The sequence below is a fragment of the Mycobacterium sp. URHD0025 genome (assembly GCF_000426065.1).
Taxonomy (GTDB): domain Bacteria; phylum Actinomycetota; class Actinomycetes; order Mycobacteriales; family Mycobacteriaceae; genus Mycobacterium.
The window spans coordinates 115344-170971 of record NZ_AUEQ01000011.1 but is presented as its reverse complement, the minus strand read 5'-3'; the positions used below and the strand labels follow the sequence as shown (position 1 = coordinate 170971).

Below are 55628 nucleotides of genomic sequence, written 5' to 3'. Positions count from 1 at the left end.
CGGGAACAGTTCGGCAAGCCGATCGGTACCTTCCAGGCGCTGCAGCACAAGGCGGCGATGCTGCTGGTGAACAGCGCGCTGGCCACGGCCGCGGCCTGGGATGCGGCGCGGGCCCTCACCGGTTCGACGGATACCGACCAGCACCGGCTGACGGCGTGTTCGGCCGCGGTCATGGCCGTGATGCCGGCTCCCGGCCTGGTGCTCGAAGCGCTCACCATGCTCGGCGCCATCGGCTTCACCTGGGAACACGACCTGCACCTGTACTGGCGCCGGGCCACCAGCCTGGCCGCCTCGATCGGCCCGGTCTCTCGATGGACCCGCAACCTCGGCGAGCTGTCGGCAACCGCCACCCGCGAGGCGACGGTGAACCTGGGCGAGTCCGACGCTGATTTCCGGGCGCGGGTCAGCGACATTCTTGACCGCGCACTCGACCTGTCCGACAACGGCTTCGGGCGCCAAGGCGAATATCCGGAGTTCGCCATCGGGGCGCGACGTGAGTTGCTGGCCGACGCGGGATTGATCGCGCCGCACTGGCCCGCACCGTGGGGCCGTGACGCCGGCGTGCGCCAGCAGCTCATCGTGGATGAGGAGTTCGGCAAACGCTCCGGTCTGGTGCGGCCGTCGGTGGGCATCGCCGAATGGATCCTGCCGAGCGTCATCGCGGCCGGAACCCAGGAATTACAGGAGCGTTTCATTCCCGCCACGCTGCGTGGGGACCTGTCCTGGTGTCAGCTGTTCAGCGAGCCCGGCGCCGGATCCGACCTGGCGTCGCTGAGTACCCGCGCGGTGCGGGTCGAGGGCGGCTGGCGCATCAACGGCCACAAGATCTGGACCTCCTTGGCGCACCGCGCCGATTACGGCGCATTGCTGGCCCGTACCGATCCCGACGCCCCCAAGCATCGCGGCATCGGCTATTTCATCCTCGACATGCGCTCACCCGGTGTCGAATTCCGTCAGATCACCCAGTCCAGCGGGCGGGCCGAGTTCAACGAGGTGTTCCTGACCGACGTCTTCGTCCCCGACGAGATGCTGCTGGGTGACCCGGCGTCCGGCTGGCAGTTGGCGATCAGCACCATGGCCCACGAACGGGTGGCGATCAGCGGCTACGTCAACATCGACCGGATGGGCGCGCTGCGCGAGCTCGTCGGGGTCAGCCCCGATCCCGATCCCGTGCTGCATGCCATCGGCGAGATCGACGCGTACACCAACGCACTCAAGGCGCTCGGGGTACGCGAGACGCTGCGCCTGCTCGACGGGCAGGCGCCCGGCCCGGCGTCGAGCATCGCCAAGGTCGCCACCAACGTGATGCTGCGCCGGGCAGCCGAGCTCACCCTCGGGCTCACCGGAACGCTGGCCCTGGAACAGGACAGTGAACCCGCCGTGGTGGCGCCCTACCTCGACCTGCCCGCCGAGCTGATCGGCGGAGGTACCACCGAGATTCAGCTCAACATCATCGCCCAGCTCATCCTGGGACTACCGCGCAAGTGAGGAGTGAGCATGAGACCGCGTAGGGGACTACAAGGTGACGCCGCGATCGTCGGCTACGTCGAACTGCCGCCGGAACGCATGAGCAAAGCCTCGCCGGCCCCGTTCACTCTCGAGCAGTGGGCCCTGCTGGCGGGCGCGGCCCTGGAGGATGCCGGGCTCTCGGCCGAGCAGGTCGACGGCATCGTCACCTCGCACCTCGGTGAGTCGGAGATCTTCGTGCCGTCCACGGTGGCCGAATATCTGGGCGTACGAGCGAACTTCGCCGAGTTGCTCGACCTCGGCGGAGCGAGTGCTGCGGGAATGGTGTGGCGGGCAGCCGCGGCGATCGAACTGGGCCTGTGTGACGTGGTGTTGTGCGCGCTACCCGCGCGGTACATCACCGCATCCTCCGAGCTGAAACCGAAAGCGCTGACCGACGCGGTGTTCTTCGGCTCCTCCAGCAACCAATTCGGCTCGCCGCAGGCCGAATTCGAGATTCCCTACGGCAACCTCGGCCAGAACGGTCCATACGGGCAGGTGGCGCAGCGCTATGCCTATGAGTACGGCTACGACGAGCGGGCGATGGCCAAGATCGTGGTGGACCAGCGGGTCAACGCCAATCACACTGACGGCGCCATCTGGAAAGACACCCCGCTGAGCGTCGAGGATGTGCTGAACAGCCCGGTGATCGCCGATCCGCTGCACATGCTGGAGATCGTGATGCCGTGCGTCGGCGGAGCCGCCGTCGTCGTCGCCAGCGCCGATGTGGCGGCCCGCGCCCGCAACCGGCCGGTGTGGATCAAGGGTTTCGGCGAACACGTCCCGTTCAAGACGCCCACCTACGCCGAAGATCTGCTGGACACGCCGATCCGTAAGGCGGCCGACACGGCGTTCGGAATGACCGGGCTGACCCGCGCCGATATGGACATGGTGTCGATCTACGACTGCTACACCATCACGGTGCTGCTCAGCCTGGAGGACGCCGGATTCTGCGAGAAGGGCAAGGGAATGTCCTTCGTGGCCGACCATGACCTGACCTTCCGCGGCGACTTCCCGCTCAACACCGCCGGCGGCCAACTCGGTTTCGGTCAAGCAGGTTTGGCCGGCGGCATGCACCACGTGTGTGACGCCACCCGCCAGATCATGGGGCGTGCCGGCGCGGCCCAGGTCGCCGAGTGTGACCGTGCCTTCGTCTCCGGGAACGGCGGCATCCTGTCCGAGCAAACCACCCTGATCCTGGAAGGCGAGTGAACCGATGACCGGATTCGCCCGGCCGATGCCGGTGAAAACCCCTGTCAGTACGCCGTTCTGGGACGCGTTGGCCCAGCATCGAATCGTCATCCAGTATTCGCCGTCGACGCAGGCCTACGTGTTCTACCCGCGCGTGCTGGCGCCCGGGACACTGGCCGATGACCTGGAGTGGCGGGAGATCTCGGGGATGGGCACGCTGTATTCGTTCACCGTGGCCCGCCGCCCGGTCGGCCCGCACTTCGCCGACGCGGTTCCGCAAATGCCGGCGATCGTGGAATGGGACGAGGGGCCACGGTTCTCCACCGAGATCGTCGGCGTCGAACCCGAGGAGCTCAGTGTCGGAATGCGGGTCAAGCCAGTTTTCTGCGACTATCCGGATGCCTTTGCCGGAGTGGGTGTCACGATGCTGCGCTACACGCGGGCTTGATCACATCACTTGGCAGGAGGCTCACAGGAGTGGATTATGGAGTCATGCTAACCATACGAAAACTCATGGGGTCAGTGTTCGTAGCGGGAGCCGCAGTGGCGATTGCAGCAGGTCCGACAGCCGCACTGCTGACAGACGCGCCTACGACGACCATCAGTGCCCAGCCCAGCGGCGGCGGTGACGCCGGCGGTGGCGGTGGCTGCGACAGCGGGCCGGGATGGAACGGCTGTGGCGGCTGGAACCCGGCCCAGGGTGGCTGGGGCCACGGTTGCCTCAACGGCATCTGCGGTGGCTGGGATGGCCAGCGCGGCTGGGGCAACTGACCCGGCCTGATCTCGTCGCGGCACTCAGCGGACGGTGAAGCCCGCATCGAGTGGCCAGGCGGTACCGGTGATGAACGCGGCCGCGTCGCTCACCAGCCACGCGACCGCGGTGGCCACCTGCTCGGGCTGTAGCAGCGGGATCGGCAACGCGTTCTGCTGGCTGGTGATCCACGGATCCTCGGCGGCGGCCAGTGCCATCGTGGTCTCGTTGAGGATCATGTCCGTGGCGACCCCGGATGGATGAATGGTGTTCACCCGGATCGAGTGCGGCGCCAGTTGATTGGCCCAGCCCTGCATCAACCCGACCAGGGCGCGTTTCGACGCGGTGTAGGCCTGCAGACCCGGCCGATCGGTGCCGGCCGCCTTGATCCCGGCGGTGGAACTCGCCAGCACCACCGATCCGCCACGCCCGCCGTCGATCAGTGCCGGGATGGCCGCTTCCACGGTGTTCCACACCCCGACGAGGTTGACGTCGACGATGTCCTGAAACACCTGGTGCGGCCTGACGCTGTCGGACAACCGGATGATGCCGGCATTGGCTATGACGATGTCGAGCCGCCCGAACGCGTCGACGCCGTCGTTGACCACGGCCTGCATGGCGGACGCGTCACGCACATCGGCCCGGTGGGTGACGATCCGGCGACCCAGTGCCTCAACCTGTTCGGCCGTCTCGGCCAGATCGCCGGCTGTCGACCCCGGGTAGTCGGTCGAATCGAAGTCCGCGCAGATGTCGACGGCGAGGATGTCGGCGCCCGCGGTGGCCAGCTGCACCGCGTACGCGCGGCCCAGACCGCGCGCGGCGCCGGTGATGAACGCGACGCGACCCTCCAGCGGGGAGGTCATGCGCGCGGGAAGTTGACGTCGCGGGTCACGGCTTCCCATTCGTCGATCGACGCCGACATCGCGGCGATCTTGTCCCGAACGGCCTTGAGCACGTCGCGGCCCAGCAACAGCCGCAACGGCGGCTCGTCGAGACCGGTCACCATCAGCACGGCAGCGGCGACCTTGCGCGGATCTCCGGGCAGATCGTTCGCGAACTGTTTGATCAGAGTCTTACGCGCGCCGACATTCTCGGCATAATCGTCGATCGCCGAACTGGTCTCCTGCATCGAGCGGGCAGCCCAATCGGTGCGGAACGCGCCGGGCTCGATGGCCGTCACCTTGATGCCCAATGGCTGCACCTCCGCGGCCAGCGCTTCGGTCAGCGCTTCGAGCGCGAACTTGGTCGACGAGTAGTAGGCGTTGGGCGGGTTGGCGACCAGCCCCGTCATCGACGAGATGTTCACGATGTGACCCGAGCGGCGCTCACGCATGGCGGGCAGTACCGCCTTGATCATGTCGACCACCCCGAAATAGTTGGTGTCGAACAGCTTCCGGACCGCGGCGTCCTCGCCTTCCTCCACCGCCGACAGGTACCCGTGGCCGGCGTTGTTGACGAGCACATCGATCCCGCCGAAGGCGTGATCAGCGGCGTCCACCGCGGCGGCGATCTGGGCCGCATCGGTGACGTCGAGTGCCACGGCCCGAGTGTTCGCGCCGAACTCGTCGACGAGGTCCTGCACCGCCTCGGTGCGCCGCGCCGTCACCACCACCTGATGGCCGGCTTGCAATGCGGCGCGGGCGATTTCCCGCCCGATTCCGGTCGAGCAGCCGGTGATCAACCAACGTGCCATGTCAGATCGTCCCTTCCGGTAGCCGGCGCAGGTACGCCGCCCGCCGCGCGGCCAGTTCGGCCGAACGATCCTGTGCGGTCACGGGTTGGATGGTCGGCACCTCGCCGTCCAGGTCCTCGAGCCGGACCACCCGTCCGCGCGCGCCCAGGTCCTCCCGGGGACCGTCTGGCCCGAACTCCGCCATCCTCAGCGTCAGAATTCCCTCGGTCAGCCCGTCGGTGTCGATCCAGTTCCGTACACCGGGATCGGTGGCCGAGATGACGTAGGTGTAGCTGCCGTCGGCGTTGGGCACCGACTGTGCCTTGTTGAGGCTGCCGGTGCGGTCCACGATGTCCAGCGTGGTGCCCCAGATATTGCTCAGCGGCACGGTGAAATACTCGGCACCACCGTCATTCACGTCGACGACGAAGGCTTCGTCGGGTTTGAGGTCGAACCGGCCCATCACGTACACCTGGTTGCGCATCGCTCCGGCCCGGTCGGCCGACCAGGCCAGGTTGAAATGATTGGCCGGCATCTTGTAGGCCCCGTGGCTGAGCTTGCCGGTGAAATCGGCGAAATAGGCCATCATGGCCGCGGTGGCCTCGGCCTGTTCGTCCCGGGTGCGCGGCGGCGTTGCCGGGGGACTGCCGAGACGTTCGACCGTGAAGTGGTTGGGATCGTCACGCGCCCAGTCCAGCAGCACGTCGCGGATGTAGAACTCGTGCGCGGCGGGGGTGGACCGCACATGGTTGGGCCGGCCGTTCGCGGGTTCGGAATCGACGGTGATGGTGAAGGAACCGTCGGATTCCACTGCCATGGTCCGGCCGTCGAGTACGTCGACCGTACCCATGTTGGCGTCCCACAGCGTGAAGTAGTTCTCCGTCATCCGCTTTTCGCCCACCCGGCCGTGGATCTCGTAACGTTCGTCGCCGGAAATCGGAATCACGCGGTACACGCTGTCGGGATTGTCGATGCCCCAACGTGATCCGGGGATCGCGCGACCCTCCACCGGATGGCCGAGGCGGGTGATGCAGCTGACCTTCGGCCGCAACTTGTCCTGGTTGGACGACCACACCGCGGCGGAGAACATCACCTCGGCGAAGGCATCCTCGAACCGTTCCCGCATCGCGTCCGACGGCTTCGCCCGGCCCAGCCAGGTGTCGGCGACGCTGCGGTAGGCGGCCTTGACGGTCGGGTGTTCGGTCAACTCCAGTGCCGCCAGCTCCTGCTCATGCTGTTCGGCGGTGGCTATCTCATGCTCCTTGCGCAAGCGCTCGTCGGTCCCATGCTCGGACAACTAACTCCTCCTTGAGCTTTCGGTGCGAAACCGCGTGTTGTAGGCGGCGAACCGGTCATCGACCTGCTCAGCGCTGAGTCCATAGGCGGGCAGCGCGTAGTCCGGACGCTTTCCTTCGCGCGGCCGCTCGCTCAGCCAGCGCCGCATCGCCGAGCCGGCGTCGGTCGTCAACTCCAGTCCGATGGCGTCATACACCTGGGCGATCTGTCCGATGGGATCGGCGACAGCGTCGTCGAATTCGATGTCTGTCACCCGCGCTGACTCGTCGGACCACGTGTCCCGGGTGGACATCGCGCGGTCGTTGGTCCAACCCATCCGCTCCAGCCACTGCGCACCGATCAGGTGCCGGTCGACCGTGTCGGCGTGCATGGCATGCAGGGTCGCGTTCAGGCTGGCTCCCGACGCGATGGTGTCGCGGGGTTCGCGGTGCATGTGCACGATGTGCAGATCGGGGAACCGGCGTCGAAGTACATCCAGATAACCAAGGTGCGCAGGCGATTTGAGGACCCACCGACGTGGAGTCTGGCCCCGACTGCGCTTCTGCCACTGCAGGAACTGCAGCATCCGGTGCAGATGGTCGTAGGCAGGCGCGAAATCCTGCCTGTCGATCCAGGATCGGTACGCCGGCACCTGCGCCCCGGATTCCGGCACGTGTGACAGGAACGCATCGGAGAGAAAGACGATCTCTTCTTCGGGTTCGAGCGCGTACATCGGATGGATGGCGAACAATTCCGGCGCCAGCTCACGGGATTTGGCCTCCCTGGCCATACTGACCGCGATCCGGGGGTCCTCTTCGGTGAAGGCGTATCCGAGCTTGGGCGCGACCTCGACCACCTCCCACCCGTACGCGCAGTGAAAGCGCCGATCGGCGGCCAGCAGTCGCTGTGCCAAGGTGGTGCCGCTGCGCATCATGCCGACGACGACGATCGGCGCGGTGATCTCCTCATCGCCGATTTCCGGGTGCCGCCGGAACCATTCCTGGGCGCGCAGCCGCATCCGCAGGCTGTGCACGATCCCGGATCGCAGGATGTGCACGCCCACCTCGTTGAGATCGGCGCGGGCGTAATCGTCGAGCAGGTGCGCCAGCGGCGTCTCGAACGGCAGTGGGCCCCAGTCGTCGAGGCCCTCCTTCTGCCGGGCAGTCGACATCACCTGCGCCGCATCGAAAGCCGTGCGCTGACCAGTCACCACTTGAGGTGGTGGCTCATGTCGCCGATCTGGTCGACGAACATCGTCCGGGAGTCGAACCACCACGTGTCCTCGATACGGTGAAAGGTGTCGTGGTAGTGACCGGTCACGATCACCTGCAGCGGTAGCTCCGGTGTGGCCTGCGTGACCAGGTAGTAGGCGCGGCCGGTCGCGGTGCCGAGGTCCTCGTCGACGTCGATGCGCACGTTGGTGGTGTGGTGCCGGGTCTTCGGCGTGCCGTCGTCGTAGATACGAGTGGCCAGCTCGTACATGTGCCGCACCCCGGCGGTTCCGGTGAAAACGGTCTCCGGTGGGCCGTTCTCGACGCCGCAGATCCGGCCGTGCGCGAACAGTGCGGCCACTCCATCCAGGTCACCGGCGTCGATCAGCTCGGCATAGGTGTAGATGAGGTTCTCGATCTCACGTGCGCTGTTACTCAAGGTGATTGCCCATCTGGTTCGAACTGCTAATTAACCAGCCGGGCCGGGGTGTGTCAATGGTCACAGCGGCGGCTACCCTGCCCCGTGTGACGACGCAATGGACACCGAGCCGGCTCGGCGATCTGACCGGCAAGCGCATCATCGTGACCGGCGCGACGAATGGAGTCGGCCTGGGCACCGCCAGAGCGCTGGCGCGGGCCGGGGCACACGTGATCCTCGCGGTGCGCAACACCGAACTCGGTGCCCGGCGGGCCGCCGAGATCGGTGGTTCCACCGAGTTGGTGAAACTCGACCTCGCCGACATGTCGTCGGTCCGGGGGTTTCCGAAGCTCCTCGAGGGCGACGTCGACGTCCTCGTCAACAACGCCGGCGCCCTCACGCAGCACCGCACCGACACCGTCGACGGCTTCGAGATGACACTCGGCACCAACCTGCTCGGGCCGTTCGCCCTGACCAATCTGCTGTTCGACCGGATCGGATCGAGGATCGTCAACGTCGGCTCGGATGCCCACCGGGGTGCCACGCTGCGCCTCGACGACATGTACCTGCGTCACCACAAATGGACACCGATGGGCGCCTACAGCCGGTCGAAGCTGGCGGTGATGTTGTGGGGGCTAGAGCTGGATCGAAGGCTGCGAGCAGCGAAATCTCCAGTGGTCACCCAACTCACGCATCCGGGTTGGGTGGCATCCAATCTGCCCAACGTCTCCGACAAGCCGTTGATGAGCGCGGTGCAACACGGCATCAAGGCCGTGGCGAACGTATTCGCCAACGACATCGATGCCGGGGCCGCGCCGACGCTGTACTGCCTGAGCGAGCCGATCCCGCCCGGAAGCTACGTCGGGGTGGACGGCAAGTTCGGACTACGCGGCGGCCCGGTGCTGATCGGGCGGTCGGCCGTGGCCTGTGACTATGAGATCGCCAGGCGCGTGGTCGAATTCGCCGAGCGGGAAACCGGTACGTCCATTCCGGTCTAGCCGGCCGTCAGGGCTTGGACCGCAGGGCCGAACATGCCCTGCTTGATCGCGCCCAGCGTGCCGGAGTCCTTGCCGCCCAACGGGCGTAGCAGGGCGGTGGCCGCCGTGGTCACCGAACCTTCCGGCGCGGTGGCGTCGACCAGCCCGTAGGCCTGCGCATCGACGCCGCCGAAGCGGCGGCCGGTGGTCATCGAGGCGACCGCGGCTTGCGGCGTGAGCTTGGCCTGGATCAGCGCGGCCATTCCGGGTGTGAAGGGGATCCGGATGTCGACCTCGGGAAAGCAGAAGAAGCCGCGATCGTCGCGCATCACCCGGAAGTCGTGGGCGATGGCCAGCATCGCGCCGGCACCGAAGGCGTGCCCGACCACTGCGGCCGCGGTGGGGATCGGCAGCGTCAGTACCCGGGCCAACAGTCCCTGTACCCGGCCGACGTACCAGTCACCCTGATCGCTGTGCGCGCCAAGCCAATCCAGATCCAGGCCATTGGAATAGAACTTGCTGTCGGCCGTCGTCACGAGGCCGTGTGCGCCTTTGGCCAGGATTGCGTCGAGGTGAGCGTCGACTGCGTCGAGGAACTCGGGGGAGAACCGGTTCTCGTCGTCACCGAGGTCGAGGATGGCGATGTCGCCGTCGTAATCGAGCGTGGGGGTCATGAGATTCCTTCCTTCGGGGGCATTTTCGGGGCGCGGTTCGGGGCAGGACCTACCTCCAGCACGGCCGCCACGGCCGCACTGAGGTGTTGGCGTGCGGTCGGGTCGGCGAGGCGATTGCGGTGTAACAGGATGGCCGTCGGCAGATCGACGATGCAGGTCGTCACGGTGTCGACGGCGGCCCGGTCGCGCCGGTCCCACGCGGACAGCGCGAGCTCGATCATCAAGTCCACCAATTCTTGCGTCAGGCCGCGAACCTGCTCGGCGAGTTCCGCTGGGACATCGGGACCGAGTACCTGCTCCTGGCGGATCTGAAGGAGCAGCCGCGCCGAGGCGGGATGGCGCTCGGCGAATGTCACCGGTGCGTAGGCCGCGGCTGCGATCGCGTCTGTGCCCGGCCGGGCCGCGCCGACCAGGTCACGCTGCAGTGCCAGGAACCGGCGTCCGGCACGGAGCCAGACCTGGCCGAGCAAGCCGGCCCGGGAGCCGAAGGAGTGGTACACCGCGCCGTTGGACAGCCCGACCGCATCGCTGATGGCCCGGATGGTCACCGAGGCCGGCCCTGAGCGCACAGCCAGGGCCTCGGCGGCATCGAGGACCGTTTCCGGGTCGTAGACGCGAGGGCGGGGCACCGGGCCACAATAACAGAGCGATCGCTCTGTTATTCCCCGAGCGGGTTGACGCGGACTAAGGCGACCCTTAGTTTGTGGGGGTAACTTTCCTGCGGAGGTGATTGTGGCCGGATCCGGCGTGTCCGCGCGGGTAGCGCGCGTGGGCGGGCGCCCGCCGCTCATCACCGTGTCCGACATCGTTGCCGCGGGACGTGAGCTGGGCATGCGCAACCTGAGCATCAATGCCGTAGCCGCTCGCCTCGGAGTATCGGCGACCGCCCTGTACCGCCACATCAGCGGCCGCTGGGAGCTCGAGCGCCTGGTCGGCGAGAGCCTGCTCGCCGAGCTCGAATTCACCGACGATCCGGTCCGGCCCATCGAAGACCACCTGCTGGCATTCGGGGTGAGTCTGCACCGCTACGCCCTGGCCTATCCCGGATTGGCCACCTACATGCAGGTCCTGTTTCCGCGCGGAGAGGCAGGCGCCCGGCTGCTCGCCGACGAGATCGCCGCGTTGGGCAGGCGCGGCTACACCGCCGAGGCCGCGGCGCTGTTGAGCAGTTCGGTGGCCGTGCTGGCCATCGGCCTGGCAGCCCAACATGAGCTCAAGACCGAGGCCAGCGGCGGGGACGACGGATTCGTCCATGAGCGCGACGCCGCCGCCGAACGGCTGGCCGGCGACGCCGCGCTGGGTCCGGTACACGCCGCGGGCATGCAACTGCGCAGTCCGCAGTATCTGGAACTTCTGATGACTGCGCTGATCCGGGGACTGCTGACGTCCGTGGTACCCGGCAGGGCGATTACCGACATCGTGGCGGATCTGACCGCCGGGGGAGAGGACCGCTGATGGCACGCGGGTTTCAGGGAGTGATGATGCGCGGCTTCGGCGCGCGCGATCACCAGGCGACCGTGGTCGAGACCACCTATCTGACGCCCAACATGGTGCGACTGCGCATGTTTTCGCCGACGGTGTTCGAAGACGCCGTGGCCGAGCCCACCTCATACCTGCGCTTCTGGGTTCCGGACCCGGACGGGTCCAAGACCGAATTCCAACGCGGCTACACCATGTCCGAAATGGACCCCGACACCGGGCATTTCGCGGTCGACGTGGTGTTGCACGAGCCGTCGGGACCGGCGTCGAAGTGGGCCAGGACCGCGAAACCGGGCGACACCATCCCGGTGATGAGCCTGGGCTCGACGGGATTCACCGTGCCCGATGATCTTCCCGCCGGATACCTGTTGATCGGCGATGCGGCCGCCACGCCGGCCATCAACGGGATCATCGGTGCTCTGCCGCAAGACATTCCGATCGAGGTCTATCTCGAGGAGCACGACGAGAACGACCTGCTCATCCCGATCGCCGAACATCCGCGGCTGCGCGTGCACTGGGTCAAGCGCCAGGACACGTCGTCGCTCGCCGAGGCCCTCGAGGCGCGGGACTGGTCGGACTGGTACTGCTGGGTGACGCCGGAGGCGGGCTCACTCAAGCATCTCCGGACCCGCCTGCGTGACGAGTTCGGTTTTCCCAAGTCCGAACTGCACGCACAGGCCTACTGGACCGAGGGCCGGGCGATGGGCACCGACCGCACCGAGGACAAGGCGGACACCAAAGCCGAAGTCTCTGTGGACGACCCGAAGCCGACGCCGGCTGCGCCTCCCTCGGCGGCGTCCGCGTCGCCCGCACGGGGCACCTGGCGGGCACAGGGCGCCGGCCGGCTGCTGTCCCCGCTGAAAACCCCGCTGATCGTGTCGGGTGTTCTACAGGCGCTCATCACCCTGATCCAGCTCGCCCCGTTCGTGCTGCTGGTCGAGCTGGCCCGGCTGTTGCTGGCGGGTGCCGAGGAATCCCGCTTGTGGACACTGGGTTTGACCGCGGTCTGGCTGCTGGGCCTGGGGGCGCTGCTGGGTGCCGGGCTGACCCTGTGGCTGCATCGCCTCGATGCGAAGTTCGCCCGTGAACTGCGGACCCGGCTGCTGACCAAGATGTCGAAGCTGCCGCTGGGCTGGTTCACCGCGCGTGGGTCGGGCTCGATCAAGCAGTTGGTGCAGGACGACACGTTGTCGCTGCACTATCTGGTGACCCACGCGATCCCGGATGCCGTTGCGGCCGTGGTCGCCCCGGTTGCCGTCCTGGTCTATCTCTTCGCGGTCGACTGGCGGCTGGCGCTGGTGCTCTTCATTCCCGTGCTCACCTACCTGGTGCTGATGTCGGTCATGACCATCCAATCCGGTGCCAAGATCGGCCAGGCGCAGCGCTGGGCGGACCGCATGAGCGGTGAGGCAGGCGCCTACCTCGAAGGCCAGCCGGTGGTGCGGGTGTTCGGCGGAGCGGCATCGTCGAGTTTCCGGCGCCGACTCGACGAGTACATCGGCTTCCTGGTCGCCTGGCAGCGCCCGTTCACCGGCAAGAAGTCGGCGATGGATCTGGTGACCCGGCCCGGAACGTTCCTGTGGCTGATCGCCGCCGTCGGCACCCCGATGATCATCGGGGGCTCGATGGACCCCGTCGATCTGCTGCCGTTTCTCTTGCTGGGCACCACATTCGGAGTTCGGCTGCTGGGCGTGGGCTATGGGCTGGGCGGAATCCGCGGCGGCATGCTGGCCGCCAGGCGCATCCAGAACGCGCTCGACGAGGCGGACCTCGCGGTCCGGGAGGACGCGGGTGCGGCCGGTCAGCTGGACGCCGTGGTGTTCGATCGCGTGACCTTCGGCTACCGGCCGAGCGTCCCGGTGATCCAGGACGTGTCGCTGACCTTGCGGCAGGGCACGGTGACCGCACTGGTCGGCCCGTCGGGATCCGGAAAATCCACCCTGGCCGCGCTGCTGGCCCGCTTCCACGACGTCGACTCGGGTTCGATCATGCTGGACGGCAGGGATATTCGATCATTCACGGCTGACGAGCTGTACCGGCAGGTCGGCTTCGTATTGCAGGAGACGCAATTGGTGTCCGGCACCGTCGCCGAGAACATCGCCCTGGCCGACCCCGAAGCCGATCAAGAACGGATCGAGCAGGCCGCGCGCGACGCGCAGATCCACGAACGCATACTGCGGTTACCCGACGGCTATCAGACGGTGCTGGGCGCCGCGTCGGCTTTGTCCGGCGGTGAACGCCAGCGGCTCACCATCGCCAGGGCCATCCTGGCCGACACTCCGGTGCTGATTCTCGACGAGGCCACGGCCTTCGCCGACCCGGAATCGGAATATCTTGTGCAGCAGGCACTCAACCGGCTCACCAAGGACCGCACCGTCCTGGTGATCGCGCACCGCCTGCACACCATCACCCACGCCGATCAGATCGTGGTGCTCGACGGCGGGCGCATCGCCGAAACCGGGACGCACGAAGAACTTCTGGCCGCCGGCGGGCGCTATCACCAGCTCTGGCAGACCGGCCGGTCATTGCACCCCGGCGATGCCGTCACCGCAGGAGAGGCACGATGATCCGCACCCTGATCGACCTCATCCCGGCCGACCGCCGGGGCCGGGTCGGCATCTACGCCGCACTCACCCTGGCCTCGGTGGTGATCCGCGCGGCAGGCACGGTGCTGCTGATCCCATTGGTGGCGGCATTGTTCAGCGATGCGCCGCGCGACGCATTGCCTTGGCTGGGGTGGCTGACTGCCGCGACCGTCGTCGGCTGGGTCATCGACACCACGACCTCGCGGCTGGGATTCGACCTCGGATTCGCGCTGCTCGACCACACTCAGCACGATGTGGCCGACCGGCTGCCCAGCATTCGGATGGACTGGCTGAGCGGCGAAGGTGGGGCGAACACGGCCAATGCCCGCCAGGCCATCGCGGCCACCGGACCGGAACTGGTCGGCATGGTGGTCAACCTGCTGACCCCGCTGATCGGGGCGATCCTGCTGCCCGCAGCCATTGCGCTTGCGCTGCTGGTGATCTCGGTGCCGCTGGGATTGGCCGCACTGGCCGGTGTGGTGGTCCTGCTCGGCGCCTTCTGGGCCTCGGGCCGGCTGAGTCGCAAGGCCGACTCCGTGGCCGACGAGACCAACAGGGCGTTCACGGAGCGCATCATCGAATTCGCCCGCACCCAGCAGGCACTGCGCGCGGCCCGGCGCGTCGAGCCGGCCCGCAGCATGGTCGGCGACGCACTGGCCGCCCAGCACGGGGCGAGCATGCGGCTGCTGCTGATGCAGGTGCCCGGGCAGGTGCTGTTCAGCCTGGCCAGCCAGCTCGCCCTGCTGATCCTGGCCGGGATGGCCACCGTCCTGACGGTGCGCGGAACCCTCGGCGTGCCCGAGGCGATCGCGATGATCGTCGTCGCCGCCCGCTACCTCGAGCCGTTCACCTCACTGTCGGAGCTCGCCCCGGCGATCGAATCCACCCGGGCCACGCTCGGCCGGATCCGCGCCGTGCTCGACGCCCCGGTGATGACCACCGGCACCGCCACACTGTCCGGGAACGCCGCGCCCCGGATCGAATTCGCTGACGTCACCTTCGGTTACGGGAACAGCCCGGTGTTGCAGGATGTCAGCTTCGTCCTGGAGCCCGGCGGCACCACCGCGATCGTCGGCCCGTCCGGATCGGGCAAGAGCACCATCCTGTCGCTCATCGCCGGACTGCATCAACCCACCGCGGGACGGGTGTTGATCGACGGAGTCGACACGGCCCAGATGGACGCCGAAACCCGCAGGGCGGCAACAAGTGTGGTGTTCCAACATCCCTACCTGTTCGACGGGTCCATCCGGGACAACATCCTGGTCGGCGATCCCGCGGCCGATGCCGAGCAACTCGCCACGGCGGCGCGGCTGGCCCGCGTGGACGAGTTGACCGGGCGGTTGCCCGACGGGGACGCCGCCAAGGTCGGCGAAGCCGGTTCGGCACTGTCCGGTGGTGAGCGTCAGCGGGTGAGCATCGCCCGTGCCCTGGTCAAGCCGGCACCCGTGCTGCTCGTGGACGAGGCGACCAGCGCGCTGGACACCGAGAACGAGGCTGCGGTGGTCGATGCGCTGACCGCCGACGAGCGGTCCCGTACCCGGGTGATCGTCGCGCACCGGCTGGCCAGCATCCGGCACGCGGACCGGGTGCTGTTCCTCGACGGCGGACAGATCGTCGAGGACGGCAGTATCGATGAACTCCTGGCCGAAGGTGGCCGCTACTTCCGTTTCCGGGAGTTCTGGAACCAGCAGCGCGAGGCCGCGGACTGGCAGATCACGCACTGAGGTGCGCCGACCGCGTACTAGCCGATCGGATACTTGTACCTGACCTACTGTAACTATTACAGTTGGGCGTCCCGGAATGTTCTCGGGGCAGGTTGCCCATCCTCGGGAGGTCGTGTCGATGACGTCGCAGACGAAGGCCCGGACCCGGGTTGGCGCAATGAAGGACGAAAGCTGCGGCGGCACCGTGGCCTATCGCATGCATGTGATGGCCCGCGACGTGGTGGAGCTGACCGTCAATGCCGGAGGGCTGATCGTCGACCGGATGATGAGCGGCTGGCGGGTGACGGTTCAGCTTGTCGAGGGCGCCGGCCCCGGCGGTGACGATGCACGCCCGGTGCAGATCCTGGGCGCCGAACTGGTCGATGCCGAGGCGTCTTCGGCACACCGGGACGAGGAAGAGTGCGTCCTGGTGATGAGCGGCGACGCGTTCGCGCGGATGACGTCGGCGCAGCGCAGGCAATTCCCGACCGAATGGGCCGAAGTGCTCGTCTGGGGCGAATCCCCTGAGCCCGCCCAACTGTTCGGGCACGACCTCAGTGCGGCGGCGCAGGCCTTCAAAGCCCTGGCGAGCGCCGCCGCCGGTGTCCCTGGAGATCAGGTGACCGTTGCCGAGAACTTCACCTCGATGACCGCCGTGAGCGGTGAGGTGCCGCTGCGCGCCTGAGTCAACGACAACTCAGGCCTTGGTGAGCTGCTTCTGCTCGTAGAGGCGTGCCCACTCCGCGCGTGGACGGATCGAGGTGTCGACATCGGTGGCCTTGGCGCGCAGCGCGCCGACGTTGGCCTGATCGCGGGCAGTGTGCTGGAACGGATCCCAGCTGAAGAACCGCGCGGAGTTCTCCCAGGTGATCTTGTTGATGTCGGAATCGCTTGCGCCCGCGGCATTCAGCTCGGCCAGCACCTGCTCGGGTGCGTCCGGCCAGAAGCAGTCGGAGTGCGGATAGTCGCATTCCCACGCGATGTTGTCGATCCCGATCTCATGGCGCAGTTTCAGCGACGTCTTGTCGGTCACGTAGCAGGCCAGTGAGTGCTCGCGGAACACGTCGGAGGGCAGCTTGTCACCGAAGTCGCGGCGCAGCCACTTCTGGTTGGTGTAGTGACGATCGCTACGGTCCAGATAGAAAGGAATCCAACCGATTCCGCCTTCGGAGAAGGCGAACTTCAGGTCGGGGTAGTTGCGCATGGCCGGTCCCCACAGCAGGTCCTGGGCGCACATCGCCGAAACCTGGGTGGCCAGGATGATCAGGTTGTCGATCGGGGCGTCCTTGGCCATCGAGATCGCGCCGAATCCGGTGCCGATGTGCAGGCACATCACCACGTTCTCCTCGGACAGGGTGCGGAACACCGGACCCCAGTAATCCTCGTCGAAGTAGCTGGGCAGGCCTTCGAGGTGCGGCAGTTCCGGCATGGTGACCGCTCGGCAGCCCTTGGCGGCGACGCGACGGATTTCGGCGCACATGGCCTCGGGGTTCCAGGTCGGCATGATCGCGATCGGGACGAACCGCCCCGGGTAGGAACCGGCCCACTCGTCGATGTGCCAGTCGTTGTAGGCGGACACCATCACCAGCGTGATGTCTTCGCGGGTCATGTTGAGGTGCCGTGCTGAGAACCCGGTGAAGGTCGGGAAACACATCGACGCGAGGATGCCGTTCCGGTTCATGTCGCGGACCCGCTCGTGCACGTCGTACACACCCGGACGCATCTCGGCGAAACCGGCCGGATCGCGGCCCCACTCCTCGGCCGGCCACGACACCACGGCGTTGAGACCGGACACGCCCTGCGGGCGGCCCTGATACATCCACTGGTCGACGCCCTTGTCGTCGGTCACCACGATCGGGGCTTCGGGCTTGAACTTCTCCGGCACGTGGTTGAGGAACATGTCGGGCGGCTCGACGACGTGGTCGTCGATGCTGATGAGGATCAGGTCGTCTTTTTTCATATTGCTCCTCGCGTGCGCGCTTGCATGATTCAACTAGTACCCTCGGACAGCGTGACCGTCTCTGCACTTTCGGACAGAGGTTTGACTCAATCGGCCAACCTGTCGAGGCCGGTCATCGAGTTGCGCCGGGGCGGTCGCGCACTGGCGGGCAGCTACCTCTACGAGGGCGACGGGCTGATCACCGGATGGCACTCGCACGAGGTGCACCAGATCGAATACGCGCTGCACGGAGTCGTCGAGGTGGAAACCGACGCCGCGCACTATCTGTTGCCGCCGCAACAGGCCGCCTGGATTCCGGCCGGTCTGCAGCATCAGGCGGTGATGAACCCGGACGTCAAGACCGTGGCGGTGATGTTCGATGCGCAGATGATCGCCGATCCGGGGGATCGGGCCAGGATCATCGCGGTCTCGCCGCTGATCCGCGAAATGATGATCTACGGGCTGCGCTGGCCGGTCGACCGTGCCCATGGAGACGACACGTCCGACACGTTCTTCCGCACGCTGGCCAACCTCGTCGCCGATGCGCTCGATCACGAAGCTCCGCTGAGCCTGCCGACCACCGAGCATCCCATCGTGGCCGCCGCGCTGGCCTACACCAAGGAACATCTCGCCTCGGTGAGCGCAGAGGACGTCAGCCGGGCCGTTGCGGTGTCCGAGCGCACGTTGCGCCGCTTGTTCGCCGAGACGATCGGGATCTCTTGGCGCACATACCTTCTGCATGCCCGGATGTTGCGGGCAATGGCGCTGCTGGCCGGGCCCGATCAGTCGGTGCAGGCTACCGCCACAGCCGTGGGATTCGAGAACCTCAGCTCGTTCACCCGATGTTTCAGTCAGTTCTGTGGCGAGACTCCGTCGGCGTACCGGTATCGCGCCCGTGAGGAGCATCTGGAACAGCCAATCCGGCCCGTTCGACACTGAGCAGACTCTCGGTGTGATGCTCGGCCCGGTAGGCCGCGCCGCCGCCGTTGATGCCGAAAAGCCGCTTGCTCCAGAGCAACCAGACGACCGCGGCCAGGTTGATCGCCAGCGCCCCGACGCGCAGGACGGTCACCTTCTCGGTCAACTCGTAGATCTCCAGCGGCAGGAAGACGCCGGTGGCGATCACCGCGAAGTACTCGCCCCATCGTTTCATCAGCCACAGTCCGACGGCCTCGGTGAACTCGATCAGGGCATAGGCGGCCACCCCGACGGCGATCCACACCAAGGTGGCCGAGGACAACGTGAAGGCCTCACCGATATGCCGCACGATTTTGGAATCGTCGATGTTCCAACCGATTTGATCCGCGAGCGGCCGCATCAGCGGGATGTCTTTCTCGAAAGCGTCCTGCAGCTGGCTGCGTGACGCCCGGACCTTGAGAACGCCGGCCGCCAGCAGCAGGAACACGACGCCGCGTACCGCGCGCTCTACGGCCAACAGCCGCATCAGGGTCCGGTCGCGCAGCAGCCGCCCGCGCGGGATCTCCGGTGCGGTGTCGGCGGGTCCGTGACCGCGCGGAGGGCCGACGACGAACGTCTCGCACCGCAGACAACGCCACGCCTCGCCGACGGGCGTCTCTACCCGCAACCGGTCGCGCAGCTCCGGTTCATCGGGGGCGAACGTCGCATGCCCGCGCAGCCCACACGACCGCAGGGCGAAATCCACCATGCCAGCACCGTAGCGGGGTGGGGTCCGTCAGGCCCGGCAGCTGAGCTCCATGCTGTCGCTGTCGCGGGCCAGGAAGTTCACACTGACATAGCCGTTCGCCGCATCCCGGACATGATCGAGGTAAGGCTGGGTGTCGGCCATCGACGTGTTGTCCGCGACCACGAGTGCACCCGTGGTCAACCTCGGCTGCAACAGCTCGAGCACCGGCAGGTAGAGCTCCTTCCAGCCGTCGAGCAGGACGAACCCGATGTCGCCGGTCACGGACTTCAGCGTCTCCAGCGCATCGCCTTCCAACACGGTGATGACGTCGTCCAGCCCGGTGTCGGCGAACGTCTGCTTGGCCGACGCGATCTTGGTGGTGCTGAGCTCGGTGGTGAAAACGTGTCCAGAACCGTTGTCGCGCACAGCAGATGCCAGGTGCAGGGCCGAGAGGCCGAACGACATCCCGAACTCGACCACGACCGCGGGCCTGGTGGCCCGAACCAGGGAGTACAGCAGCCGGCCGGCTTCCCGCGTGACCGGCATATAGATGTCACTGAGCGCATCCGCACGCTCCTGTGCACTGGCCTTGGACAGATCGGCGAATCGGCGGGAACCGTCTTCACGCAGTTGCGCGAACTGCTGATCGCTGGCCGCGTACATCCGGTCCAGCGCGGCTGCGACGGTGGAATCGTTGAGGGTGGTCACGTCAACGAAACTACGCCGGGGGGTGAATTATGGCCGGTGTGCGAAAAACACGAGCACTTCCGTTGTTGTCCCTAGCGGCCACGTTCGTTCTGGCCCTCGCCACGCTGCTGGCGCCGGCCGCCGCGGCGGGCGGCTACCGCTCCATCACCCTGACCTTCGTCCGTCACGCGCAGTCGGCAGGTAACGCCTCGGGCCTGATCGACAGCTCCACCCCTGGTCCGCCGCTCACCGAGCTGGGCCGGACGCAGGCCGTCGCCAGCGCACAGCGGCTGGCGCCCAACCATTACGACGGCATCTTCGCCTCCACCATGGTCAGGACCCAGCAGACCGCCCAGCCCATGGCCGACACCCTGGCCGAACCCATCACCGTGCTCCCCGGGCTGCACGAGGTCGAGGCGGGTGACTACGAAGGCCAGCCCGAGGCGAGCGCCGTACAGACCTATTTCGCGGCGCCCGAGCGGTGGCTGCGCGGCGACCGGAACGCGCGGATACCCGGCTCGATCGACGGCAACGAGTTCGACGCCCGCTTCGACGAGGCGGTACAGCAGATCTACGACAGCGGCGACGACGAACCCGTCGCCTACTCGCATGGGGCCGCGATCATGCTGTGGGTTCAGATGAACGTCGTGAATCCCGACCCCGAACTGTTGATGCGGCACCCGCTGGACAACACCGGCTATGTGGTGGTAAAGGGCAACCCGACCGATGGCTGGACGCTGACCGACTGGGATGGCGCCGGAACGTAGCTGACGATGTGATCTCCGGGCCATAAACTGCCAGAATGCGGCGCCGGTCACGTCTGGCTCGAAGCACGTCCGGGCGCGGTTAGTGTGTGCCATGGCACGGAGATGGGAGCGGAGCGATGAGGTTTCTGCCATGAGGTTTCGGGTGTTGCCGTATGTGAGCGTCGTGGTAGACGACCGGGTACGGCAGCGGATGCGCAGCGCGGGCGAGCGGCTCCGGGTCAACCTCAGGGGGTACCTCCGCACCGCCGCCGATGAAGTCGAGACCGCCAGCGGCCGGGTCCGGCACCTCTGCGACACCGCGGTGGACCGCGTCGATCTCGCGGTGGCCAGCGTCAACGACAAGATCGCTCCCGCCCCGCCGGCCGCTCCAGCAGACTCCTCCGACGAGCCGCCGAAGCGCCACCTGCAGGTCGTCTGACCCAAGGCGGCGCTTCAACCGCCAGCGCTCTACGGTTGAAGGGCACGGGCCTTCTCCCCGCTTGAGGGGGCCGACACACTGGCCCGAAAGGGGTTGACGAGGCTTGCTCGGCAACAGTCTTGCGGTGCTGTTCGCCCTGTGCGCAGCGGTTTTCGCGGCCGTCGGCATCGTGGTGCGACAGCGCGCCACCATGGATGTCCCAGCCGAGAAGGGCGTCAGCACAGTCATGCTGCGTACGTTGCTGCGCCGCAGGCTGTGGTGGGCAGGCACCGCGTCCGCGGTCGCCGGATACGTGTTCCAGGCGCTGGCGCTGGGCTTCGGCTCACTGCTGCTCGTCCAACCTGTGCTCGTTTCGGCGTTGCTGTTCGCGTTGCCGCTGAGCGCGCGGCTGGCGCACCGGAAAGTCAGCCGGGCCGAATGGGTCTGGGCCCTGCTGTTGACCGGGGCGCTGACCGTCTTCGTCGCGCTGGCCAGGGCCAGCACCGGAACCTACTCGGTGTCGGTCACCACCACCATCACCGTCGCCGTCGTGTGTGCGGCGGCCGTCACCCTCTGTGTGCTGCTCGCTACCCGCAGCAACGACTGGCGTCGAGCGGTGCTGCTGGCGCTGGCGGTGGGCGTGATGTTCGGCGTGGTCGCGGTGCTGACCAAGATCGTGATGCACACGATCACTGAGAGCAGCGTGCTCACCGCGCTGACCACGCCGGCCCTCTACCTGGTGGTGATGCTCGGTGTGGTCGCCACCCTGCTGCAGCAGTCGGCGTTCCACGCCGGGTCGTTGCAGACCTCGGTGCCCACCATGTTGGTGTTGGAGCCCGTGGTCGCGGTGGTGCTCGGCTCGGTAGTACTGGGTGAGCACCTGTCCATCACCGGCTGGGAACCGGTGGCGCTGTCGGTGGCGGTCGGCGCGATGGCGGCGGCCACCATCGCCCTCGGTCGTGACGAGGGCGCCTACGAGGAGAAGCTCGAAGCCGAACTCGAAGTCAAGACCACCGGGTAGCAACCCGCTACGGGTTGATCGTGTTCTCGCCGATCTGGCGGCCCCACACGTACTCGGCCATCAGCGGCTGGCCGAGCTCGAAGTGGTTGTAGGGCGCGATCGACGCGCCGATGTCCATCACCAGGTACGGGGCCGGCCACAGGTCCCTGGTGACAGGCTGCCAGCAGCCGGGCCGGCCCTCGGGACCACCGGTCGCGTTCACCCGAGGCAGGTTGTCCGGGTACACCCACGGGTTGGGTGCACCGACCAGGAAGTCCTGCAGCTCGAATCCGTAGCCGTTGCGGGTCTGCTGGGCGAACTTCGGCGCGGCCTCGGCGTAGTTGTGGATCATGCAGTACAGCGCCGGGCTGTTGCGGTCCAGCATCGCGCTGACCGGCAGCAGATCCTGGGCGCCCCGGACCAGGTAGGGCCCGCCGCGCTCGAAGATGTCCCCGCCGGTGTTGCCGAAACCGACCGCGGCCACCAGGGCCTGATCCAGGTTTCCGCGCTGTTGGTTCAGGGTGCGGGCGGTGGTGACGGCGTTGGCCAGGCCGTCGAAAAGATCCGGCGCGGCATTGGCGTAGACCTCGCCCAGATCGGCCAATCCCGCGATGTCCCGGCGGATCTGAGGCATGCGGCCGTTGAGGTCGACAAGGATGGTGTTGCCGTTGACGATGGACTCACCGAATTTGTCGCCGAGGCCGTCGAGCGCCTGGGCGGTGGCAGTCAGGGTCTCGTTCAGCTTGATCGGGTCGATCTGCTCGGAGATCGCGGTGATCGTCTCGAACAGCGTGTTGAATTCCGTCGTCACACCTTTGGCGCGGATCGGCGTGTCGGGCGAGATCCGCTGCGGCGACGGATTGTCCGGTGCGACGAACGAGATGTACTTGTTGCCGAACACCGTGGTGGCCTTCAGCTCGGCCGTCACGTTCTCCGGGATCAGCTTGAGGTATTTGGGCTTGACGTCCAGGGTGAGCTCGGCCTGCTGCTCACCATCGACTTCGGTCACGTCCACAGCGGACAGCCGGCCGATGGGCACCCCGTTGAACGTGACCTTCGAGCCCGGATCCATCGACAGGCCCGACCGGTTGGCCAGCACGGTGAGTTGCGTCTTCTCCTCGAACGCCCCGCGGAACTGCATCCACGTCAACACCAGCACAGCGACCAGCAGAAGGGCCATGCCCGCGCACGCGGTCTTGTACGGCGGGTCGTACCGCCAGTGCTTGAACCGCTGTTCGAAGCGGTCCCGCGGTGTCACGGTGGGTGAGGCCACGCGCAAACCTCCGAATTATTGACGCAGCCAAAAAACTAAGATCAGCAAACTGTCCCAAACATTTAGAGATAAGTGCAACTACCGAAGCCCCGGTGCGGCGAATATCAAGTCCGCCGCACTGGGAGACCCCCGTCACAGCGTATGCGCTGATCAGGTATTACGACCGCCATTCACGCCGACGATCTGGCCGGTGATGTAACCGGCCTCTTCGGAAATCAGGAACGAACACGTGGCGGCGATGTCCTCGGGCTTGCCCATTCTGCGCACCGGAGTCGCGTCGATGGTGTTGCGAATATCGCCCAATTCGCCGCGAGATTCCGCGGCGCGCAGCATCGGGGTGTCGATGAAACCCGGCGGAACGGCGTTGACGGTGATCCCGGCCGGACCGAATTCCAGTGCCAGAGACTTGGTCAGCCCGTTGACGGCCGACTTGGCGGCCACATAGTCGGACATGTACGGGACACCGGAATGCGTGCTGGACGACGAGATATTGACGATGCGGCCCCAGCCGGCGGCGATCATGTCGGGCAGCGCGGCCTGCACGACGTGGAAGACGCCGTTGAGATTGACGTCGACGACCTTCTGCCAACGCTCGAAGGTCAGGTCGGTGAACGGCGTGAAATCGCTGAGCCCGGCCGAGTTGACCAGAATCGTGACGGGTCCCAGTTGCTCGCGAACCGCTTTGAAAACGGCATCGACCTGGGCCCGGTCGGTGACGTCGGCCGCATAGGAGTGCTCGTCCTCAGTCGCGTTGAGGTCGAGGGTGGCCACCTGGTATCCGTCGGCCGCCAGCCGGTCCGCGATCGCCTTCCCGATTCCGGATGCCCCTCCGGTCACCAATGCTGTTTTCTGCTGCGGGCTGGTCATGCTTGTTCCTTTCGACAACGTGTTGAACATCAATTGTTTTCGTCAACGGCGGGGGCACGTAGGCCGAGTGTGCGGCGCGCGGCGTCGATCAGGTAGCCGGACAGGTCCTCGTCGGAGGTGCCCTCCGCGGCGACGCCTGCGGCGCCGGCGATGCCGGAGAACACCATGGCCGCCTTGACCGTTCCGGCCGGGCCGGGATCGACGTCGGCCAGCAGGGCCATCTGACGGTCGATCACGCCGACCCACTCCGGTCGGTTACGCAGCGCCTCGTTCACACTCGGATCGTTGGCCAGAGCGGACACCAGGGCACGGTTGCGGACCGCCAGTTCGACGTAGCCGCACACCATCTGATCGGCGCGGGCAGCCGCGGTGCGCTGTCGCTCGGCATCGTCGATCACGGTTCTCACCCGGGTCAGGAACGGTTCTACGACCGCGCTCAACAATTGCTCGCGGGTCCGGAAGTGGTAATAGATCGCTGCCTTGGTGAAGCTCAACTCATCGGCGATCATCTGCAGCGATGTGCCGGCGAAGCCGTGGCGGGTGATCAGCCGGACCGCGGCCTCGACGAGGCGCTCGCGGGTGGCCCCGGCGGCGTTCGCGGCGTGATCCATTCGACTCCTCCTTCCATGTGCATTCTTAGCCGATCTACTTTACGATCGTAAAGGAGGCTACTGGAAGGACTGTGCGGATGCTGACGCCGTTGCCGGCAGAGGATTGGGACGATCAGGCCCGCGAGGCGCTCGCCTCGACGGTGCCGCCGGAGCGCCGCCGCCCCGACAAGGTGGGCAATGCACTCGCGACGCTCGTGCGCCACCCCACCCTGGCCGGCGCCTTCCTGCCCTTCAACACCTACCTGCAGAAGGAGTCCACGCTGCCCGAGCGGATCCGTGAACTCGTGATCCTGCGAACCGCGTACCACCACGGCTGCGTGTACGAGTGGGGCCATCACAGCGCGATGGCGGTGCATGTCGGGCTTACCGAGGGCGATATCGAGGCGGCCCAAAGCGGTTCAGCCGCAGATGCATTCGACCAGGCCGTGCTCGACGCCGTCGACGAGCTGCACACCGGCTCACGGATCTCCGCGCCGACCTGGGAACGCCTGGGGCAGCGTCTCGACGACCGGCAGCGCATGGACCTGATGTTCACCTTCGGCGGCTACAGCACGCTGGCCTTTGCCCTCAACACCTTCGACGTGCAACTGGAGGACGGCGCGGGCACCGACGAGTACTACGCCTCGGTGGGAAGCTAGACCGCCTTGTGCACCTTCGCGGCCGCTGATTCGGGCATGGGCTCGTAACGGGCGAAGGACCGGGTGAACGCCCCGGCGCCATGCGACAGCGACCGCAGGTCGATCGCGTACCGGGTCAACTCGACCGCGGGAATCTCGGCCTTCACCACGGTCCGGCCCTCCTCGGCCTGGTCGGTGCCGAGCACCCGTCCGCGGCGGCCGGCGAGATCACTCATCACCGCACCCACCAGATCGTCGGGCACCATCACGGTCACGTCATCGATGGGTTCCAGAAGGTTCACGCCCGCGGCCGCGGCGGCCTCACGCAACGCCAGCGCGCCGGCCGCCTGGAAAGCGAAATCCGACGAGTCGACACTGTGCGCCTTGCCGTCGACCAACGTCACCCGGATGTCGACGACGGGATAGCCGCCGTCCCCGTGATCGCGGCCGATGCCCTTCTCCATCTGAGCCCGCACACCCTTCTCGACACTCGGGATGAACTGGCGGGGGACGGCTCCGCCCACGACCTTGTCGACGAACTCGAAGCCGCTGCCCTCGGGCAGCGGCTCGACCTCGATATCGCAGACCGCGTACTGGCCGTGCCCGCCGGACTGCTTGACATGCCTGCCATGACCTTTCGCCTTGCCGCCGAGCGTTTCTCGCAGCGGCACGCGCAACTCGACGGTGTCCACCGACACCCCGTAGCGTCGCGACAGCGCATCGAGGACCACACCGGCATGCGCCTCACCCATGCACCACAGCACGATCTGATGGGTCTCCGGGTTCTGTTCGATCCGCAGCGTGGGATCCTCGGCGGCCAACCGCTGCAGCCCGACCGACAGCTTGTCCTCGTCGGTCTTGGCACGGGGCTGCACGGCAATCGGAAGCAGCGGGTCCGGCATCGTCCACGGTCGCAACACCAGTGGATCGGACTTGTCGCTGAGGGTGTCACCCGTCTCGGCCCGGCTGAGCCGTCCGATCGCACAGATGTCACCTGCCACCACCGTCGGCGCCGGGCGCTGCTGCTTGCCCAGCGGGAAGGACAGGGTGCCGATGCGCTCGTCCTCATCGTGGTCGGCGTGGCCGGCGATCGAGCCTGAGTCGGCGTGACCGTGCGAAGCGCCCGGTGTCACCGAGCCGTTGAACGCAGAAAAATGGCCCGACACATGCACGGTGGCGTCGGGCCTGATGGTGCCGGAGAACACCCGGACCAGGCTGACCCTGCCCACATAGGGATCCGACGTCGTCTTCACCACCTCGGCCAGCAGCGGACCGGACGGATCGCAGGCCATCGGCTTGCGGGTGGCGCCATTGGCGCCGAACACCTCGGGCAGACGGTGCTCGGGCGGCGACGGGAAGCCGCGGGTGGCGATCTCCAGCAGTTCCAGCGTGCCGACTCCGGATGCGCTGCACACCGGGATGACCGGGAAGAAGGAGCCGCGGGCCACGGCCTTCTCCAGGTCGGCGATCAACACGGACTCGTCGATCTCCTCGCCGCCGAGATAGCGCTCCATGAGCGTCTCGTCCTCGGACTCCTCGATGATCCCCTCGATCAGGGAGCCGCGCAGTTCGGCGATCTGGTCGTCGTATGAGCCGTCTGGCGGCCGGGTGGTGCGGGTACCGCCGCTGTAGTCGTAATGCGTGCGGGTGAGCAGCCCGATCACCCCGTCGCCGGAGCCGGCGGGGAAGTACAACGGCGCCACCTTGTCACCGAAGGCCCGCTGGGCACCGGCCAGTGCGTCGGCGTAGTTCGCCCTGGCGTGGTCGAGCTTGGTGATGACGACGGCGCGGGGCATACCCACCGCCGCGCATTCCTGCCACAGCGACTTCGTCGGCTCGTCGATGCTCTCGTTGGCCGCGATGACGAACAGTGCGCAATCGGTGGCCCGCAGCCCGGCGCGCAGCTCCCCGACGAAGTCGGCGTATCCGGGGGTGTCGATCAGGTTGACCTTGATTCCGTTGTGCTGCAGGGGCGCCAGCGCCAGACCGACCGAGCGTTGCTGACCGATCTCGGCGTCGTCGAAATCGCACACCGTCGACCCGTCGACCACAGAACCCGCACGCGTCAGCACCCCGGCGGCGACCAGGAGCGCTTCCACGAGCGTGGTCTTGCCCGCACCCGATGGGCCGACGAGCGCCACGTTCCGGATGGCGGCGGGACTGTCCGCGGTGGGCACGGTCCCGTTTCCGGCCGAGTGAGTCTTGTCCGCCATGGCATTCCTCCTGGGGTCCCTGCCGTCCACCATTCCCCGATGTGACCTGGGACACAAGTGCCGCCGCGCTCACACCTGCCAGGAGGACCAGCGGGTGACCTCGACCGTGATGACCGGGCCGTTGAGCGCAATGCGCTCGTACTGCGGGTATTTCGCGCGCAACAGGCCGTAACCGGTGGCCATCGCATCACCGCTGTGATGGACCGCGGCCCGGCCGTCGGCCCGCACCCACCACAGCTGGGCCCACTCGTCGGAGTAGTGGTCCACCAGCAGGCTGACCCGGGAATCGCCCTCGATGTTGGCCAGGCGCCGCAGGCGCTGGGTGGACTTCGGTTTGGCGTCCACCGCGCTGTAGATGGTGGCCGCCGCGTCCGTGCTCGACTCGGCGGGCACGTGGACCGCGAATACCACCGGCACCAGGTGCGGTGCGCCGTCGGCGCCCAGTGTTCCGAGCACAGCGCACGGCGCGCTTGCGAACCGGGCAATGGCCTCGACGCCGGGCATGAACCCAGAGTAGGCGCACTGAGCTGCCGGTATCCCTCAGTTGCGTGGATGGCGCGGGTGCGGGGCGACGCTGATCGGCGAGCGGGTGACCGGCGTGCGGGTGACACCGATCTCGGGCTTCTTGGTCTCGGTGGGCCGATGCGTGGGCCGGTACGCCGGGGCCTGCGGTGTCTCCGGCGGCGGTGCAGGTGGCGGTTCCGGGGGAGCGGGCGGGACACCCACCCGCAGCGTCGGCGACGGCGTAGGGGCGGTGGCCGACGGCTGTGGTGACGGTGTGGTCGCCGGTGACCGGGATGCCGGCGAATCCCCAAGCAGCAAAAGCACACCCGAGACCACGATGGCTCCCGCGGCGACCGCGGTGGCGACCAGCGCGATGATGGCCGGGCGGGTGCGGTACCACGGCAGCGGTGCCGGCTTGAAGCTCCAGCCGTCGAGTTCGAAGGTGCCGCCTGGTCCGGGAACAGACATCACGTGATGCTAACGCCCAGCCTCACGCGATGCGTCTCACGTTCGGCGAGGTCGCGATAGGGTGCCCGTGCGCACTCGGAGAGCATCGGAGGAATTGGCAATGATCGCATCCCGGATCGCGACGGTGTCCGCACTGGCCGTGTCGGCCCTCGTCGCGGTGGGTCTGGCCGCGTGCGCGCCGCCGCAGAAGGAAGCTTCGGGCGGCAAGACCGACACCGGTGTCAAGGTCGCCGAGGCGAAGTCGGCCGCGGATTTCGGCGGGATGGACAAGCTGGTCGAGGCCGCCAAGGCCGAGGGTGAGCTGAATGTGATTGCGTTGCCGCCGGATTGGGCCAACTACGGTGCGATCATCAAGGCCTTCTCGGACAAGTACGGCATCAAGGTGAACTCGGCGCAACCCGACGGTTCCAGTCAGGAAGAGATCAACGCCGCCAACCAGCAGAAGGGCAAGAGCACCGCGCCCGACGTGTTCGACCTGGGACAGTCGGTAGCCCTGGCGAATACGTCGATGTTCGCGCCCTACAAGGTGGCCACGTTCGACGACATCCAGGACAACCTCAAGGACCCCGACGGTACCTGGGTCAACGACTACGGCGGCTTCATGTCGATCGGATTCGACTCGACCAAGGTTCCGCCGATCACCTCCGTCGACGACCTGCTCAAACCCGAGTACCACGGCAAGGTCGCGCTCAACGGCGATCCGACCCAGGCCGGCGCCGCCTTCGCCGGGGTGCTGATGGCCGCGGTGTCCCAGGGCGGGTCGGCCGACGACATCGCCCCCGGTGTGGAATTCTTCGCAAAACTGAAGGAAGCGGGCAACTTCCTGCCGCTGGATCCGACGCCCGCCACCATCGCATCGGGTCAGACTCCGGTGGTGATCGACTGGAACTACCTCAACGGCACCGAAAGCCAGAAGGTCCCCGGCTGGCAGGTGATCGTTCCCCATGAAGCCCTGGTTGCCGGCTACTACTACCAGGCGATCAACAAGGATGCGCCGCATCCGGCGGCCGCCCGGCTGTGGCAGGAATTCCTGTTCAGCGACGAGGGCCAGAACCTCTACGCCAAGGGCGGAGTACGTCCGGTGCGCGCCGACAAGATGATCCTGGCAGGTACCGCGGACCGCGCCGCCTTCGGCCAGTTGCCGCCCATCGACGGTCCGGTGACCGTCGCGACCCAGGCCCAAACCGACACGGCCAACAAGTATCTGGCCGACAACTGGGCCAAGGCGATCGGCTGATCCGCTCCATGCCGGGTAGGACTTCTCGCCGGGATCTGCGCGTGGACATCCGCGGCAGGATCCGGGATGCCCTGCCGCTGCTGCCGTTCGTCGCGGTGGTGACGGTGTTCCTGATCGTGCCGACCGTGACGGTGATCGTCATGGCGTTCTTCGCCGACGGATCGTTCTCTTTCGAACGCATCGCCGCACTGTTCTCCGGCACCGCCCTGGCGGCGCTGGCCAAGAGCATCGCGCTGTCGGCCAGTACGGCACTGATCGGGGCTGTGCTGGGCACGGTACTGGCCTGGTTGATCGTCAGCAGCCCGCCGGCGTCGATGCTTCGACGCGCCGTGCTGGCGCTGTGCAGCGTGCTGGCCCAGTTCGGCGGTGTGGCACTGGCTTTCGCGTTCCTCGCCACGATCGGGCTCAACGGCGTGCTGACGTTGTGGGTCAGAGAGCACCTCGGCTGGGATCTGGCCGGGTCCGGCTGGCTGTACGGACTGGCCGGGCTGATCGTGGTCTACAGCTACTTTCAGATTCCGCTGATGGTGATCGTGTTCCTGCCCGCCCTCGAAGGGCTGCGCCGCCAGTGGCGCGAGGCCGCGGTGAGCCTGGGCGCGTCGCAGTGGCAGTACCTGCGCGAGGTCGCCGTGCCGCTGTTGAGCCCGGCCTTCCTCGGCTCGACACTGTTGTTGTTCGCCAATGCTTTTGCCGCCTATGCCACCGCGGCGGCGTTGGTCAGCCAGGGCAGTCCGATCGTGCCGCTGTTGATCCGGGCCGCACTGACCAGCGAGGTCGTGCTGGGGCAATCCGGCTTCGCGTATGCGCTGGCGCTGGAGATGATCGTGGTGGTGGCCGCGGTGATGATCGCCTACAACTCTCTGGTGCGCCGGACCGCGAGGTGGCTCAGATGAATCGGGTGTCGCTGCGCTCGGCTTGTCGATGGGCACTGTGGGCCCTGTTCGGCCTGTTCTTCCTCTTCCCCCTGTACGCCATGGCGGACTTCTCCACCCGCAACCTGATCGCGGGCGGGCGCACGGCGGCATCCTGGCGCAACCTGGTGGCCGACGAGGCGCTGTACCACGCCGTCCTGATGTCCTTGTTGCTCGCGGTGTTCACCGTCATCGCGATGCTGGTTCTGTTGGTGCCGACGATGATCTGGGTGCGGCTGCGGGCCCAGTGGGCCGGGCGCTTCGTGGAGTTTTTGTGCCTGCTGCCGTTGACCATCCCGGCCCTCGTGATCGTGGTGGGTCTGCGCAACTTATACCTGTGGGTCACTTACCTTCTCGGTGAATCGGCGCTCACCCTGACGTTCGTGTACGTGGTGCTGGTGCTGCCGTTCGCCTACCGGGCACTCGATTCCGCGCTGGCCGCCATCGACCTGCAGACATTGTCGGAGGCCGCCCGATCGCTCGGGGCCGGCTGGTGGTCGACGATCGGCCGGGTGATCGTGCCCAACATCTGGTCCGGGATCCTGTCGGCCGCATTCATCTCCATCGCGGTGGTGCTCGGCGAGTACACCATCGCCTCATTGAGCGGCTTCGAGACGCTGCCGGTTCAGATCGTCGCGATCGGCAAGGTCGACGGCCCGACTTCGGTGGCCGCCTCGCTGGCCACCCTGCTGCTCGGATTCGCGTTGTTGTTGGTGTTGGCGGCCCTGACGCGGGGCCGCCGGAGAAGGTCAGGAGTTCTGCGGTGAGTGTCGGTGCCGGTGTGCGCGTTGAACTTCGTGACCTCACCCGCACTTATGGCAACGTCAACGCGCTCGACGGGCTGAGCCTGTCCATCGAACCGGGGGAGTTGGTGGCACTGCTCGGGCCGTCGGGCTGCGGCAAGACCACCGCGCTGCGCATCCTGGCCGGACTGGAAGAGGCGACCTCCGGTGCCGTGCTGGTCGGCGGGCGTGACATCAGCGTGGTGCCGGCCAACAAGCGGGACATGGGCATGGTGTTTCAGGCCTACAGCCTCTTCCCGCATCTCACGGTGCTGGACAACGTCGCATTCGGTTTGAAGATGCGCGGGAAACCCAAGCGGGACAGGCTTTTCCAAGCCGCGGACATGCTCGACCTGGTGGGCCTTGCCGCGCACAAGAACAAGTACGCCGACGAGTTGTCCGGCGGCGAGCAGCAGCGCGTGGCCTTGGCCCGGGCGCTGGCGATCGAGCCGAGAGTGCTGCTGCTCGACGAGCCGCTGTCGGCGCTGGATGCCAAAGTGCGCTCTCAATTGCGCGACGAGATCCGCCGGGTACAGCTGGAAGTCGGGACCACGACATTGTTCGTCACCCACGATCAGGAGGAAGCCCTGGCCGTTGCGGATCGGGTCGGGGTGATGAGCCACGGCAAACTCGAGCAGCTCGCCACTCCGGCCGTGCTCTATGCGCGGCCGGCGACTCCGTTCGTCGCGGAGTTCGTCGGCTTGCACAACAAGGTGCGCGCACGGGTGTCGGGTGGACGGGCCCGGCTGCTGGGTGCCGAGTTGCCGACGCTGCCCGGGTCGATCACCTCGGGTGCGGGTACCGCGATGCTGCGTCCGGAGGCGATCCGGGTGCGCGAGGATCCGGACGGGCCCGCGGTGGTCGAGTCCGTGGCCTTCCTGGGGCCGATATCCCACGTATATCTGAGCCTGCCGGACGGCTCGGTGATCCACGCGCAGCTGCCCAGCTCGCGGGCGCGCACGTTCGGCCCCGGTTTGGTCGTGAGCCTGGCTTTGGAGCGGGCCCCGGTGCTGGTGATCTAGTTCAGCCCTCGGCCCTAGACATCCTTGACCGGTTCGATTCCCAGATCGCGGTAGGTGACCAGCGCGGCGAACGGTACCCCGCGCCTGGCGAACCGTCCGGTGGCGACGTCGCCGCGGTCGACCATCGGGATGACGCCCGTGACGACGGCGCCGACTGACGTCACGCGCTCGTAGGCGATCTCGGTGGAGCCGCCCGTGCTGATGACGTCATCGACCAGCAGCACGCGGGTGCCGGGCTCGAGGCGGGTGCCCTCGATCCACTGCTCGCGGCCGCGGGACTTCTGTTCCTTGCGTACCGAGAACCACGCCTTGCCGGTCACCATGGCCACACCGTGGGCCAGCGGATCTGCGCCCATGGTCAGCCCGCCGACCGCGTCGAACTCGATGCCGCTCGCGGCAGCCAGATCGGCGACGGCCCGGCTCACGACGGCCATCCGCTCGCCGGTGTCGATGGCGTACTTGCCGTCGATGTAGTCGTGGCTCAGCTGCCCGCTGGCCAGCCGGAACGGTTCCTCGCGATGCTCGTAACCGCGGGTGCGGATCAGATCGAAGGCGGCTTGCCAGGACTGCGGGCGCTCAGGCATACCCGCGATCGTATTGCACTGCTCGGCGCGGCCTCAGGCCTGCCTGGCGCGCCGGGCCAACTCGACTGTGGCCGCCCGTAACTCACCGAACGAGCCGATCGGTGCGGCGTATCCGACGCGGATGTAGGCGTTTCCGCGATCGGTGGTGACCCGAAGGTCCAGGCCGTACCGGTCCGCGCCGGTGCACACCGCCGAGGTGGTGTCGGGATAGCCGCCGAGAGTGCGGGCCATGTCGGCGAGCGAATCGGCATGGTCGGCGTTGAGATGCGCGATGGCACCCGCGGCGTGCGGCGCGACCGGATCGGGTTCGGCGGCGGCGTACGCCTCGCCGGTGGTCGAGTCCATCCGGCCGTATCCGCCGACCCAGCGCACCCGCTGGACCCGTAGCACCCACAGCGAGAAGTCGCTGAAGTCGATGTAGTAGCGGGCGGCGGCCACCGCGTCCAGGTGAGCCTGCCGGGCGGCGGCAAGCTCGTCACCGGAGGGCCGCTCGGCGATGCCGGCCAGCGTGATGCGACTGCTGGCCAACGGATCCGAGCCGGCGTCGGGGGCGACGATGGAGATGCTGGCGCGAGGGTCACGTGCGAGGTTGCGGCCGTGCTCGGCCATGTTCGACACGCTCAGCACCGGCGCTCCGGCCAGTAATCCGTAGGTGACGAACGATGCCCACGGGTCGCCGTCGGCGGTGAGGGTGGCCAGCGTGCCGGCGTTCGTCGACGCCGCGATCGTGCGGGCTTCCTCGGCCGCAGACGGACGTGCCCCCTCGGTGACCTCCGTCAGTGGGGGAGGAACCGAAGGGGCATCACCCGGGTCGCCGTGATCAGCCACCGAGCGCGGCGATCAGGTCCTTGATCTGGGCGGTCTCGGCCTCGGTCGCGGGCTCCTCGGCCTCGACGGCCTCGATGAGGTCCTTGCGCAGGCCGACGCCGTTGGCGGCTTCCTCCGTGGACAGCTTCGCGCGGCCGCGTGCCACGTAGAGACGCTGGCCGAGTGTGGCGCCGGGGCCCTCGGACGCGGCCGTCATCAGCTCGTCGTAGCGGTGCCGCACGCCGCTGAGCGCGACGATGACGGACGGGGTGACGCGGCTGCGGCCCGCCGCCTCCGACAGCGACGTCTGCAGCTTGCGCAGACCGCTGAGCACGACCGCGGCGCGGTCGGCGTACTCAGGGTCACCGACCGGCGGTAGCGCGTCGATCGCTGCGATGTACATGTGCATCGCCGCATCGGACAGACCAACGATTACTGGTGCTTCACCGTCATTTGGTGCGGACTCACCCACAGGCCATCCCTCGTCGAATGTTCGTGATCGCCGGCCCATAGCCGACGAGGAGATCAAATGCGGGAAAAACGTAACCCGTCCTCGTCTCTTATTCAACCGTTAGTTTTTCCGCAAACATGTCCCCGCGGGCGAATCACGTTGCTGCAGGATCATTTCGGGACGCCGCCGGGTCGCCGCGGTCGCGTGCAGGTGTCGGGAACCGTTCGAGTGGGTACGTTGGAAGGCTGATGGACAACGTTCAGAACGGCCACTCGGTGGTCGAGCATCCGACCGCCGGGGAATTCACCCACGCCAGAACGCTGCCGACAGACCGTGACTGGTTCAAGCGGGCAGTGTTCTACGAGGTGCTGGTCCGTGCGTTCTACGACTCCAATGCAGACGGTGTGGGCGATCTGCGGGGCCTGACCCAACAACTCGACTACGTCAAGTGGCTGGGTGTGGACTGCCTCTGGTTGCCGCCCTTCTACGATTCGCCGCTGCGCGACGGCGGCTATGACATCCGGGACTTCTACAAGGTGCTGCCCGAGTTCGGCACCGTGGAGGACTTCGTCACGCTGCTCGACGGCGCGCACCGCAGAGGCATTCGCGTCATCACCGATCTGGTGATGAACCACACCTCTGATTCGCACGCCTGGTTCCAGGAGTCGCGACACAATCCCGACGGCCCGTACGGCGACTTCTATGTCTGGAGCGACAGCAGCGACCGCTACGCCGACGCGCGCATCATCTTCGTCGACACCGAGGAGTCCAACTGGACCTTCGACCCGGTGCGCCGACAGTTCTACTGGCACCGGTTCTTCTCACATCAGCCCGACCTGAACTACGACAACCCTGCGGTGCAGGAAGCGATGATCGACGTTCTGCGGTTCTGGCTCGATCTCGGTATCGATGGTTTCCGGCTCGACGCGGTGCCGTACCTGTTCGAGCGCGAGGGCACCAATTGCGAGAACCTGCCCGAGACCCACGCCTTCCTCAAACGCTGCCGCAAGGTCGTCGACGACGAGTTCCCCGGCCGGGTTCTGTTGGCCGAGGCCAATCAGTGGCCGGCCGATGTCGTGGAGTACTTCGGTGATCCGAATACCGGCGGCGACGAATGCCATATGGCGTTCCACTTCCCGTTGATGCCGCGCATCTTCATGGCCGTGCGCCGCGAGTCGAGGTTCCCGATCTCGGAGATCCTGGCCCAGACGCCCGCGATACCGGACATGGCGCAGTGGGGCATCTTCCTGCGCAACCACGACGAGCTGACGCTCGAGATGGTCACCGATGACGAGCGTGACTACATGTACGCCGAGTACGCGAAGGACCCGCGGATGAAGGCCAATGTCGGCATCCGCCGGCGGCTGGCCCCGTTGTTGGAGAACGATCGCAACCAGATCGAATTGTTCACCGCGATGCTGCTGTCCCTGCCCGGCTCGCCGGTGCTCTACTACGGGGACGAGATCGGCATGGGTGACATCATCTGGCTGGGCGACCGCGACAGCGTACGGACCCCGATGCAATGGACACCGGACCGCAACACCGGTTTCTCGACGGCCAATCCCGGCCGGCTGTACCTGCCACCGAATCAAGACGCCGTGTACGGCTACCAGTCGGTGAATGTCGAAGCCCAGCGCGACAGTTCGACCTCGCTGCTGAACTGGACCCGCAACATGCTGGCCGTGCGCGGCCGTCACGATGCCTTCGCCGTCGGCACGTTCCGCGAGCTGGGCGGCTCCAATCCGTCGGTGCTGGCCTATGTGCGCGAGCTCGAAGGGGAACCCGGTGTCGAGAGTGATGCCATCCTCTGCGTCAACAATCTGTCGCGGTTCCCGCAACCCATCGAACTGAATTTGCAGGAGTGGAACGGGTATACGCCCATCGAGATGTCCGGCTACGTCGAGTTTCCCAGTATCGGCCAGCTGCCGTACCTGCTGACACTGCCGGGCCACGGGTTCTACTGGTTCCAACTCCGCGAACCCGATCACGAGGCCGTGCAACTATGAATATTGAATTCGGTGACTGGCTAGGTCAGCAGAGGTGGTATGCCGGGCGCGGGCGCGAGTTGTCGGCCGCCACACCAGGTTTGGTGGTCCCACTCGACGACGACCTCGACCTCACATTGCTGAGGGTGTCCTACGCCGACGGCGGCACCGAGCGATATCAGGTGCTGGTGAAGTGGGATGCCGACCCCATTGAGGAGTACAGCTCGGTGGCCACGATCGGCAGTGGCGACGGCCGGACCGCCTACGACGCGCTCTATGACCAGGATGCGGCGCGACACCTGTTGGAGATGGTCGACCGTTCGGCCACGGTGGGCGCGCTGCGGTGCAGCAAGGAGCCCGGCGCCACGCTGCCGCTGGACGCTACGCCCCGGGTGTCGTCGGCCGAGCAGAGCAACACCAGTGTGGTGTTCGGGCAGGACGCCGTGCTCAAGGTGTTCCGCCGGATCACCCCGGGCGTCAACCCCGACATCGAGCTCAACCGGGTACTGGCCAGGGCCGGCAACCCACATGTGGCGGCATTGCTCGGATCGATGGACATCGATTGGGACGGTGAGACTTTCGCGCTCGGGATGGTGACCGAGTTCGCCGCCAACTCAGCCGAGGGCTGGGACATGGCCACCGCGAGCACCCGCGACCTGTTCGCCGAAGGTGACCTCTACGCCGACGAGGTGGGAGGGGACTTCGCCGCAGAGTCCTACCGTCTCGGTGAAGCGGTCGCCTCGGTGCACGCCTGCCTGGCCGAGGAACTCGGTACCGAGTCGGTGCCGTTCCCGGCCGAGCTCATGTCCGCTCGGCTGGCGTCCGCCGCGGAGGTGGTACCCGAACTGCGCCAACATGTCTCATTGATCGAGGACCGCTACCGCAAGCTTGCCGACGAACCGGTGACCGTGCAGCGGATACACGGCGACCTGCATCTGGGCCAGGTGCTGCGGACCCCGGAGCACTGGCTGCTGATCGACTTCGAAGGGGAGCCCGGCCAGCCGCTGGAGTTGCGTCGCAGCCCCGATTCCCCGATGCGCGACGTGGCGGGCATGGTGCGGTCATTCGAATACGCGGCGTACGCGCGTCTGGTGGAGTTGGCAGGAGAGGACGACCGGGCCCGGCAGTTGGCCGCCCGGGCCCGGGAATGGGCCGACCGCAACAGCACGGCGTTCTGTGAGGGTTATGCCGCGGTGTCCGACGCGGATCCGCGCGAGCATGGCGCCCTGCTGGCGGCCTATGAGCTGGACAAGGCGGTGTACGAGGTGGCCTATGAGGCGCGGTATCGGCCCGCCTGGCTGCCGGTACCTCTGGGTTCGGTGGCGCGTCTGCTGGGCTGAGGCCCGTCCGCTATCTTCATTAGCATGCCTAATCAGCCTACGCGCCGATCGGCATCCGGTGGGCTGCTGATCGCGGTCCTTGCGGCGGCCGGCATCAGCGTCTCGCTCATGCAGACCCTGATGATCCCGCTCATTCCGCAGCTGCCCACACTTCTGGACACCAGCCCGGCGAACGCGTCGTGGGCGATCACCGCGACCCTGCTGACCGGCGCCGTCGCTACTCCCGTGCTGGGCAGGCTCGGCGACATGTACGGCCCCAAGCGGATCCTCGTGCTGTGCGCCGCACTGCTGTTCCTCGGTTCCCTGATCGCCGCGCTGACCACCTCTCTGATCCCCTTGGTGATCGGCCGCGGCCTGCAGGGATTCGGCGCCCCGGTGATCCCGCTTGGCATCAGCGTGCTGCGCGCCGCCCTGCCCGCCGAGCGGGTGGGCTCGGCGATGGGACTGATGAGCGCCTCACTGGGAGTCGGCGGCGCGCTGGGCCTGCCGCTGTCGGCGGTGATCGCCGAACACTTCAACTGGCACGCCCTCTTCTGGTGTTCGGCCGCACTCGGCCTGGCCTCCGGCATCTTGTTCGTCCTGTTGGTGCCCGACCTGGAACCGGTGTCCTCCGATCACCGATTCGACCCGATCGGCGCCCTGGCCCTTGGCGCTGCGCTGGTGATGCTGTTGTTGCCGATCTCCAAGGGCGGGATGTGGGGCTGGAGCAGTACCACCACGCTGGGCCTGTTCGCGGGCGCGGTGGTGACCTTCGGGGCCTTCACGTGGTGGCAGTACCGGGTGCCTTCGCCGATCGTGGACGTGCGGACCACATTGAAACGTCCTGTCCTGCTGACGAATCTGTCGTCCATCGCGGTGGGATTCGGGATGTTCGCGTTGTCGCTCGTGGGGCCTCAGCTGCTGGAGATGCCCAGGGAAACGGGATTCGGGTTGGGGCAGAGCATGATCGCCACCGGCTTGTGGATGGCGCCGGGCGGGCTGGCGATGATGGCGGCCGCACCCGTTGCCGCCCGGGTGGTGGCCGCGCGCGGACCGAAGATCGTGCTGGTGACCGGCAGCGGGATCATCGCCGCGGGCTACCTGGCCGGAACCGTGCTGCTGGGCAGCCCGGTCGGGGTCCTGGTGCTCGGCCTGATCGTCAGCTTCGGTGTCGGCTTCGCCTTCGCGGCGCTGCCCGCGTTGATCAATGCCGCGGTGCCGGTGTCGGAAACCGCGTCCGCCAACAGCATCAACTCACTGGCCCGATCGTTGGGCACCTCGACCTCGAGCGCGGTGATGACCGCGGTGCTGGCCCAGATGACCATCACGGTCGCCGGGCACGCACTGCCCTCCTTGCCGGGATTCCGTGTCGCCCTGCTGATCGCCGCGGGTGCCGCGGCCGGTGCCGCGCTGATCGCCATGGCGATTCCGAAAGCGCCTTCCGAATTGTTGTCAGAGGGTGGCGATCTCGTAGCTGTCGAGCTGGCCGACCAGCGTCCGTAGCTGATCGGCGGACGAGCCGAGGGTGTGCTCGATGGCGGTCAGCCGGGCCGCGTAGTGGCCGACGGGATACTCCGCGGTGACACCGATGCCGCCGTGCAGCTGGATCGACTCCTGCGCGATGTGCCGACCGGAACGGCCGATCTGCAGCTTGGCCCGCGCGGCGATCACCGGGTCCAGCTCACCGTCGGCGATGGACATGGCGGCGTAGGTGCCCATGCTGCGCGCCAGCTCGAGCGACATGTACATGTCGGCCGCACGCTGGGTCAGGGTCTGGAACTTGCTCAGCGTGACCCCGAACTGCTTGCGCTGCTTGAGGTAATCGGTGGTCAGCCGCAGCGACTCGTCCATCACACCGACCGCCTCGGCGCACAGGCCGGCCGAGATCCGCACCAGGGCATTGGTGATGGCAGCCGTCGCATCGGCGGCCTCGCCCAGCGGCTCGGCGGGGGTGGCATCGAAATCGATCTGGGCGCCTCGGCCGCCGTCGAACGTGCGATAACCCTGCCGGGCGACGTTGGCGGCGTCGACCAGGAACAGCCCGGTGCCGCCGTCGGGAAGGGCCGCACTGACGATCAGCGTGTCGGCGACGTCGCCTGCCAGAACCGGGTTCTTGGTGCCGCTCAGGGTCCATCCGTCGCCGCTGCGCGTCGCGGTGGTCGTCGGGGCGGCCGTGCCCCGTACGCCCGGTTCGTTGTGCGCGAAGGCCAGGATCTTCTCCCCGGCGGCGACCTCGTCGAGCAGAGCGCGCTGGGCATCGGTGCCCACCTCGGCGATGATCGAACCGGGTCCGATGGCGGCGTGCAGCACCGGCTCGGGGGCCAACCGGCGCCCGATCTCGTTCAGCACCACCATGATCTCGATCTGGCCACCGGAGTCCTCATCGAAACCCAGTCCCAGAACGCCGATCTCGGCGAGCTGTCCCCAGACCTGTCGGTCGAATCCGGGCTCGGACTCCACCACCTTGTTGCGCTTTTCGGTGTCGTAACCCGACAGCAGGTCACGGGTGGTGTCGGCCAGCAGGGTCTGTTCGTCAGTTAGCTGAAAGTCCATGGCTCAACTCACAATCCGAGAATGGTGGACGCGATGATGGTGCGCTGCACCTCGTTGCTACCGCCGTAGATCGAGGTCTTGCGGTAGTTGAGGTAGTGCGGGGCGGCGTGCTGAGCCCACTCCGGTGAGGCGATATCTCCTGCCTCATAGGGCAGCGAGTCGGCGCCGGCCACCTCGACCAGCAGTTCGGTGGCGGTCTGCTGCAGCTGGCTGCCGCGCAGTTTCAGCACCGACGAGGCCGGGCTGGGCTTGCCGTCGGCCGAATCCGAGGTCACCCGCATCTGGGTGAGTTCCAATGCCAGCACGTCGTTCTCGGCCTCGGCCAGGCGTGCGGCGAACAGCGGATCGGACAGCAGGCCGTTGGCGGCGGCACGTTCCTTCACCTCGGCGAGGCGCACCTTGGTGCGGGCCACCTGCGCGATGCCGGTGCGCTCGTTGCCGAGCAGGAACTTCGCGTAGGTCCAGCCCTGATTCTCCTCGCCGACCAGCTGGTCGGCGGGCACCCGGACGTCCTCGAAGAACACCTCGTTGACCTCGAAGCTGCCGTCGATCAGCTTGATCGGGCGAAGCGTGATGCCGGGCGTGTTCATGTCCATCAGCAGGAACGAGATTCCGGCCTGCTTCTTGGGCGCCTGCGGGTCGGTGCGGACCAGGCAGAAGATCCAGTCTGCGTGCTGGCCCAGCGTGGTCCAGGTCTTCTGGCCGTTGACCACGTAGCTGTCGCCGTCGCGGATCGCGGTGGTGCGCAGCGAGGCCAGGTCGGAACCGGCCTCGGGCTCGGAGAAGCCCTGGCACCACCAGATGTCGAGCGCCGCGGTCGGCGGCAGGAAGCGTTCCTTGACCTCTTGTGAGCCGAACTCCGCGATCACCGGGCCGACCATCCGGGCATTGAAGGTCAGCGGCTCGGGGACACCGGCCAGCTGCATCTCGTCGAGCCAGATCTGGTGCTGGTTGGGCGTCCAGTCCTTGCCGCCCCACTCGACGGGCCAGTTGGGGACCGCAAGACCGTGCTCATGGAGAATCTTGTGCGCCGTGAGGATGCCCTCTTTGCCCAGTGGCAGCCCGAGCCGGTTTCGTTCGCGAATCTCGGCGGGAATCTTCGTCGTGTAGAAGGTGCGCAGCTCATCGCGGAAAGCTGCTTCCTCCGGTGTGAGCGCCAGTTGCATGACCGTCTCCCTCTCGGTGGATCTGACTGCACACTAAACCACCCGGTTGGTTGGGCTCGCGAGGGTCCGCCGCTCTAGCGCACGAGGCGGCGCAACAACAGCGACGCAGCAGCCACGCCGAGCACCGCGGCCGCGATCAGCACCGCGATGTCGAGCGCCCAGTTGGTCGGGGTGCCGATCAGCAGCCCGCGCAACGCGTTGACCTCGTAACTGAGCGGGTTGACCGTGGACAGCCAGCGCAGCCACGTCGGCATGATGTCGACGGGATACAGCGCATTGGACGCGAAGAACAACGGCATGGTGATCGCCTGGCCGATGCCCATCAGCCGGTCCCGTTTGCGGACAAGTCCGGCCAGCGTCATCGACAGACAGGCGAAAAATGCCGCACCCAGCGCCACCACCGCCATCGCGGCCAGGATGCGGAGCGGATTGACCGTCATCGCGATGCCCATCAGGTACGCCAGGGCCACGACCCCGACCACCTGCACCACCGAACGCACACCGGCCGCGAAGGCCTTGCCCGCCACCAGCGCGGAGGCCGGCGCCGGGGTGACCATCAGCTTGGCCAGGATGCCGGCGTCGCGGTCCCAGATGATCTGGATGCCGTAGAAGATCGAGATGAACAGGGCGGATTGGGCGATGATGCCCGGCGCCAGAAAGGCCAGGTAGGGCACGCCGCCGGTGTCGACGACGCGCAGCCGGCTGAAGGTCTGGCCGAAGATCAGCAGCCACAGCGCGGGCTGCACCATGCGGGTGAACAACTCGGTGCGGTCATGGCGCAGCTTCTGCAGTTCGACGAGGGCGAAGGCCGACATGCGCCGGGACATGGCGCGCACCCGGCGCATTCCGCGCGGTGCCAGGACGAGAGCGTCAGCCGACACGGCGGACCGTCCTGCGAGTCGCACGCACCTCACGCATGCCGCCGGACTGTTGTTCGGCATCGGTCAGATCCGAACCGGCGTAGTGCCGGAACACGTCCTCCAGCGAGGCGTCCTGGGTATCGGTCGCCTTCAGTACCCGCTCCTTCAACTCCGAAGGGGTACCTACCGCCTGCAGACGTCCGTGGTGCATGAGGGCCACCCGGTCACAGAGGGCGTCGGCCTCGCCCATGTAGTGCGTGGTGAGCAGCACCGTCATCCCGAACTCGGCCTGCATCCGGCCGACCTGCGTCCAGACGCTGTCGCGGGCGATGGGGTCCAGCCCGACCGTCGGCTCGTCGAGGATCAACAGCAGCGGTCGGTTGACCAGTGCCTGGGCCAGTTCGAGGCGGCGCACCATTCCGCCGGAGTAGCTGCCCGCCACGGAGTCGGCGACGTCGAGCAGCTGCATCGCCTCCAGTGCCTGGTTCACCCGGTCCCTGCGTTCGGCACGGGGTACGTCGTACAGGCGCGCGAACAACTCGACGTTCTGCCTGCCGGTAAGCGCCGATTCGATCGAGAGTTGTTGCGGGACATAGCCGATGTTGTGCCGGATGTCCATGGTGCGCCGGGAGGCGTCGAGGCCGAAGATACGCACCTCGCCCTGCTGCACCGGTGTGAGCGTGGTCAGTACCCGCACCGCCGTGGTCTTGCCCGCCCCGTTCGGGCCCAGCAGGCCCATGGTCTCACCGCGGTCAACCCGCAGGGTCAGGCCGTCTACGGCGGTGAACTCGCCGTAGCGGTGGGTCAGCTGGTTGCAGTCGATGGCCGGTGAGGTCACAGTTCCCCCTCGTGCAGCAGCCGGGTCAGTTCACTCATCGCATCCAATCCATCTGCCAGAGCCGTGATCTGGCCGTCGTCGAGTTGTGCCAGCGCGGCCGCCAGCGCGGCCCGGCGAGCGGCGCGCGACTCGTCGGCTATCGCCTGAGCATGCGGCGTGAGTCGTAGGCGGACGACCCGGCGATCCGCATCGTCGGGGGTTCTGATCAGTAGCCCGTCGGCCACCAACCGGGACACCAGCGTGGATGCGGTGTTGGGCACCAGGCTGAGTTCGGCCGCCGATTCCCGCACCGAGATGTCCGGCCGGCGGCCGACCAGGCGCAACAGCTCGCCTTGCGACTGCGTCAACCCGGTGGCATCGAATCCTCCGCCGGTGGAGCGGCGCAGCTGCCTGCGGAACCGGCCGACGACAGTGAACAGCTCGCTCACGAGGTCATGTCCGGGTTCCATGCGAGCCACAATACCTCTGTGACAGAGGTATTGGCGATGAGTGATCGGCAGGCGCGTCAGATGAATCGAATTGATCGTGGGGGAGGAGCCCGCCGGGACCCGGTGAGAGGCCGCAGCCGTGGCCGCAGGGTAGTTGCCGCCGCTCTTCGGCTCGTACCCCCCAGCCCGCCCGGCCGGTGACATCGAACAAGCGCTCAATGCCTACTTAGGCGACCACGGCTGCTACATGCTCAAGGTACCAGACTTCCTGGTTAGGGCAGGGACATCCGGCCGATGAGCAACTCTTTGAATTGACGTTCAATCTGATTCGGACTGCAGCACCAGGACGGCTCTGGCGTCGACAGTGACCGTGCCGCCGGCGGCGACGGTGTCGCGTGTGGAGTTTGCCGACGTGCTGATCGCCGTCGTCCATCGGGCCGCGAATTGTGCCGGTGGCAAGGCGAACTCGATCGGTTCGTAATGCGCGTTGAAACACAGCAGGAACGAGTCGTCCACCACGCGCTGGCCCCGGACGTCGGGATCGGCGATGCCCTGGCCGTTCAGATACACGGCCACCGACTTGGCATACCCCGTCTCCCAGTCCTCGGCCGTCATGTCCGAACCGTCGGGTGCGAACCAGGCGATGTCGGGCAGCCCTTCGCTGCCCGCCTCGCGTACCGGCCGGCCGTCGAAGAACCTGCGCCGCCGGAACACCGGATGCGCCGCGCGCAGTGCCGACACCGAACGGGTGAACTCGAGCAGATCGGAATCGGCACTGGCCCAATCGATCCAGGAGATGTCGTTGTCCTGGCAGTAGACGTTGTTGTTACCACGCTGGGTGCGCCCCAGCTCATCGCCGTGCGAGAGCATCGGAACGCCCTGGGAGAGCAGCAGAGTGGCCAGGAAGTTGCGCTGCTGGCGCCCACGCAGCGTGTTCACCTCGGGATCGTCCGACGGACCCTCGGCGCCGCAGTTCCACGACTTGTTGTTGCTCTCGCCGTCGCGGTTGTCCTCGCCGTTGGCCTCATTGTGTTTTTCGTTGTAGGACACCAGGTCACGAAGAGTGAAGCCGTCATGGGCGGTGACGAAGTTGATCGAGGCGAAGGGACGACGGCCCGTCTGCTCATAGAGATCGGCCGAACCCGTCAGGCGGTAGGCGAACTCGTCGAGAGTGGCCGGCTCGCCACGCCAGTAGTCGCGAACGGTGTCGCGGAACTTCCCGTTCCACTCCGTCCACTGCGGCGGGAAGTTACCCACCTGATAGCCGCCTGGGCCGACATCCCACGGCTCGGCGATCAACTTCACCTGGCTGACGATCGGATCCTGTTGCACCAGTTCGAAGAACGCGCTCAGCCGGTCCACGTCGTAGAACTCGCGGGCCAGCGTGGCGGCCAGATCGAAACGGAACCCGTCGACGTGCATCTCGGTGACCCAGTAGCGCAGAGAGTCCATGATCAATTGCAGCGCGTGGGGATGGCCGACGTTGAGACTGTTGCCGGTGCCGGTGTAGTCCATGTAGTACTGCTTGTCGTCATCGACCAGCCGGTAATAGGCGGCGTTGTCGATGCCCCGCATGGACAGCGTCGGGCCCAGGTGGTTGCCCTCGGCGGTGTGGTTGTAGACCACGTCGAGGATCACCTCGATGCCATTGGCGTGCAATTCGCGCACCATGGCCTTGAACTCCTGGACGTGGCCGCCGGGGGTGCCGGCCGAACTGTAGCGCGGGTCCGGCGCCAGGAAGCCGATGGTGTTGTAGCCCCAGTAGTTCGACAATCCCTTGTCGACGAGTGTGGAGTCATTGACGAAGTGGTGTACCGGCATCAGCTCGATCGCGTTGACCCGCAGCGCTTTCAGATGCTCGACGATCACCGGGTGGGCGACGGCCGCGTACGTGCCGCGCAGCTGTTCCGGGATGTCCGGGTGGGTCTGGGTGAGGCCCTTGACGTGGGCCTCGTAGATGACGGTGTCGGCGTACTCGTGACTGGGCGGGTGATCGACGCCCCAGTCGAAGTACGGGTTGATCACCACGGCCTTCGGCATGTTGGCCGCCGAATCGTCGTCGTTGCGGCTGCCCGGATCGTCGAAGTCGTACGAGAACAGTGGCTGGCCCCATTCGAAGGTTCCCTCGATGGCCTTGGCGTACGGGTCCAGCACCAGCTTGTTCGGGTTGCAGCGATGGCCGGCCGCCGGGTCGTACGGACCGTGCACCCGGTAGCCGTACCGCTGGCCGGGCTCGATCCCCGGAACGAAACCGTGCCAGACGAATCCGTCCACCTCGGGCAGCGTCATCCGGGTCTCCCGAAGTGTCCCGGATTCGTCGGGGTCGAACAGGCACAGCTCGACGCGGTCAGCGACCTCGCTGAACAAAGCGAAGTTGGTGCCTGAGCCGTCGTAGGTGGCACCGAGCGGGTAGGCCTTGCCCCGCCACATTTCCAGCCCGTACTGGTCAGCTCGATCTGTGGAAGTCACAAATCGACCATACGGTGCCGGGCGGACTGCGGCCGCGCGAACGAGCGGCGGTAAGTTCGCCGTGTGACCACCAGCGCTGATCTGCCGGAGTACCGGACCGTGCGGGTCAGCGTCGAGAACTCCGTCGCACTCATCACGCTGGACCGCCCGCAGCAGCGCAACGCCTTCGGTGGCGGGATGCGCGACGAACTGGCCGATGCCTACCTGCGTTGCGACGCCGACGATGCGATCCGGGTGATCGTGCTGACGGGTACCCCGCCCGCGTTCTGCGCGGGTGCGGACCTCGGCGCGGGCGAGCAGACCTTCACGGAGCCCGGGCGGCAGTTCAGTGCCGCCGGGTTGGCCGTCCCGGCCTGGTCCCTGGGCAAACCGGTGATCGCGGCCGTCAACGGGCACGCCATCGGAATCGGGCTGACACTGGCATTGCAGTGCGACATCAGGATTTTCGCCGCCGAGGCCCGCTACGGCGTGGTGCAGACCCGCCGCGGCATGGTGGGCGACGCGTACTCGCACTGGGTCCTGCCGCGGCTGGTGGGGCTGGCGAACGCCGCGGAGATCTTGTTGACCGGCGCCACATTTGACGGGCACAGGGCTGTCGCACTCGGTCTGGGGAGCCGGGTACTGCCCGCCGAGCAAGTGCTGCCGGCCGCCCTGGAACTCGCCCACGACATCGCGGTCAACACCGCACCGATGTCGGTCGCGGCCAGCAAGCGGCTGCTGTGGGATTCCTACGACCTCGACCGCGCCGGCGTCGGAGCCAGGGAGACCGAGATTCACCTGCACCTGATGGCACACGACGACGCACGCGAAGGCGTACGGGCTCTTGTCGAGCGCCGGGACCCGCGCTGGACGGGTCGGCCCGTCGACCCGACTAGCTGATGTGCACTCCGGCCGTGCGAAGTTGGTCGATGGCCGCCCTCGAGCTCTCGGGAGCTACCCCTGCAGTCAGACCGGTGAGAACGCGGGTATGCAGCCCGGCTCTGGCCGCGTCGGCAGCGGTGGCGGCCACGCAGTAGTCGGTGGCGATGCCCACCACGTCGACGGCCTCGACGCCCCGACGGCGCAGCCAGTCGGCCAGCGTCGTCCCGGACTCGTCGACGCCCTCGAAGCCGCTGTAGGCCGCCGAATAGTGGCCCTTCTCGAACACCGCCTCGACCGCTGACGGATCGAAATCGGGATGAAATGCCGCGCCCGAAGTCTCGGCGACGCAGTGGCGTGGCCACGACGTCCGGAAGTCAGGCGTGTCGGAGAAATGCTCACCCGGGTCGATGTGGAAATCCTTGGTGGCCACCACGTGGTCGTATCCGTGATCGGTGGCCAGCAGTGCCGTGATGCCCCGCGCCACCGCGGCCCCACCAGCGACCGCCAGCGACCCGCCTTCGCAGAAATCGTTCTGTACATCGACGACGATGAGTGCCCGAGGCTGCTTGGACATCTCCATGATCCCGACGCTACCCGCCGAACAGCAGGTACAGCCCGGTGAAGGTGTAGCCGACCATCACCAGCATCGTCGCGAGCTGACCGGTGAGCTGGTGGTGTTTCGGCAGCAGACGCAGTGCCCGATCGTGCGCCGCGATCACCCCGGCGACATGACCGGCCAGCACGAATCCGACCTTGAGAGTGGCCAGGAGCGTGGGGTGGGCGGACAGGAAATAGCTGACCTGCGCATCGTGCAGCCCGAACAGCAGGATCACCGTCTGCTGGCCGCGCTCCACGAGATAGGACAGGTAGTGCGCGAAGACGTAGCCGACGACGATCGGGATCAGGGAATGCGCCATCAGACCGGGCAATTGGCGCCGCAGCCGGCGATCGACACCTCCTGTGGTGCGGGTGGCGGCCCAGAATGTGACGGCCACCGTGGCCGCGAACACCAGTAGGCCCGCGGTACGGATCAGGCTGGCGCCCAGCGGCGATGCCGAATGTCCGTCGACGAAGTTGCGCCACTGGGGCATCGCCGAGAAGCTGTCGAACGCGGTCGACCCCAGCAGCACTGCCAGCACGGCGACCAGCCCGGGCCGCACCGGCAGCGAGGGCAGGTGATCGAACGGATTGCCCAGCACCATCCGCCCGTCGTGGCGACGCAGCGGCGAGAGCTTCGACACCACCGTGCTGTAAACCTCGAACGGGTCGGCGCTCTCCAACCATCGCTGTCCGCAGCACAATGCGCCGGTGAACGTCACCACCACATAGGCCAGAAGCCAGTGACGAATGGCCGCAACGGAACCCGGGTCTGGGCTGGCCAGCTCCAGCCAGACGAAAGCGAAAAGCCCGACGGCCGCCGGCCAATAGCCGATGCGTTCCGGATAGCGCCGGCCTCGAGGCCCCGGCAGAAACCGGTACACCGCGCGGATGGGGGAGATGAGCCGCCACACCGGGCCCAACACCACCGAGGCCGCGACCACACCCACCCACAGCAGCACATAGAAGACTCCCGGCAGCGGATTGGCATCCGCCGGCCGGGAGAGAGCGGTGTACGCCACCCATGCGGTGAAAGCCAGCGACACCAGACCGATGGCCCAGCGCGTCACCGCGGAGTCCAGACCCGTCGTCACCCAGCGCGGCAGTGGCAGCCCCGGCTTGTCCGGATCGAACCGGGGCTGCCGCCAGGCCAGTGCCACCACCGCAAAGGTGAACGTCAGCGTCCAGGCCGCGCCGATCAGCGCATAGGTGTAGGGAATCGGGAGATCCGTCGAACCGCCCAGACCGTGGGCCAGTAGAGCGGTCGACGCGGGCCTCACTGCTGCACTTGCACGCTGGCGATCGTGCGGTTCAGCTGATGCAGCTCGATGTCGACGGTGCCCGGCACGTCGACCGTGAACTGGAATTGCTGGCCGCTACGCGGCTCGATCTTGAAGCTGTGCTCTGGATTGGAGTGCACATGCAACTCATCGGCGACATCGCTGTTCACCCGCACCACGATCGGCTCGCCGGCCTTGCCCTGCAACTGCTTGTTGGTCGGGGTCACCTCACCGCCCTTGATCGTGACGTCGATCAACAGCCGGCTCGGTGCCTGCTGCGGGTTGGTCATGTCCGACGGATTGACCGTGGTGACCGAGGGGGTGGCCGAACCGGTTGCGCCGTCGGACTTCTGCGAATCGCCGGAGCCGCCACAACCGGCGGTCACCAGGGTGAGAGCGGACGCCACGACGATGACACTGTGTTTGAGGTTGATCACGGTGAACCATCTTCGCTTGAGGAGTCGGCACCTTCATCTTGAGCGTCCCCGCCGCTGGACTCACTACGCGGCCCGCCGCGGTGCCGGTCCCGCATCGCCACATACACCACGACCCCCACCACGACCACCGCCGGAGCGAAGGCCGGCAACGCCAACAGCAACGTGTGGTCAGCCTGATACTGGATCGGACCCATCACGTGAGCCCGGCAGGTTCACGGCCCGCGGCCATCTCCCTGGAGTTGATCCGGCCCGCACCCCAGGTCAGGCCCGCGATAAGGATGAGCGTGCACACCAGCACCACCAGTGAAGCCGCGTTGTACAGCCAGGTCGGGTGATCGAGGTTGCGTTCGCGCTGCAGGATCGTGATCTCCTGCACGAACTCCCGATTGCTCGAGGCCAGCGCCGGTGTCTCGTCGGCACCGATACCCGGATCGGCGGGCAGGTAGATCGGTACCCCGGCCATCGTGGTGCCGTCCTGCACGCGCAGCAGGGTCTTCCAACTGCCCGACACCGGAATGGGCTGCGTCGAGCGGTAATGCCCCGGGCCAACCTTGTCCAACCGGTCGATCATCAGACCACGATGATCGGCCAGCCCGCCCTGCCACGCCAGGATCGACACCCACTCCGGGTCGTCGCCGATCAGACCGGCCGGCGTGATCTGTACGTCGGCCGAGGCCATCCGGTGCCCGTCGCGCGGCGGAAGATCTGTCAAAGCGATGGTGGCACTGGCATTTTGCGGAACCTCGGTACGCAGCCCGTTGGTCACAGCGCCGCCGATCACCAGAACGGTGGCCACCACGATGGAGATACCCACCGCGGGCCGGGGCAGCGGTTGGCCGGTCAGCACCAGGGCCAGCAGCGCGCCACACAGGCCCATCGCGATGGCCACCGGGATCGCCATCGCCAGCGCCTCGCCCCACATGCTCATCGGCCACGGATAGTGATAGACCGCGCCGATCCACAACGATTCCAGCCACAGCCCGACGGTGCCGACACCCAGCCCGCCTACCGCGCCAAACAGGATGGGGCGCTTCACAAGTGGAGTAAGGGCCAGCAACTCGACCACCAGTGCCGGCCCCAGGTAGAGCGCGAACCAACTCGTCGGCGCACCGAGGACCGGGCCCACGATCAACGCCACGGCGCCGCGCAGGGCGACGGCGAATCCGGCGGCGATCAAGGCCGCGCCGGGACCGAGCACCAGCCGGGCCGCGACCGCGGCCAGTGCCGCGGCCGCCGCGATCATCATCGGCTGCAGGACGAGGCGGAACTGCTCGACACCGAAGTCGTATTCGATCTGGAACACCGAGAGCCCGATGAACAGCCCGCCGAACGACAGGAAGTAGAGGAACTTGTTGAACTTGCTGTCCTCGGCCAGGCTGTCCGGGCCCATCGCCACCCGGCCCTCGTGCTCCAGTAACAGCACGGCGATCAATGACAACCCGGCGCCGCCGATCAACATCAAATGCGTTGGGCCCCAGAGCGTGACATCCTGACCGAAGATGCGGTGCCAGATGTCGTCGAGCGGGAAACCGATGAGTGCGTAGAGCCCGCACGCCGCCATCAGCACGCCGCCCACCGGGGCGTACCAGCTGCGGGTGATCCGGATGGCGGCCGGGCCGGGCTTGTCGTAAGGCAGCACGATCGCCATCGAACCGGCGATGAACAGCAGGAACAGCCCGAACAGGATGAAGTAGTGCGCAGGGTTGGCCAGCGGGCCCGGATCTCGGCCCTTGCCGATGTGCAGGCTCACATCCCAGATGAAGCCGAACAGCGCGCAGATGATGGTCGCGGTGAACAGGAACACCTGCAGCGCAACCCACGGCGGCCGGTGGAACTTGCGGCCCAGAAATTCGGCGAAATCGTTCAGCCAGGTGATGCGCCGGTTGCGGTGCAGGTAACCGATCCACAGGAGGGCGACGGTGACGATGATCGCGACCACCGACATGCCGATCACCTGGTCGAGCGCGGCACCACCGCCTTCGGTACCGGCAGCTGCGGTGACCGTGACATTCGATGAGCCCATCATGACCTCCGGTCGACTGGCAGTGCTGGTGACTGATGTTGCCAGAACCGGCCTGCTCGAAACAGGCGTTCGGCCTCAGCTCCAGGGCGTGACGGGCCGCTCTATACGTTCGCCGTCGACAAACACGTCGACCCGCTCGTCGAAGAAGCAGATGTGGTCGCGGACCTGCACCGCGTCGATCAAGGGCTCGTGATACGACCAGGCCAGATCCGCGGGGCCGCCGGCCGGCGAATAGTAGGTGGCCCGGCCCTTGTACGCGCAATAGGTGACGGTGTCGCTCACGTCGAGCTCGACGGTCACATCGGCGCGCGGCAGGTAGTGCCGGGTGGGCAGACCCGTCTCGAACAACAGCATGGGACTTGAGGATTCGGCCAACACTGTTCTGTCGAGCTCGATGCGGATACGTCGGCGGCTGCGCCGGATGTCGATGCGGTGGAACGGATCATGCGGGTGCGCGACGATCGGCTCGTCCTCCTCGCGCCACTCGAACGACGCGAAATCCATGATCAGGTAGTCGCGCAGCTCCGGGTCGTCGGGCCGAAAGGCCGCGGCGGGACAGGACTCGCCACCGGCGATGACGTCGAACGAAGTCCCCGGGCAAGTGTGCGCGACGAACGGCACCGACGGGTCGAGGAAGCCGGGGATCTCGTCGTCGCCCACATCACCGCCCGCCGGAACCAGTTGTGCGGTCAACGCCGAACGCGGCACCGCATACGTCGGAACCACCCGCCGCGGCTCCCATACAAGGATGGCCGCTCCGGTGTCGGCCACCGGCTCGCCACCGAGGCAGATCCGAATCCGTTTGGCGGTGGGCTGGTATCGAAGAGAGTCGAGCCTGCTGCCCAGCAGATCCGCCATGTTCACCGCCATGCGGTCATTATCGACTCCGATGCCGGTGGCTGTCTGCTACTTGACGTCGACGTACACGGTCCGCTGGGTGAGCGCGCTCAACGTGTCGGTGCGGCTGAAGTTCGGGCCGGGCCGAACGGCGACCACCGAAGCCTCGTCCAGTGGTGACGACCCGAGACGGTTGACGATCACCGTATAGCCCTGGGACTGAAGCTGTCTGATGGTCTGCTCGGCATTGCTGGGCCCGCTGGGCGCGGCCGCGGCGGGGCCGGCTGATCCGATGACTGCGGCCACCGCGACGCCCACTGCCGCGGCGACGATTCGTGACCTACCGATGGCATTTCGCACTGGAATGTCCTTCCCTGTTCTGGTTCGCGGCATTTCGATACGCTGCGATATGTCGGGTAAAACCGGCAGCTCAGACGCTTTAGTTCCGATGGCAGGAATTGATCGATTCAATGACCGGATCTGTGTGAAGCCAGCGAAATTGGCGGCCTTACGGCTACGCCAGCGCGACGGGGTGACGTGCGGCCCGACGGTTGCGGTGGTGGCCGGTGCCATGCTGGATCACACGTATCGCGCGGAGTTGCTGCACGCCGACGGCGCGGCTTGGTTCGCTGCCGAACAAGGCCGAATTCACGCTGCCGTCAACCGGATTTGGCCACGGCAACTCGGGACCACGCCCGCGGGGATGGCCCGGGCGCTGAGCGACCACAGCGCCAAACGTGGAGTGACGTACCGGTGGCGGCGCTTCCGTGGCACCGGCGACGCGTTGTCGGATGTGCGCAATGCTGCCGTCGCCGGCTGGCCGGTGGCGATGCTCATCGGCGAACGCGGTATTCCGCGCCACTGGGTCTTGGTCGTCGGCGCCGCCGACGAGGACCCCGATGTACTGGAGTGCTACGAACCGTCGTCGGGCAAGGTGCTGCCCGTCGACGTCGATGCTGTGCGGAATGCTCGGCTGACCGGGCTGGGATTTCCCCGGCCGTTCGCGTTCGTCGTGCCGCGCGACGGCTACTAACGTCAGGACATGGCCCGAAAGTATGCGACCGCCGACACCGTAGGTCTCGATGAACTCCTGGACTTCGTTCGTCCGCGGCACCACATGGTGTTGACGACGTTCCGCGCCGATGGCTCGCTGCAGACCTCGCCGGTGACGGGCGGAGTGGACGCCGAGGGCCGCATCGTGATCGCCAGCTATCCGCAGCGCGCCAAGTCGGCAAACCTGCGTCGTACGCCGCGGGCCAGCGTGACGGTGCTGTCCGACGAGTTCAACGGACCGTACGTGCAAGTCGACGGCGATGCCGAGGTGATCGGACTGCCCGACGCGGTGGAACCGCTCGTCGACTACTTCCGGGCGGTCGCCGGTGAGCATTCGGATTGGGATGAATACCGGCAGGCGATGGTGGAGCAGCGCAAGTGCCTGATCCGGATCACGCCCACGCGGTGGGGGCCGGTGGCCACCGGGGGCTTCCCTCCGGGCTGAACGCCGGTGGACGCGTTGCGTTGGCTAGCAGGCCAAACTATAGTCTGGACACATGTCCAGAGGGTTCGGAGTCGACGCGTGAGCGTGTATTCCCAGCTCAGCACGATTCCGGCCGTCGGGTGATCTGATTATGCGTATCGCGTTGCTGTCCTATCGGAGCAAGACTCATTGCGGTGGCCAGGGTGTCTATGTGCGCCATCTGAGCCGCGGCCTCGCCGAACTCGGCCACGACGTCGAGGTGTTCTCCGGCCAGCCCTACCCCGAGGGCCTGGATCCCCGGGTCACGTTGACCAAGGTCCCCAGCCTCGACCTGTACCGCGAGCCGGACCCGTTCCGCGTGCCAAGGCCCAGCGAGATTCGCGACCGCATCGACGCCCTGGAGCTGGCCACCATGTGGAGCGCAGGGTTCCCGGAGCCGCGGACGTTCACCATGCGGGTCGCCCGGATCCTGGCCGAGCGCCGCGACGAGTTCGACGTCGTCCACGACAACCAGAGCCTGGGTTCGGCGCTACTGAAGATCGCCGGCCTGGGTCTGCCGGTGGTGGCCACCGTGCACCACCCCATCACCCGGGACCGCGTGGTCGAGATCGCCGCCGCCAAATGGTGGCGCAAACCGCTGGTGCGGCGCTGGTACGGGTTCGCGGAGATGCAGAAGAAGGTGGCCCGCAGGATCCCCGAACTGCTCACCGTCTCGTCGTCCTCGGCCGCCGACATCGCCGAGGACTTCGGGGTGGCGCCGAACCAGCTGCACATCGTGCCGCTGGGGGTGGACACCGAACTCTTCCGGCCCGCCGAGCATCGGGTGAGCGGACGCATCATCGCCATCGCCAGTGCCGACGTACCGCTCAAGGGTGTCAGCCATCTGCTGCATGCGGTGGCCCGGCTGCGCGTGGAACGCAATCTCGACGTGCAGCTGGTGTCCAAGCTCGAGCCGAACGGTCCGACCGAGAAACTCATCGCCGAGCTCGGGATTTCCGACATCGTGCACAGCTCCAGCGGCCTGAGCGACGAGGAACTCGCCGCGCTGCTGGCGTCGGCCGAGGTGGCGTGTATCCCGTCGCTGTACGAAGGTTTCTCACTGCCCGCCGTGGAAGCCATGGCCAGCGGCACCCCCATCGTGGCGAGCCGTGCCGGTGCGCTGCCCGAGGTGGTCGGCGACGACGGTAGCTGCGCCCGGTTGGTGCGCCCGGCCGATGTCGACGAGTTGACCGCGGTGCTCGGCGAACTGCTCGATTCACCGTTGGAGCGCCGCAAGCTCGGCGCCGCCGGGCGACAGCGGGCGCTCGATGTGTTCAGTTGGGAATCGGTTGCCGCACAGACGGTATCGGTGTACGAGATGGCCCGTGAGCGGGTAGGGAAAAAGGGGGCCGCATGCTGACCGTCGATTTCGACCGCCTCGGAGTGGGTCCTGGTACGACGGTGATCGACGTCGGCTGCGGTGCGGGCCGGCACACGTTCGAGGCATACCGGCGCGGGGCCAATGTCGTCGGATTCGACCAGAGTGTGTCCGACCTCAACGACGTCGACACGATGCTGCAGGCCATGCGGGAAGCGGGCGAGGTCCCGTTGTCGGCCAAGGGTGAGGCGGTCAAGGGCGACGCGCTCGACCTGCCCTACCCCGACTCGAACTTCGACTGCGTCATCGCCTCCGAGATCCTGGAACACGTTCCGCAAGATGAGCTGGCCATCGCCGAGCTGGTGCGGGTGCTCAAACCCGGTGGCTCACTTGCCATCACGGTGCCGCGTTGGCTCCCGGAGAAATTGTGCTGGCTGCTGTCGGACGAGTATCACGCCAACGAGGGCGGTCACATCCGCATCTACAAGGCCGACGAGTTGCGCGACAAGGTTCTGGCGCACGGACTCAAGCTCACCCACACCCACCACGAGCATGCGCTGCACTCGCCGTACTGGTGGCTCAAATGTCTTGTCGGCACCGAGAAGAACGATCACCCGGCGGTCAAGGCGTACCACCAGTTGCTGGTGTGGGACATGATGGGCCGGCCCTGGTTGACCCGTACCGCCGAGTCGCTGCTGAACCCGGTGATCGGCAAGAGCGTCGCGCTCTATTTCCGCAAGCCCGAATTCAACGGGTAGGCCGAACCGGTGCGAGTACCTGAGATCCCGGGTGTGCCCGGAGTTCTGACGCCGCAAGACTGCCTGCAGACGGCGCGGTCGATAGCCGCGACCCAGGAATCCTCGGGGGCGCTGCCGTGGTTCGACGGCGGTCACACCGACCCGTGGGATCACGTCGAG

59 protein-coding genes (2 of these 59 cut by a window edge) are annotated in these 55628 nt (G+C 66.9%); 27 read left to right on the top strand and 32 right to left on the bottom strand.

Annotated elements, in window-relative coordinates; translation table 11 throughout:
* The 4 genes in view from H977_RS0117745 to H977_RS34905 are tightly spaced (at most 44 nt apart) and all read left to right on the top strand, a layout consistent with a single transcriptional unit that may run on beyond the window.
* On the top strand, positions 1-1488 hold the 3' portion of the coding sequence (locus tag H977_RS0117745; RefSeq protein WP_029109114.1) for an acyl-CoA dehydrogenase family protein. It extends 744 nt beyond the left edge of the window; only the last 1488 of its 2232 coding nucleotides appear in the window; the start codon falls outside the window, past its left edge; the stop codon is at positions 1486-1488.
* A gap of 9 nt (positions 1489-1497) precedes the next feature.
* Positions 1498-2718: a thiolase family protein gene (locus H977_RS0117740; protein ID WP_029109113.1), complete on the top strand. Its 1221-nt coding sequence runs from the start codon at positions 1498-1500 to the stop codon at positions 2716-2718.
* A gap of 4 nt (positions 2719-2722) precedes the next feature.
* Positions 2723-3145, top strand: coding sequence for a Zn-ribbon domain-containing OB-fold protein (locus tag H977_RS0117735; protein WP_029109112.1), 423 nt, complete (start codon positions 2723-2725; stop codon positions 3143-3145).
* Between the two features lie 44 nt (positions 3146-3189).
* Positions 3190-3468, top strand: coding sequence for a hypothetical protein (locus H977_RS34905; RefSeq protein ID WP_081681774.1), 279 nt, complete (start codon positions 3190-3192; stop codon positions 3466-3468).
* A gap of 24 nt (positions 3469-3492) precedes the next feature.
* On the opposite strand, the gene H977_RS0117730 is transcribed toward H977_RS34905, so the two are convergent.
* Genes H977_RS0117730 through H977_RS0117710 form a run of 5 tightly spaced genes read right to left on the bottom strand, consistent with a single transcriptional unit; the run spans position 3493 to position 8045 of the window.
* Positions 3493-4311, bottom strand: a complete 819-nt coding sequence (locus tag H977_RS0117730) for a mycofactocin-coupled SDR family oxidoreductase (RefSeq protein ID WP_029109111.1) — start codon at positions 4309-4311, stop codon at positions 3493-3495.
* Positions 4308-5141: an oxidoreductase gene (locus H977_RS0117725; RefSeq protein ID WP_029109110.1), complete on the bottom strand. Its 834-nt coding sequence runs from the start codon at positions 5139-5141 to the stop codon at positions 4308-4310. Before H977_RS0117725 ends, H977_RS0117730 begins: the two co-directional genes overlap by 4 nt.
* Position 5142: 1 nt before the next feature.
* Positions 5143-6417, bottom strand: coding sequence for a hypothetical protein (locus H977_RS0117720; protein WP_231395987.1), 1275 nt, complete (start codon positions 6415-6417; stop codon positions 5143-5145).
* The gene (locus H977_RS0117715; RefSeq protein WP_051288932.1) at positions 6418-7566 is read right to left on the bottom strand and encodes a sulfotransferase family protein; all 1149 of its coding nucleotides are present in this window, start codon (positions 7564-7566) and stop codon (positions 6418-6420) included. It abuts the gene before it with no gap.
* A 35-nt stretch (positions 7567-7601) separates the two neighbouring features.
* Positions 7602-8045, bottom strand: coding sequence for a nuclear transport factor 2 family protein (locus tag H977_RS0117710; RefSeq protein WP_029109107.1), 444 nt, complete (start codon positions 8043-8045; stop codon positions 7602-7604).
* 86 nt (positions 8046-8131) lie between these two features.
* Here H977_RS0117710 and H977_RS0117705 point away from each other — a divergent pair, with 86 nt between their 5' ends.
* On the top strand, positions 8132-9022 hold the full coding sequence (locus H977_RS0117705; RefSeq protein ID WP_029109106.1) for an SDR family NAD(P)-dependent oxidoreductase: 891 nt from the start codon (positions 8132-8134) through the stop codon (positions 9020-9022).
* Here the strand turns inward: H977_RS0117705 and H977_RS0117700 are convergent.
* A complete protein-coding gene (locus H977_RS0117700) occupies positions 9019-9675 on the bottom strand; it encodes an enoyl-CoA hydratase-related protein (RefSeq protein WP_029109105.1) in 657 nt (218 codons plus the stop codon). The two genes, H977_RS0117705 and H977_RS0117700, sit on opposite strands and share 4 nt — an antisense overlap.
* The gene (locus H977_RS0117695; protein ID WP_029109104.1) at positions 9672-10304 is read right to left on the bottom strand and encodes a TetR/AcrR family transcriptional regulator; all 633 of its coding nucleotides are present in this window, start codon (positions 10302-10304) and stop codon (positions 9672-9674) included. The genes H977_RS0117700 and H977_RS0117695 overlap by 4 nt, the downstream gene beginning before the upstream one ends.
* 103 nt (positions 10305-10407) lie before the next feature.
* On the opposite strand from H977_RS0117695, the gene H977_RS0117690 reads away from it, so the two are divergent.
* The 4 genes from H977_RS0117690 to H977_RS0117670 all read left to right on the top strand — a co-directional run bounded on the left by H977_RS0117690 (position 10408) and on the right by H977_RS0117670 (position 16127).
* Positions 10408-11130, top strand: coding sequence for a TetR/AcrR family transcriptional regulator (locus tag H977_RS0117690; protein ID WP_196808268.1), 723 nt, complete (start codon positions 10408-10410; stop codon positions 11128-11130).
* A complete protein-coding gene (locus H977_RS0117685) occupies positions 11130-13721 on the top strand; it encodes an ABC transporter ATP-binding protein/permease (protein WP_029109102.1) in 2592 nt (863 codons plus the stop codon). Before H977_RS0117690 ends, H977_RS0117685 begins: the two co-directional genes overlap by 1 nt.
* On the top strand, positions 13718-15463 hold the full coding sequence (locus tag H977_RS0117680; protein ID WP_029109101.1) for an ABC transporter ATP-binding protein: 1746 nt from the start codon (positions 13718-13720) through the stop codon (positions 15461-15463). Before H977_RS0117685 ends, H977_RS0117680 begins: the two co-directional genes overlap by 4 nt.
* Before the next feature lie 118 nt (positions 15464-15581).
* Positions 15582-16127 carry a hypothetical protein gene (locus tag H977_RS0117670; protein ID WP_155946696.1) on the top strand — a complete coding sequence of 182 codons (546 nt, stop codon included), beginning with the start codon at positions 15582-15584 and terminating at the stop codon, positions 16125-16127.
* A 12-nt stretch (positions 16128-16139) separates the two neighbouring features.
* On the opposite strand, the gene H977_RS0117665 is transcribed toward H977_RS0117670, so the two are convergent.
* Positions 16140-17402: an amidohydrolase family protein gene (locus H977_RS0117665; protein ID WP_029109099.1), complete on the bottom strand. Its 1263-nt coding sequence runs from the start codon at positions 17400-17402 to the stop codon at positions 16140-16142.
* Between the two features lie 51 nt (positions 17403-17453).
* Here H977_RS0117665 and H977_RS0117660 point away from each other — a divergent pair, with 51 nt between their 5' ends.
* Entirely contained in the window at positions 17454-18320 is an 867-nt protein-coding gene (locus H977_RS0117660) for an AraC family transcriptional regulator (protein ID WP_029109098.1), read from the top strand.
* Here H977_RS0117660 and H977_RS33395 read toward each other — a convergent pair.
* Both H977_RS33395 and H977_RS0117650 read right to left on the bottom strand, forming a co-directional pair.
* Positions 18229-19047: a DUF2127 domain-containing protein gene (locus tag H977_RS33395; RefSeq protein WP_036476323.1), complete on the bottom strand. Its 819-nt coding sequence runs from the start codon at positions 19045-19047 to the stop codon at positions 18229-18231. The genes H977_RS0117660 and H977_RS33395 overlap by 92 nt on opposite strands.
* Positions 19048-19074: 27 nt before the next feature.
* A complete protein-coding gene (locus H977_RS0117650) occupies positions 19075-19689 on the bottom strand; it encodes an O-methyltransferase (RefSeq protein WP_051288931.1) in 615 nt (204 codons plus the stop codon).
* A gap of 83 nt (positions 19690-19772) precedes the next feature.
* Between H977_RS0117650 and H977_RS0117645 the strand changes: the two genes are divergently transcribed.
* The 3 genes from H977_RS0117645 (at position 19773) to H977_RS0117635 (ending at position 21898) form a co-directional block, all read left to right on the top strand.
* Complete coding sequence (locus H977_RS0117645) at positions 19773-20480, top strand: histidine phosphatase family protein (RefSeq protein ID WP_502691180.1); 708 nt, start codon at positions 19773-19775, stop codon at positions 20478-20480.
* Between the two features lie 130 nt (positions 20481-20610).
* Positions 20611-20898 carry a hypothetical protein gene (locus H977_RS0117640; protein ID WP_029109095.1) on the top strand — a complete coding sequence of 96 codons (288 nt, stop codon included), beginning with the start codon at positions 20611-20613 and terminating at the stop codon, positions 20896-20898.
* Positions 20899-21001: 103 nt separating this feature from the next.
* The gene (locus tag H977_RS0117635) at positions 21002-21898 is read left to right on the top strand and encodes a DMT family transporter (protein WP_029109094.1); all 897 of its coding nucleotides are present in this window, start codon (positions 21002-21004) and stop codon (positions 21896-21898) included.
* Between the two features lie 7 nt (positions 21899-21905).
* Here the strand turns inward: H977_RS0117635 and H977_RS0117630 are convergent, their stop codons facing one another.
* From H977_RS0117630 to H977_RS0117620, 3 genes are all read right to left on the bottom strand, one after another.
* Positions 21906-23057 (bottom strand): MCE family protein, encoded by a 1152-nt coding sequence (locus H977_RS0117630; protein ID WP_081681773.1) that lies wholly within the window; start codon positions 23055-23057, stop codon positions 21906-21908.
* Between the two features lie 243 nt (positions 23058-23300).
* Entirely contained in the window at positions 23301-24017 is a 717-nt protein-coding gene (locus H977_RS0117625; protein WP_029109092.1) for an SDR family NAD(P)-dependent oxidoreductase, read from the bottom strand.
* A gap of 29 nt (positions 24018-24046) precedes the next feature.
* Positions 24047-24628, bottom strand: a complete 582-nt coding sequence (locus H977_RS0117620) for a TetR/AcrR family transcriptional regulator (protein WP_029109091.1) — start codon at positions 24626-24628, stop codon at positions 24047-24049.
* A gap of 77 nt (positions 24629-24705) precedes the next feature.
* Here H977_RS0117620 and H977_RS0117615 point away from each other — a divergent pair, with 77 nt between their 5' ends.
* Entirely contained in the window at positions 24706-25266 is a 561-nt protein-coding gene (locus H977_RS0117615; RefSeq protein WP_029109090.1) for a carboxymuconolactone decarboxylase family protein, read from the top strand.
* On the opposite strand, the gene H977_RS0117610 is transcribed toward H977_RS0117615, so the two are convergent.
* The 3 genes from H977_RS0117610 to H977_RS33390 form a co-directional block, all read right to left on the bottom strand.
* Positions 25263-27458 carry an elongation factor G-like protein EF-G2 gene (locus tag H977_RS0117610; protein ID WP_029109089.1) on the bottom strand — a complete coding sequence of 732 codons (2196 nt, stop codon included), beginning with the start codon at positions 27456-27458 and terminating at the stop codon, positions 25263-25265. The genes H977_RS0117615 and H977_RS0117610 overlap by 4 nt on opposite strands.
* Before the next feature lie 69 nt (positions 27459-27527).
* Positions 27528-27962 (bottom strand): TIGR03668 family PPOX class F420-dependent oxidoreductase, encoded by a 435-nt coding sequence (locus tag H977_RS0117605; protein ID WP_029109088.1) that lies wholly within the window; start codon positions 27960-27962, stop codon positions 27528-27530.
* A gap of 36 nt (positions 27963-27998) precedes the next feature.
* The gene (locus H977_RS33390) at positions 27999-28430 is read right to left on the bottom strand and encodes a hypothetical protein (protein WP_051288912.1); all 432 of its coding nucleotides are present in this window, start codon (positions 28428-28430) and stop codon (positions 27999-28001) included.
* Positions 28431-28530: 100 nt separating this feature from the next.
* On the opposite strand from H977_RS33390, the gene H977_RS0117595 reads away from it, so the two are divergent.
* From H977_RS0117595 to H977_RS0117580, 4 genes are read left to right on the top strand one after another with little or no spacing between them, the layout of a single operon-like run.
* Positions 28531-29667 carry an ABC transporter substrate-binding protein gene (locus tag H977_RS0117595; protein WP_029109087.1) on the top strand — a complete coding sequence of 379 codons (1137 nt, stop codon included), beginning with the start codon at positions 28531-28533 and terminating at the stop codon, positions 29665-29667.
* Positions 29668-29675: 8 nt separating this feature from the next.
* Positions 29676-30560, top strand: a complete 885-nt coding sequence (locus H977_RS0117590) for an ABC transporter permease (protein WP_051288911.1) — start codon at positions 29676-29678, stop codon at positions 30558-30560.
* Positions 30557-31345: an ABC transporter permease gene (locus tag H977_RS0117585; RefSeq protein ID WP_051288910.1), complete on the top strand. Its 789-nt coding sequence runs from the start codon at positions 30557-30559 to the stop codon at positions 31343-31345. The genes H977_RS0117590 and H977_RS0117585 overlap by 4 nt, the downstream gene beginning before the upstream one ends.
* On the top strand, positions 31342-32382 hold the full coding sequence (locus tag H977_RS0117580; RefSeq protein WP_029109084.1) for an ABC transporter ATP-binding protein: 1041 nt from the start codon (positions 31342-31344) through the stop codon (positions 32380-32382). The genes H977_RS0117585 and H977_RS0117580 overlap by 4 nt, the downstream gene beginning before the upstream one ends.
* A 14-nt stretch (positions 32383-32396) precedes the next feature.
* On the opposite strand, the gene pyrE is transcribed toward H977_RS0117580, so the two are convergent.
* Genes pyrE through H977_RS0117565 form a run of 3 tightly spaced genes read right to left on the bottom strand, consistent with a single transcriptional unit; the run spans position 32397 to position 34176 of the window.
* A complete protein-coding gene (pyrE, locus tag H977_RS0117575; protein WP_036476320.1) occupies positions 32397-32966 on the bottom strand; it encodes an orotate phosphoribosyltransferase in 570 nt (189 codons plus the stop codon).
* A 33-nt stretch (positions 32967-32999) separates the two neighbouring features.
* Positions 33000-33794 carry a HugZ family pyridoxamine 5'-phosphate oxidase gene (locus tag H977_RS0117570; RefSeq protein WP_029109082.1) on the bottom strand — a complete coding sequence of 265 codons (795 nt, stop codon included), beginning with the start codon at positions 33792-33794 and terminating at the stop codon, positions 33000-33002.
* Positions 33787-34176: a hypothetical protein gene (locus H977_RS0117565; RefSeq protein WP_029109081.1), complete on the bottom strand. Its 390-nt coding sequence runs from the start codon at positions 34174-34176 to the stop codon at positions 33787-33789. Before H977_RS0117565 ends, H977_RS0117570 begins: the two co-directional genes overlap by 8 nt.
* A 296-nt stretch (positions 34177-34472) precedes the next feature.
* Between H977_RS0117565 and treS the strand changes: the two genes are divergently transcribed.
* The 3 genes from treS to H977_RS0117550 are packed head-to-tail and all read left to right on the top strand — an operon-like array spanning position 34473 to position 39031.
* Positions 34473-36230, top strand: coding sequence for a maltose alpha-D-glucosyltransferase (treS, locus tag H977_RS0117560; RefSeq protein ID WP_029109080.1), 1758 nt, complete (start codon positions 34473-34475; stop codon positions 36228-36230).
* Positions 36227-37549 (top strand): maltokinase N-terminal cap-like domain-containing protein, encoded by a 1323-nt coding sequence (locus tag H977_RS0117555; protein WP_029109079.1) that lies wholly within the window; start codon positions 36227-36229, stop codon positions 37547-37549. Before treS ends, H977_RS0117555 begins: the two co-directional genes overlap by 4 nt.
* Before the next feature lie 24 nt (positions 37550-37573).
* Positions 37574-39031, top strand: coding sequence for an MFS transporter (locus H977_RS0117550; protein WP_029109078.1), 1458 nt, complete (start codon positions 37574-37576; stop codon positions 39029-39031).
* Here H977_RS0117550 and H977_RS0117545 read toward each other — a convergent pair.
* From H977_RS0117545 to glgX, 6 genes are all read right to left on the bottom strand, one after another.
* Positions 38981-40081 (bottom strand): acyl-CoA dehydrogenase family protein, encoded by a 1101-nt coding sequence (locus tag H977_RS0117545; protein WP_029109077.1) that lies wholly within the window; start codon positions 40079-40081, stop codon positions 38981-38983. The genes H977_RS0117550 and H977_RS0117545 overlap by 51 nt on opposite strands.
* Positions 40082-40089: 8 nt before the next feature.
* A complete protein-coding gene (locus tag H977_RS0117540) occupies positions 40090-41247 on the bottom strand; it encodes an acyl-CoA dehydrogenase family protein (RefSeq protein ID WP_029109076.1) in 1158 nt (385 codons plus the stop codon).
* A gap of 74 nt (positions 41248-41321) precedes the next feature.
* Positions 41322-42074, bottom strand: coding sequence for an ABC transporter permease (locus H977_RS0117535; RefSeq protein ID WP_036476370.1), 753 nt, complete (start codon positions 42072-42074; stop codon positions 41322-41324).
* A gap of 43 nt (positions 42075-42117) precedes the next feature.
* Positions 42118-42945: an ATP-binding cassette domain-containing protein gene (locus H977_RS0117530; RefSeq protein ID WP_029109074.1), complete on the bottom strand. Its 828-nt coding sequence runs from the start codon at positions 42943-42945 to the stop codon at positions 42118-42120.
* On the bottom strand, positions 42942-43394 hold the full coding sequence (locus H977_RS0117525; RefSeq protein ID WP_036476316.1) for a MarR family winged helix-turn-helix transcriptional regulator: 453 nt from the start codon (positions 43392-43394) through the stop codon (positions 42942-42944). Before H977_RS0117525 ends, H977_RS0117530 begins: the two co-directional genes overlap by 4 nt.
* A gap of 297 nt (positions 43395-43691) precedes the next feature.
* A complete protein-coding gene (gene glgX / locus H977_RS0117520) occupies positions 43692-45803 on the bottom strand; it encodes a glycogen debranching protein GlgX (RefSeq protein ID WP_051288909.1) in 2112 nt (703 codons plus the stop codon).
* A gap of 102 nt (positions 45804-45905) precedes the next feature.
* Between glgX and H977_RS0117515 the strand changes: the two genes are divergently transcribed.
* Positions 45906-46721 (top strand): enoyl-CoA hydratase/isomerase family protein, encoded by an 816-nt coding sequence (locus H977_RS0117515; protein ID WP_029109071.1) that lies wholly within the window; start codon positions 45906-45908, stop codon positions 46719-46721.
* Here the strand turns inward: H977_RS0117515 and H977_RS0117510 are convergent.
* From H977_RS0117510 to H977_RS0117480, 7 genes are all read right to left on the bottom strand, one after another.
* A complete protein-coding gene (locus tag H977_RS0117510; protein ID WP_286162647.1) occupies positions 46714-47283 on the bottom strand; it encodes an isochorismatase family protein in 570 nt (189 codons plus the stop codon). The genes H977_RS0117515 and H977_RS0117510 overlap by 8 nt on opposite strands.
* A 10-nt stretch (positions 47284-47293) precedes the next feature.
* Entirely contained in the window at positions 47294-48580 is a 1287-nt protein-coding gene (locus H977_RS0117505) for a hypothetical protein (protein WP_036476315.1), read from the bottom strand.
* Positions 48577-49017 (bottom strand): hypothetical protein, encoded by a 441-nt coding sequence (locus H977_RS0117500; RefSeq protein ID WP_029109068.1) that lies wholly within the window; start codon positions 49015-49017, stop codon positions 48577-48579. Before H977_RS0117500 ends, H977_RS0117505 begins: the two co-directional genes overlap by 4 nt.
* Positions 49014-49211: a hypothetical protein gene (locus tag H977_RS33385; protein WP_036476313.1), complete on the bottom strand. Its 198-nt coding sequence runs from the start codon at positions 49209-49211 to the stop codon at positions 49014-49016. Before H977_RS33385 ends, H977_RS0117500 begins: the two co-directional genes overlap by 4 nt.
* Positions 49211-51040 (bottom strand): hypothetical protein, encoded by a 1830-nt coding sequence (locus tag H977_RS0117490; RefSeq protein ID WP_029109067.1) that lies wholly within the window; start codon positions 51038-51040, stop codon positions 49211-49213. The genes H977_RS33385 and H977_RS0117490 overlap by 1 nt, the downstream gene beginning before the upstream one ends.
* 75 nt (positions 51041-51115) lie before the next feature.
* Positions 51116-51910: a DUF427 domain-containing protein gene (locus H977_RS0117485; protein WP_029109066.1), complete on the bottom strand. Its 795-nt coding sequence runs from the start codon at positions 51908-51910 to the stop codon at positions 51116-51118.
* A 36-nt stretch (positions 51911-51946) separates the two neighbouring features.
* Positions 51947-52225 carry a hypothetical protein gene (locus H977_RS0117480; protein WP_051288929.1) on the bottom strand — a complete coding sequence of 93 codons (279 nt, stop codon included), beginning with the start codon at positions 52223-52225 and terminating at the stop codon, positions 51947-51949.
* 136 nt (positions 52226-52361) lie between these two features.
* Between H977_RS0117480 and H977_RS0117475 the strand changes: the two genes are divergently transcribed.
* The 5 genes from H977_RS0117475 to mmpH all read left to right on the top strand — a co-directional run.
* A complete protein-coding gene (locus tag H977_RS0117475; protein ID WP_029109064.1) occupies positions 52362-52910 on the top strand; it encodes a cysteine peptidase family C39 domain-containing protein in 549 nt (182 codons plus the stop codon).
* A gap of 9 nt (positions 52911-52919) precedes the next feature.
* Positions 52920-53375, top strand: coding sequence for a PPOX class F420-dependent oxidoreductase (locus tag H977_RS0117470; RefSeq protein WP_029109063.1), 456 nt, complete (start codon positions 52920-52922; stop codon positions 53373-53375).
* A 130-nt stretch (positions 53376-53505) separates the two neighbouring features.
* Positions 53506-54753, top strand: a complete 1248-nt coding sequence (gene manT, locus H977_RS0117465; protein WP_029109062.1) for an MMP alpha-(1->4)-mannosyltransferase — start codon at positions 53506-53508, stop codon at positions 54751-54753.
* A complete protein-coding gene (locus H977_RS0117460) occupies positions 54747-55469 on the top strand; it encodes a class I SAM-dependent methyltransferase (protein WP_029109061.1) in 723 nt (240 codons plus the stop codon). The genes manT and H977_RS0117460 overlap by 7 nt, the downstream gene beginning before the upstream one ends.
* A 9-nt stretch (positions 55470-55478) precedes the next feature.
* On the top strand, positions 55479-55628 hold the start of the coding sequence (gene mmpH, locus H977_RS0117455; protein ID WP_196808267.1) for an MMP endo-(1,4)-3-O-methyl-alpha-D-mannosidase. 933 nt of this gene lie beyond the right edge of the window; 150 of the gene's 1083 nt are visible here — the first part of the coding sequence; its start codon is at positions 55479-55481; the stop codon falls past the right edge of the window.

What these genes read in the sequence shown, in the direction of transcription:
- H977_RS0117740 (WP_029109113.1), top strand. Translation starts at nt 1,498, where the DNA reads ATGAGACCGCGTAGGGGACTACAAGGTGACGCCGCGATCGTCGGCTAC.
- H977_RS0117735 (WP_029109112.1), top strand. Translation starts at nt 2,723, where the DNA reads ATGACCGGATTCGCCCGGCCGATGCCGGTGAAAACCCCTGTCAGTACG.
- H977_RS34905 (WP_081681774.1), top strand. Translation starts at nt 3,190, where the DNA reads ATGCTAACCATACGAAAACTCATGGGGTCAGTGTTCGTAGCGGGAGCC.
- H977_RS0117730 (WP_029109111.1), bottom strand. Translation starts at nt 4,311, where the DNA reads ATGACCTCCCCGCTGGAGGGTCGCGTCGCGTTCATCACCGGCGCCGCG.
- H977_RS0117725 (WP_029109110.1), bottom strand. Translation starts at nt 5,141, where the DNA reads ATGGCACGTTGGTTGATCACCGGCTGCTCGACCGGAATCGGGCGGGAA.
- H977_RS0117715 (WP_051288932.1), bottom strand. Translation starts at nt 7,566, where the DNA reads ATGTCGACTGCCCGGCAGAAGGAGGGCCTCGACGACTGGGGCCCACTG.
- H977_RS0117700 (WP_029109105.1), bottom strand. Translation starts at nt 9,675, where the DNA reads ATGACCCCCACGCTCGATTACGACGGCGACATCGCCATCCTCGACCTC.
- H977_RS0117685 (WP_029109102.1), top strand. Translation starts at nt 11,130, where the DNA reads ATGGCACGCGGGTTTCAGGGAGTGATGATGCGCGGCTTCGGCGCGCGC.
- H977_RS0117680 (WP_029109101.1), top strand. Translation starts at nt 13,718, where the DNA reads ATGATCCGCACCCTGATCGACCTCATCCCGGCCGACCGCCGGGGCCGG.
- H977_RS0117670 (WP_155946696.1), top strand. Translation starts at nt 15,582, where the DNA reads ATGACGTCGCAGACGAAGGCCCGGACCCGGGTTGGCGCAATGAAGGAC.
- H977_RS0117665 (WP_029109099.1), bottom strand. Translation starts at nt 17,402, where the DNA reads ATGAAAAAAGACGACCTGATCCTCATCAGCATCGACGACCACGTCGTC.
- H977_RS33395 (WP_036476323.1), bottom strand. Translation starts at nt 19,047, where the DNA reads ATGGTGGATTTCGCCCTGCGGTCGTGTGGGCTGCGCGGGCATGCGACG.
- H977_RS0117650 (WP_051288931.1), bottom strand. Translation starts at nt 19,689, where the DNA reads ATGTACGCGGCCAGCGATCAGCAGTTCGCGCAACTGCGTGAAGACGGT.
- H977_RS0117640 (WP_029109095.1), top strand. Translation starts at nt 20,611, where the DNA reads ATGAGGTTTCGGGTGTTGCCGTATGTGAGCGTCGTGGTAGACGACCGG.
- H977_RS0117630 (WP_081681773.1), bottom strand. Translation starts at nt 23,057, where the DNA reads ATGGCCCTTCTGCTGGTCGCTGTGCTGGTGTTGACGTGGATGCAGTTC.
- H977_RS0117625 (WP_029109092.1), bottom strand. Translation starts at nt 24,017, where the DNA reads ATGACCAGCCCGCAGCAGAAAACAGCATTGGTGACCGGAGGGGCATCC.
- H977_RS0117620 (WP_029109091.1), bottom strand. Translation starts at nt 24,628, where the DNA reads ATGGATCACGCCGCGAACGCCGCCGGGGCCACCCGCGAGCGCCTCGTC.
- H977_RS0117615 (WP_029109090.1), top strand. Translation starts at nt 24,706, where the DNA reads ATGCTGACGCCGTTGCCGGCAGAGGATTGGGACGATCAGGCCCGCGAG.
- H977_RS0117610 (WP_029109089.1), bottom strand. Translation starts at nt 27,458, where the DNA reads ATGGCGGACAAGACTCACTCGGCCGGAAACGGGACCGTGCCCACCGCG.
- H977_RS0117605 (WP_029109088.1), bottom strand. Translation starts at nt 27,962, where the DNA reads ATGCCCGGCGTCGAGGCCATTGCCCGGTTCGCAAGCGCGCCGTGCGCT.
- H977_RS33390 (WP_051288912.1), bottom strand. Translation starts at nt 28,430, where the DNA reads ATGTCTGTTCCCGGACCAGGCGGCACCTTCGAACTCGACGGCTGGAGC.
- H977_RS0117595 (WP_029109087.1), top strand. Translation starts at nt 28,531, where the DNA reads ATGATCGCATCCCGGATCGCGACGGTGTCCGCACTGGCCGTGTCGGCC.
- H977_RS0117590 (WP_051288911.1), top strand. Translation starts at nt 29,676, where the DNA reads ATGCCGGGTAGGACTTCTCGCCGGGATCTGCGCGTGGACATCCGCGGC.
- H977_RS0117585 (WP_051288910.1), top strand. Translation starts at nt 30,557, where the DNA reads ATGAATCGGGTGTCGCTGCGCTCGGCTTGTCGATGGGCACTGTGGGCC.
- pyrE (WP_036476320.1), bottom strand. Translation starts at nt 32,966, where the DNA reads ATGCCTGAGCGCCCGCAGTCCTGGCAAGCCGCCTTCGATCTGATCCGC.
- H977_RS0117565 (WP_029109081.1), bottom strand. Translation starts at nt 34,176, where the DNA reads ATGTACATCGCAGCGATCGACGCGCTACCGCCGGTCGGTGACCCTGAG.
- treS (WP_029109080.1), top strand. Translation starts at nt 34,473, where the DNA reads ATGGACAACGTTCAGAACGGCCACTCGGTGGTCGAGCATCCGACCGCC.
- H977_RS0117555 (WP_029109079.1), top strand. Translation starts at nt 36,227, where the DNA reads ATGAATATTGAATTCGGTGACTGGCTAGGTCAGCAGAGGTGGTATGCC.
- H977_RS0117550 (WP_029109078.1), top strand. Translation starts at nt 37,574, where the DNA reads ATGCCTAATCAGCCTACGCGCCGATCGGCATCCGGTGGGCTGCTGATC.
- H977_RS0117545 (WP_029109077.1), bottom strand. Translation starts at nt 40,081, where the DNA reads ATGGACTTTCAGCTAACTGACGAACAGACCCTGCTGGCCGACACCACC.
- H977_RS0117540 (WP_029109076.1), bottom strand. Translation starts at nt 41,247, where the DNA reads ATGCAACTGGCGCTCACACCGGAGGAAGCAGCTTTCCGCGATGAGCTG.
- H977_RS0117535 (WP_036476370.1), bottom strand. Translation starts at nt 42,074, where the DNA reads ATGTCCCGGCGCATGTCGGCCTTCGCCCTCGTCGAACTGCAGAAGCTG.
- H977_RS0117525 (WP_036476316.1), bottom strand. Translation starts at nt 43,394, where the DNA reads ATGGAACCCGGACATGACCTCGTGAGCGAGCTGTTCACTGTCGTCGGC.
- glgX (WP_051288909.1), bottom strand. Translation starts at nt 45,803, where the DNA reads ATGTGGCGGGGCAAGGCCTACCCGCTCGGTGCCACCTACGACGGCTCA.
- H977_RS0117510 (WP_286162647.1), bottom strand. Translation starts at nt 47,283, where the DNA reads ATGGAGATGTCCAAGCAGCCTCGGGCACTCATCGTCGTCGATGTACAG.
- H977_RS33385 (WP_036476313.1), bottom strand. Translation starts at nt 49,211, where the DNA reads ATGGGTCCGATCCAGTATCAGGCTGACCACACGTTGCTGTTGGCGTTG.
- H977_RS0117490 (WP_029109067.1), bottom strand. Translation starts at nt 51,040, where the DNA reads ATGGGCTCATCGAATGTCACGGTCACCGCAGCTGCCGGTACCGAAGGC.
- H977_RS0117485 (WP_029109066.1), bottom strand. Translation starts at nt 51,910, where the DNA reads ATGGCGGTGAACATGGCGGATCTGCTGGGCAGCAGGCTCGACTCTCTT.
- H977_RS0117470 (WP_029109063.1), top strand. Translation starts at nt 52,920, where the DNA reads ATGGCCCGAAAGTATGCGACCGCCGACACCGTAGGTCTCGATGAACTC.
- manT (WP_029109062.1), top strand. Translation starts at nt 53,506, where the DNA reads ATGCGTATCGCGTTGCTGTCCTATCGGAGCAAGACTCATTGCGGTGGC.
- H977_RS0117460 (WP_029109061.1), top strand. Translation starts at nt 54,747, where the DNA reads ATGCTGACCGTCGATTTCGACCGCCTCGGAGTGGGTCCTGGTACGACG.